This is a genomic window from Vibrio sp. Isolate33 (genome assembly GCF_022397895.1).
Lineage (GTDB): Bacteria > Pseudomonadota > Gammaproteobacteria > Enterobacterales > Vibrionaceae > Vibrio > Vibrio pomeroyi.
In genome coordinates this window covers 57,672-115,342 of record NZ_JAKEUP010000014.1, presented here as the reverse complement: position 1 = coordinate 115,342, position 57,671 = coordinate 57,672, and the positions used below count along the sequence as shown (strand labels likewise).

General features: G+C 44.3%; 49 protein-coding genes (2 of these 49 cut by a window edge). 21 read left to right on the top strand and 28 right to left on the bottom strand.

Features of this window, described 5'->3' with window-relative positions:
- Positions 1–1,136, top strand: the 3' portion of a protein-coding gene (locus L1D37_RS18055; RefSeq protein ID WP_239848677.1) for an alkaline phosphatase family protein. The gene continues 886 nt to the left of window position 1, outside the view; the window shows 1,136 of its 2,022 coding nt (coding positions 887–2,022); its start codon lies off the left edge, out of view; the stop codon is at positions 1,134–1,136.
- A gap of 405 nt (positions 1,137–1,541) precedes the next feature.
- On the top strand, positions 1,542–1,991 hold the full coding sequence (locus L1D37_RS18050) for a TerB family tellurite resistance protein (protein ID WP_239848675.1): 450 nt from the start codon (positions 1,542–1,544) through the stop codon (positions 1,989–1,991).
- Positions 1,992–2,112: 121 nt separating this feature from the next.
- Here the strand turns inward: L1D37_RS18050 and L1D37_RS18045 are convergent, their stop codons facing one another.
- The 4 genes from L1D37_RS18045 to L1D37_RS18030 form a co-directional block, all read right to left on the bottom strand.
- Positions 2,113–2,550 (bottom strand): hypothetical protein, encoded by a 438-nt coding sequence (locus L1D37_RS18045; RefSeq protein ID WP_176681488.1) that lies wholly within the window; start codon positions 2,548–2,550, stop codon positions 2,113–2,115.
- Positions 2,540–3,406 carry a winged helix-turn-helix domain-containing protein gene (locus tag L1D37_RS18040; RefSeq protein WP_239848674.1) on the bottom strand — a complete coding sequence of 289 codons (867 nt, stop codon included), beginning with the start codon at positions 3,404–3,406 and terminating at the stop codon, positions 2,540–2,542. Before L1D37_RS18040 ends, L1D37_RS18045 begins: the two co-directional genes overlap by 11 nt.
- A gap of 65 nt (positions 3,407–3,471) precedes the next feature.
- The gene (locus L1D37_RS18035) at positions 3,472–4,152 is read right to left on the bottom strand and encodes a hypothetical protein (protein WP_239848673.1); all 681 of its coding nucleotides are present in this window, start codon (positions 4,150–4,152) and stop codon (positions 3,472–3,474) included.
- A gap of 16 nt (positions 4,153–4,168) precedes the next feature.
- Positions 4,169–4,525, bottom strand: a complete 357-nt coding sequence (locus L1D37_RS18030) for an antibiotic biosynthesis monooxygenase family protein (protein ID WP_239848671.1) — start codon at positions 4,523–4,525, stop codon at positions 4,169–4,171.
- Positions 4,526–4,710: 185 nt separating this feature from the next.
- Here L1D37_RS18030 and L1D37_RS18025 point away from each other — a divergent pair, with 185 nt between their 5' ends.
- The gene (locus tag L1D37_RS18025; protein ID WP_239848670.1) at positions 4,711–5,253 is read left to right on the top strand and encodes a cytochrome b/b6 domain-containing protein; all 543 of its coding nucleotides are present in this window, start codon (positions 4,711–4,713) and stop codon (positions 5,251–5,253) included.
- A 200-nt stretch (positions 5,254–5,453) separates the two neighbouring features.
- Here the strand turns inward: L1D37_RS18025 and L1D37_RS18020 are convergent, their stop codons facing one another.
- Together L1D37_RS18020 and L1D37_RS18015 are read right to left on the bottom strand one after the other, a co-directional pair.
- On the bottom strand, positions 5,454–5,984 hold the full coding sequence (locus tag L1D37_RS18020) for a 3'-5' exonuclease (protein WP_123283105.1): 531 nt from the start codon (positions 5,982–5,984) through the stop codon (positions 5,454–5,456).
- A gap of 87 nt (positions 5,985–6,071) precedes the next feature.
- Positions 6,072–7,610, bottom strand: a complete 1,539-nt coding sequence (locus L1D37_RS18015; protein ID WP_239848668.1) for a sensor domain-containing diguanylate cyclase — start codon at positions 7,608–7,610, stop codon at positions 6,072–6,074.
- A 348-nt stretch (positions 7,611–7,958) separates the two neighbouring features.
- Between L1D37_RS18015 and L1D37_RS18010 the strand changes: the two genes are divergently transcribed.
- The 3 genes from L1D37_RS18010 to L1D37_RS18000 all read left to right on the top strand — a co-directional run bounded on the left by L1D37_RS18010 (position 7,959) and on the right by L1D37_RS18000 (position 13,542).
- On the top strand, positions 7,959–8,591 hold the full coding sequence (locus tag L1D37_RS18010; RefSeq protein ID WP_176681494.1) for a DUF2760 domain-containing protein: 633 nt from the start codon (positions 7,959–7,961) through the stop codon (positions 8,589–8,591).
- Positions 8,591–10,537: an Hsp70 family protein gene (locus L1D37_RS18005; RefSeq protein WP_239848666.1), complete on the top strand. Its 1,947-nt coding sequence runs from the start codon at positions 8,591–8,593 to the stop codon at positions 10,535–10,537. Before L1D37_RS18010 ends, L1D37_RS18005 begins: the two co-directional genes overlap by 1 nt.
- A gap of 152 nt (positions 10,538–10,689) precedes the next feature.
- Positions 10,690–13,542 carry an Hsp70 family protein gene (locus L1D37_RS18000; RefSeq protein ID WP_239848665.1) on the top strand — a complete coding sequence of 951 codons (2,853 nt, stop codon included), beginning with the start codon at positions 10,690–10,692 and terminating at the stop codon, positions 13,540–13,542.
- Positions 13,543–13,713: 171 nt separating this feature from the next.
- Here the strand turns inward: L1D37_RS18000 and L1D37_RS17995 are convergent, their stop codons facing one another.
- The 8 genes from L1D37_RS17995 to L1D37_RS17960 all read right to left on the bottom strand — a co-directional run bounded on the left by L1D37_RS17995 (position 13,714) and on the right by L1D37_RS17960 (position 21,625).
- Complete coding sequence (locus tag L1D37_RS17995; protein ID WP_161672636.1) at positions 13,714–13,929, bottom strand: hypothetical protein; 216 nt, start codon at positions 13,927–13,929, stop codon at positions 13,714–13,716.
- A 256-nt stretch (positions 13,930–14,185) separates the two neighbouring features.
- Positions 14,186–14,659, bottom strand: a complete 474-nt coding sequence (locus tag L1D37_RS17990; RefSeq protein ID WP_048664809.1) for a DUF2947 domain-containing protein — start codon at positions 14,657–14,659, stop codon at positions 14,186–14,188.
- Between the two features lie 155 nt (positions 14,660–14,814).
- The gene (gene rimJ, locus L1D37_RS17985; RefSeq protein ID WP_239848664.1) at positions 14,815–15,402 is read right to left on the bottom strand and encodes a ribosomal protein S5-alanine N-acetyltransferase; all 588 of its coding nucleotides are present in this window, start codon (positions 15,400–15,402) and stop codon (positions 14,815–14,817) included.
- Positions 15,403–15,420: 18 nt separating this feature from the next.
- Positions 15,421–16,965: a transcriptional regulator TyrR gene (gene tyrR, locus L1D37_RS17980; protein WP_161672638.1), complete on the bottom strand. Its 1,545-nt coding sequence runs from the start codon at positions 16,963–16,965 to the stop codon at positions 15,421–15,423.
- Between the two features lie 144 nt (positions 16,966–17,109).
- Positions 17,110–18,162 carry a TIGR01620 family protein gene (locus L1D37_RS17975; protein ID WP_239848663.1) on the bottom strand — a complete coding sequence of 351 codons (1,053 nt, stop codon included), beginning with the start codon at positions 18,160–18,162 and terminating at the stop codon, positions 17,110–17,112.
- 14 nt (positions 18,163–18,176) lie between these two features.
- Positions 18,177–19,550 carry a YcjX family protein gene (locus L1D37_RS17970; protein WP_239848661.1) on the bottom strand — a complete coding sequence of 458 codons (1,374 nt, stop codon included), beginning with the start codon at positions 19,548–19,550 and terminating at the stop codon, positions 18,177–18,179.
- 207 nt (positions 19,551–19,757) lie between these two features.
- Entirely contained in the window at positions 19,758–19,943 is a 186-nt protein-coding gene (locus L1D37_RS17965; RefSeq protein WP_010441392.1) for a hypothetical protein, read from the bottom strand.
- 164 nt (positions 19,944–20,107) lie between these two features.
- Positions 20,108–21,625 carry a fumarate hydratase gene (locus tag L1D37_RS17960; RefSeq protein WP_176681501.1) on the bottom strand — a complete coding sequence of 506 codons (1,518 nt, stop codon included), beginning with the start codon at positions 21,623–21,625 and terminating at the stop codon, positions 20,108–20,110.
- 253 nt (positions 21,626–21,878) lie between these two features.
- On the opposite strand from L1D37_RS17960, the gene pabB reads away from it, so the two are divergent.
- Positions 21,879–23,252, top strand: coding sequence for an aminodeoxychorismate synthase component I (gene pabB, locus L1D37_RS17955; protein ID WP_239848660.1), 1,374 nt, complete (start codon positions 21,879–21,881; stop codon positions 23,250–23,252).
- 89 nt (positions 23,253–23,341) lie between these two features.
- Here pabB and L1D37_RS17950 read toward each other — a convergent pair whose 3' ends face one another.
- Together L1D37_RS17950 and L1D37_RS17945 are read right to left on the bottom strand one after the other, a co-directional pair.
- On the bottom strand, positions 23,342–25,060 hold the full coding sequence (locus L1D37_RS17950) for an ATP-binding protein (protein ID WP_239848659.1): 1,719 nt from the start codon (positions 25,058–25,060) through the stop codon (positions 23,342–23,344).
- A gap of 1 nt (position 25,061) precedes the next feature.
- Positions 25,062–25,604: a heme NO-binding domain-containing protein gene (locus L1D37_RS17945; RefSeq protein ID WP_239848658.1), complete on the bottom strand. Its 543-nt coding sequence runs from the start codon at positions 25,602–25,604 to the stop codon at positions 25,062–25,064.
- A gap of 304 nt (positions 25,605–25,908) precedes the next feature.
- Here L1D37_RS17945 and L1D37_RS17940 point away from each other — a divergent pair, with 304 nt between their 5' ends.
- The 3 genes from L1D37_RS17940 (at position 25,909) to L1D37_RS17930 (ending at position 29,553) form a co-directional block, all read left to right on the top strand.
- Complete coding sequence (locus L1D37_RS17940; RefSeq protein WP_239848657.1) at positions 25,909–26,508, top strand: CoA pyrophosphatase; 600 nt, start codon at positions 25,909–25,911, stop codon at positions 26,506–26,508.
- A 309-nt stretch (positions 26,509–26,817) separates the two neighbouring features.
- Complete coding sequence (locus tag L1D37_RS17935; RefSeq protein ID WP_239848656.1) at positions 26,818–28,071, top strand: aromatic amino acid transport family protein; 1,254 nt, start codon at positions 26,818–26,820, stop codon at positions 28,069–28,071.
- A 120-nt stretch (positions 28,072–28,191) separates the two neighbouring features.
- Entirely contained in the window at positions 28,192–29,553 is a 1,362-nt protein-coding gene (locus L1D37_RS17930) for an L-serine ammonia-lyase (RefSeq protein ID WP_176681506.1), read from the top strand.
- A 119-nt stretch (positions 29,554–29,672) separates the two neighbouring features.
- Here the strand turns inward: L1D37_RS17930 and L1D37_RS17925 are convergent, their stop codons facing one another.
- Positions 29,673–30,815, bottom strand: a complete 1,143-nt coding sequence (locus L1D37_RS17925; RefSeq protein ID WP_239848704.1) for an aromatic amino acid transport family protein — start codon at positions 30,813–30,815, stop codon at positions 29,673–29,675.
- An 81-nt stretch (positions 30,816–30,896) separates the two neighbouring features.
- The gene (locus tag L1D37_RS17920) at positions 30,897–31,094 is read right to left on the bottom strand and encodes a hypothetical protein (RefSeq protein WP_123923953.1); all 198 of its coding nucleotides are present in this window, start codon (positions 31,092–31,094) and stop codon (positions 30,897–30,899) included.
- Between the two features lie 525 nt (positions 31,095–31,619).
- On the opposite strand from L1D37_RS17920, the gene L1D37_RS17915 reads away from it, so the two are divergent.
- Positions 31,620–33,272 (top strand): methyl-accepting chemotaxis protein, encoded by a 1,653-nt coding sequence (locus tag L1D37_RS17915; protein WP_239848655.1) that lies wholly within the window; start codon positions 31,620–31,622, stop codon positions 33,270–33,272.
- 113 nt (positions 33,273–33,385) lie between these two features.
- Here the strand turns inward: L1D37_RS17915 and L1D37_RS17910 are convergent, their stop codons facing one another.
- Positions 33,386–34,876 (bottom strand): SulP family inorganic anion transporter, encoded by a 1,491-nt coding sequence (locus L1D37_RS17910; RefSeq protein ID WP_239848654.1) that lies wholly within the window; start codon positions 34,874–34,876, stop codon positions 33,386–33,388.
- Positions 34,877–35,594: 718 nt separating this feature from the next.
- Here L1D37_RS17910 and asnS point away from each other — a divergent pair.
- Positions 35,595–36,995, top strand: coding sequence for an asparagine--tRNA ligase (gene asnS / locus L1D37_RS17905; protein ID WP_239848653.1), 1,401 nt, complete (start codon positions 35,595–35,597; stop codon positions 36,993–36,995).
- A gap of 172 nt (positions 36,996–37,167) precedes the next feature.
- Here asnS and L1D37_RS17900 read toward each other — a convergent pair whose 3' ends face one another.
- Together L1D37_RS17900 and L1D37_RS17895 are read right to left on the bottom strand one after the other, a co-directional pair.
- Positions 37,168–37,374, bottom strand: coding sequence for a hypothetical protein (locus L1D37_RS17900; RefSeq protein ID WP_239848651.1), 207 nt, complete (start codon positions 37,372–37,374; stop codon positions 37,168–37,170).
- 127 nt (positions 37,375–37,501) lie between these two features.
- Positions 37,502–38,905, bottom strand: a complete 1,404-nt coding sequence (locus L1D37_RS17895) for a PLP-dependent aminotransferase family protein (RefSeq protein WP_239848650.1) — start codon at positions 38,903–38,905, stop codon at positions 37,502–37,504.
- 218 nt (positions 38,906–39,123) lie between these two features.
- Between L1D37_RS17895 and L1D37_RS17890 the strand changes: the two genes are divergently transcribed.
- From L1D37_RS17890 to L1D37_RS17880, 3 genes are all read left to right on the top strand, one after another.
- Positions 39,124–39,423 (top strand): hypothetical protein, encoded by a 300-nt coding sequence (locus L1D37_RS17890; protein WP_004741582.1) that lies wholly within the window; start codon positions 39,124–39,126, stop codon positions 39,421–39,423.
- Between the two features lie 342 nt (positions 39,424–39,765).
- Positions 39,766–41,268, top strand: a complete 1,503-nt coding sequence (locus L1D37_RS17885) for an HD domain-containing phosphohydrolase (protein ID WP_239848648.1) — start codon at positions 39,766–39,768, stop codon at positions 41,266–41,268.
- A 202-nt stretch (positions 41,269–41,470) separates the two neighbouring features.
- Positions 41,471–42,661 carry an amino acid aminotransferase gene (locus tag L1D37_RS17880; RefSeq protein WP_048658412.1) on the top strand — a complete coding sequence of 397 codons (1,191 nt, stop codon included), beginning with the start codon at positions 41,471–41,473 and terminating at the stop codon, positions 42,659–42,661.
- Positions 42,662–42,782: 121 nt separating this feature from the next.
- On the opposite strand, the gene L1D37_RS17875 is transcribed toward L1D37_RS17880, so the two are convergent.
- A complete protein-coding gene (locus tag L1D37_RS17875; RefSeq protein ID WP_176681515.1) occupies positions 42,783–43,427 on the bottom strand; it encodes an outer membrane beta-barrel protein in 645 nt (214 codons plus the stop codon).
- A gap of 150 nt (positions 43,428–43,577) precedes the next feature.
- Between L1D37_RS17875 and L1D37_RS17870 the strand changes: the two genes are divergently transcribed.
- Positions 43,578–45,467, top strand: coding sequence for a DUF294 nucleotidyltransferase-like domain-containing protein (locus tag L1D37_RS17870; protein ID WP_176681516.1), 1,890 nt, complete (start codon positions 43,578–43,580; stop codon positions 45,465–45,467).
- Between the two features lie 5 nt (positions 45,468–45,472).
- Positions 45,473–46,189, top strand: coding sequence for a 3'-5' exonuclease (locus L1D37_RS17865; protein ID WP_176681517.1), 717 nt, complete (start codon positions 45,473–45,475; stop codon positions 46,187–46,189).
- Between the two features lie 89 nt (positions 46,190–46,278).
- On the opposite strand, the gene L1D37_RS17860 is transcribed toward L1D37_RS17865, so the two are convergent.
- Complete coding sequence (locus L1D37_RS17860; protein ID WP_239848647.1) at positions 46,279–46,971, bottom strand: MOSC domain-containing protein; 693 nt, start codon at positions 46,969–46,971, stop codon at positions 46,279–46,281.
- A gap of 152 nt (positions 46,972–47,123) precedes the next feature.
- Here L1D37_RS17860 and L1D37_RS17855 point away from each other — a divergent pair, with 152 nt between their 5' ends.
- Entirely contained in the window at positions 47,124–47,936 is an 813-nt protein-coding gene (locus L1D37_RS17855; RefSeq protein ID WP_239848645.1) for a helix-turn-helix transcriptional regulator, read from the top strand.
- 10 nt (positions 47,937–47,946) lie between these two features.
- Here L1D37_RS17855 and L1D37_RS17850 read toward each other — a convergent pair whose 3' ends face one another.
- The 4 genes from L1D37_RS17850 to L1D37_RS17835 all read right to left on the bottom strand — a co-directional run bounded on the left by L1D37_RS17850 (position 47,947) and on the right by L1D37_RS17835 (position 53,995).
- Positions 47,947–49,923 carry a diguanylate cyclase gene (locus tag L1D37_RS17850; RefSeq protein WP_239848703.1) on the bottom strand — a complete coding sequence of 659 codons (1,977 nt, stop codon included), beginning with the start codon at positions 49,921–49,923 and terminating at the stop codon, positions 47,947–47,949.
- Between the two features lie 20 nt (positions 49,924–49,943).
- Positions 49,944–51,092 (bottom strand): extracellular solute-binding protein, encoded by a 1,149-nt coding sequence (locus L1D37_RS17845; RefSeq protein ID WP_239848644.1) that lies wholly within the window; start codon positions 51,090–51,092, stop codon positions 49,944–49,946.
- A gap of 382 nt (positions 51,093–51,474) precedes the next feature.
- On the bottom strand, positions 51,475–52,569 hold the full coding sequence (gene serC / locus L1D37_RS17840) for a 3-phosphoserine/phosphohydroxythreonine transaminase (protein WP_239848643.1): 1,095 nt from the start codon (positions 52,567–52,569) through the stop codon (positions 51,475–51,477).
- A 163-nt stretch (positions 52,570–52,732) separates the two neighbouring features.
- A complete protein-coding gene (locus L1D37_RS17835) occupies positions 52,733–53,995 on the bottom strand; it encodes a DUF945 family protein (RefSeq protein ID WP_239848642.1) in 1,263 nt (420 codons plus the stop codon).
- A 183-nt stretch (positions 53,996–54,178) separates the two neighbouring features.
- On the opposite strand from L1D37_RS17835, the gene L1D37_RS17830 reads away from it, so the two are divergent.
- The 3 genes from L1D37_RS17830 (at position 54,179) to L1D37_RS17820 (ending at position 57,452) form a co-directional block, all read left to right on the top strand.
- A complete protein-coding gene (locus L1D37_RS17830; protein ID WP_239848641.1) occupies positions 54,179–56,122 on the top strand; it encodes an ATP-binding protein in 1,944 nt (647 codons plus the stop codon).
- Positions 56,115–56,612 carry a response regulator gene (locus tag L1D37_RS17825; protein WP_239848640.1) on the top strand — a complete coding sequence of 166 codons (498 nt, stop codon included), beginning with the start codon at positions 56,115–56,117 and terminating at the stop codon, positions 56,610–56,612. The genes L1D37_RS17830 and L1D37_RS17825 overlap by 8 nt, the downstream gene beginning before the upstream one ends.
- Before the next feature lie 297 nt (positions 56,613–56,909).
- Positions 56,910–57,452, top strand: a complete 543-nt coding sequence (locus L1D37_RS17820; protein ID WP_060467931.1) for a hypothetical protein — start codon at positions 56,910–56,912, stop codon at positions 57,450–57,452.
- A gap of 146 nt (positions 57,453–57,598) precedes the next feature.
- Here the strand turns inward: L1D37_RS17820 and L1D37_RS17815 are convergent, their stop codons facing one another.
- Positions 57,599–57,671 carry the end of a TfoX/Sxy family DNA transformation protein gene (locus L1D37_RS17815; protein ID WP_019822603.1) on the bottom strand. It continues 509 nt past the right edge of the window, so 73 of the gene's 582 nt are visible here — the last part of the coding sequence; its start codon lies beyond the right edge, outside the window — the gene reads right to left on this strand; it ends in the stop codon at positions 57,599–57,601.

Sequence of the window (57,671 nt, the reverse complement as noted above, 5' to 3'; positions counted from 1 at the left end):
TAACGCCTGCCGAGCAGCAACAGTGGCGTGATGAAAGCACCATCCTTGATGACTTCATCGCTGGTCTGCCACAAGTGCAGCGTCTGTTCGCTCATATCCCAACTTACATGATCTTCGATGACCATGATGTCACGGATGATTGGAACCTTACGGTTGGTTGGGAACACGCGGTCGATCAAAACCAGTTCGCGACACAAGTGATTGGTAACGGCCTTGCGGCTTATTGGATGTGCCAAGGTTGGGGTAACGCACCAGAGAACTTCAACCGCGATTTTATGGAGCAAACCAAGCAACTTTTCTCGGAATTAGTGAGCCAAGATGTTGATCCGGGAGATTCAAGTGAACAAACGGTTGAACTGGCAGAAACTACTGAAACAGTCACTGGGCAACTCGAGCCAACAAGACACAAGCAATACATTGAGATGTTGGATCGCTTCGAAGAGTGGCACTACACCATCAACACATCACCAAAAGTGATTGTGTTGGATACGCGTACTCGTCGTTGGCGTTCTGAGTCGCGTATGAACAAGCCATCGGGTTTGATGGACTGGGAAGCGCTGACCGAGTTTCAACATCAGTTGATTAACCAAGAGAAAGTGGTGATTGTGTCTGCCGCGCCAATGTTCGGGGTTAAGTTCATTGAAACGCTGCAGAAGATGATGACCACCCTAGGCAAACCGCTCGTGATTGATGCCGAGAACTGGATGGCACACCCAGGCAGTGCTAACACACTGATCAGTATCTTTACTCACACCAAAACGCCAACCAATTTTGTGGTGCTTTCGGGTGATGTGCATTACTCATTTGCCTACGATATTAAGCTTAGGTACCGCCGAAACAGTCCGAACATCTACCAAATTACTTGTAGTGGCATCAAGAATCAGTTCCCTGCTCCATTGCTGAAATTCTGCGATATCTGTGATCGATTATTGTATAGCCCGCGCTCGGTACTCAACTACTTCACTAAACGTAAGCGCTTGAGAATCGAGAAACGTAGCCCAGACAACCAAACCTTCTATCGCCTTTCAAACCGCAGTGCGATTGGTGAGCTCAGGTTAGATAGTGACGGGAAACCACAAGCGATTACGACGTTAAGTGGTGATGGAAAAGTCACGCGTTTTCCAGAGCCGGATTAGGGCGTGTTGATCTTTCGAGCTGATTTTTGCAGCGAATTGCTGGGGATTTATACAAGGCAGAGGCATCGATGTGTAGCTAGCCTACATGAGAAGCCGATAACGCAGTAGAAATGACCAGCAAACGCTGCCCGAAGGGTTCGAGCTGGGCGCCCCCGCAAAAAGCGTTTTACTCTTTGTTGAGGGAGATTTGCTTAGAATGACTAGGCTACTTCCCCCTCGCCGCGATTAAAACGCTTTTGACTAGGCGTCCCCATCCGAACAAAATTTAACCGCGAAAGGTTAACACGCCCTGACAACTGTTCCTTATTACTCGCGTCTTCGTAATGTCAGTTTTAAGTAAAGACGCTTGCGATCACACTCTGTAGGCCCAATAGTAATAATATTCACCATAACTGGAATGCTCTTATGTTTAACTCACTTACCTCGTTATTTAAACAATTAGTTGAAGGCTCTGATTTAGGTAAAACACCCATTGCCTCACCTAACTTAGCTATCGCCAGCTTGTTATGTGAAGTCGCCGGTGCAGACCACGCGATCAACGAATCAGAGCAAGAAGCCAAGCTCCACTTGCTACAACGTTTGTTGAACATAACCGAAGAAGAATCAAAAGACTTATTGGCGCAAGCTGAGCCTCAAGTTGAACAATCTGTTTCTCTGTACGATTTCACTTCTCAACTGCGAGAGCTTTCGCAACCGGTTCGCATAGACTTGATTAAAGCTATGTGGGAAGTCGCGCATGCCGATGGAGAGATTGATCCACTTGAAGATTCCGTTATCCGCAAAACTGCTGAACTGCTTTACGTTGACCACAAAGATTTCATCAAAAGTAAATTAAGTGTTCTAGGCGAAGATTAGACTCTGGACAAACGAACAAACGACAAAACAAAAAAGCGACGGCTCAATAGACCGTCGCTTTTATATCAAATAAGACTAAATGAGTTCGCTTTAACTCAGTGAGCTTAAAAACGAGTGCAAGTTAGCGAAGTGCTCGCCCATATAGAATCCCTTTCAGTTCCAGAATTTTCCCATCTTTGGTCACGTAAGCACCACGCTGATCCGACACCATTACGCTACGCCTGTTGTTGTGATGCTGAATAAAAAAATTCTTCACATTAAACGTCTGTTGCCCGTGAGCTTGGTCTTGTTCAATCTGATAGAAATAGTAGTGATTGCCCCAACGTAAGAACACGCCAAAAAACTGCTTGGTCTGCACGACTTGACCGTTGATATCATAACCAACATAACGCATCTTTGAACGGCCATTCTTCAGATCCAGCGTCAGCACTTCATAACCGACGTTTTCATAGATACCCTCAAACTGATAAGCCCCTCGGGTCATCACACCGGAAATGACGCCAAACAGTAAAATAGCAGACAACGTAACCACAATAGGTAGCCAAAACTTACGCTTCATCGACCGTTCCTTCTATTGCTTGGTTTATTCCCAGTCTATTAATGGGTTCGATCTCGAAGAGCCCGGCTTGCGCGTCGTTACAGTGCGTTAATTCAAAGCTTGAGCTGATGTCTTTCCAGCCATTTTGGTTCAATATCACCACCTGTATGGCGCCACAATCAACACCCATACGATGCAGGTATATTGCTTCGACTCCAGGTTCAGCAATCGATGTTAAGTCTTCAACCAGCATAGAATCTAAGTTGACGCTATCGTGGTACACCGCAATTCCATTGATGGACGTCCTTTCCATGAATAAACCGAGGTAAGAGAGCACGACGACTAACAAAGCACTCACCACAATACCTGCCGTTAGTGGCACTAGATGAGTTTTACCTTTGCCATTGAAAAAACCAAGCAATGAGTGATGCTTAGAATCAGACACCTCAATCACATCGTGATCAATCTTCAACTCGTTAGTGATTGGGGGCTCAGAAACATCGATTCCGGTTTCTGTCGTATCGTCACTTGACCTATTTATAAGCTCATCCACATTAGCCACGTCGTTTTCAGGCGCGACAAAGCAGTATCCCTCTTTCTGGACAGTAATCACCTTACAATCAGAACCAACAGTTCGAAGCGCAGTACGAACATTCTTAACCGCTACATTGAGTGAGCTATTGGTTACCACCCTTCCCGGCCAGCAATGTGTCAGAAGAAACTCTCGTCCTATGGTTTGTGCGCAGTTGTCCATCAAGTGCTTTAAAAGCAGACATTCTGATGGTGATAAAGTGATGTGCTTATTAACAGAAAGATTAAGCAATTGGCGGTTATCAAGGTCAATAACCAAGTTATATTCTTGTATTTTATTATTCATAAGGCGAGTTAAAAGTGTTAAATAACTCACCTTAGAATAGCATGAGAATTTACTTTATTTCAAAATCACAGCGCGAGTTTAAAACCTAATTCGCTGATATTTACAGTAGCGAACCCTAGCTTAACGGCATTAAGATCGTTAGCAATTTCGAGTGCGTGCTTTTCATTTCGTGCTAACACAGCAATAGAATATATTGGTCTGATCATAGCGGTTTGATTTGGTTGAGATTCAGCAATCGCTTGGTTCTTTAAATAAGCCGAAGTAATAACGCCTTGAGCACTCCAATCAACCACTTTTTGTAAATCCACACTGATTATTTTGTCTGCAATTAATTGGTCTTCTGGCTCTTTCCAAGACAACTCAATCGCATAATTGGTAAACACGACTTCCGTATCCAACCACTTACTACCAATGTCTCTCACTTCTGTTATTTCAGCTAACTCCTTAAATTGCAAAGGAAGGTTACCAATAACACGTCTTACTTCTTCTTCACTGTCTGCTTCCATAACAAATTTAATGATTGGAAATGCTTGCTCGCCAATAAAGCTTTCAGAAACAAACATATCGTGAATTAGCCCTGCATCAATCAAATTGGCGAACGCCTTTTTTTGATTAGGCATAGCATCAAATACCGCTTGGGCATCCTCTGTTTTCCACGCAACGGAAACGCCATAAGCCGCAGAATAACTGCTGACGGAGAATAAAAAGCTAAAAAGAACTAAAAACACTCGTGGTACATATTTCATTTGAACAGACTCTCTATTAATGGCGGATAACTTCGTAAAGATTAGGATCGGCACTCACACCCTCAATATCGAGTGCTGGCAGCTCATTCCTCATCACAGCGATCGCATCTAAGAAGTGCTTTTGGCTCTCCCAATTAGCAACATTCACGTATCGATAGGTAGCATCTGCACTCAGCGAACGATGCAATGTGGTTGAGATGTATCCCGGTTGCTCTACAAGGACATCCCTAGCGCTTTCCCAATACGCTAACGTCTCGGCGTCTTTACTCGCTTCAACTGAAAATGTGTTAATAAGCACAACGGGCTGTGCAAACGCTAATGAACTAATACTTAATAAGCTCAATGCGATGTAACTTTTAATAAACCGCTTCATAGGACCTCCGTTGGTTAGATGTTGCACACGCTAACAGAGATAAAAGAGTCATCAAGAGCCAAGCTAACGATTTAATATTAATTAAATTGCTATCCGATTATTAATATTAAACATCAAGCAAACATATTCATAACACATTGCAGATAAATATAATGGTTAATTAAACACCAATAATGGATTATCGAATGAACCAAGAAATAATAAGCAGCAGTATAAATAATAGAGGGGATGTAAAAGAGAATAGAACAGTCGACTCACTTCATTGGGCAATGTTTTGTGCCGTCATGGTTACCTTAACACTCGGGTTTATATCGAGCCGACTGCTCCCTTTTCCTGAAAAATATCCAACGATATTGATACATCAAATTTTTGGTTCTGTTGTTTTAGTGCTCATAAACCTCCTGATTGCAAGAATGATCGCGAAGCCCAAAAGAGGCGAAAATAGATTTACTCTTCCTAAGTTGGTTCAAATTATTCAATCAGTGACACTGACCTTTATCGCTGTATCGGGATTAAGCATTGCACTTATCGATACACCCGTATTCAGTGTCTATTCATGGGTATTTAGTGAAGGAGCAACGAAGAAAGAAATGGTTGGTATGTTGTTTTTTATTCACGCGACTGCGATTAAAGTTTTCATGGCATTAGTGACGTTACATCTTTTAGGGGCAATGAAGCATCACTTTTTCGACAAAGGTAATAAGCTTAGTAACATGCTGGGTAAGTAACTATCTTGGGTAAATAAGTGAGGTAAATGGCTGAGGTGAATTATTAAACTGAATAACTAACCTCAATAACTAGAATCAAAAGTGTGATTTACTTTTCGCCTTTCTCAAAATAACAAAAAGCCACCCAGTCTTTTATATAGTGACTTAAAGGTGGCTTCTTATTTTCTGTTGTTTATTCACAGACCAAATGTTGTCAAAAACTACAGCATGGTCAATGTGAGTTTCGCAAGGTTATAGGCATCAACATAACCCGAGTGCTGACGACCTTCCCACTCAATGTTTTTGGCTTCTTGAGCAGCGCGGTGACCAATGCGTTTGTCTTTCAAGCGATTCTGAACACGGTAAAGCGTTGCGATGTTTAAGAACTCGCTAAACGGAGGTTCAATGCCTTTCTCTATACACTCTTTGTGTAAGATCAGGTCATCACGTCCCCAGGCTGCATAAATCTTGTTTGGACCACCAAAGTTCTTAATCATCGACTTGATGACAGACTCTAGAGGGCGACCCTGCTTTTCGATTTTGCGAGGTGTAATGCCCGTAAGTTCGGCGCAGAACAGAGAGACTTCGTCTTTCTCTGGCTTAACGTAATACTGTGCGCGCTTCACGATAGTACCGGATGCGAGATCAATCTCAGCAAGACCAACTTCAATGATCTCTCCTGTTGTCCCTACACCGTCTTCGCTCCAACAGCACATTTCCAAATCGAAACACACCACTCGATTGTGATTCATACGTCGCCTAATTCTCTCGTCAAAAATTTCGTGAAATTGTACATGAGCCCAATAAAGAACTCGACCCCAGTTGCATCAAGTGCTCATTTAGCCTGCAATTGTGACTCTATTTCGGCCATTTGACTTACTTTGGTAGAGCATGCTGTCCGCTTTTTGCATGATCTCTTCAGAGTCCTCACCACTACGAATGGCAGCACCAATACTCAGGGTGCAACTAAGTTGTCGACCTTTGTGTTCACAATGAGAGTGACTCACGGTATTCAGGATGCACTCTAAATAACGATTCAAAGCTTCATGATTCGAGATGCTAGAGATAATACAGAACTCATCACCACCTAAACGGAACAGGTCGTCCCCTTGCTTAAGGTTCACAGAAATCAACCTGATGACATGAATCAGCAAAGCATCGCCTGCCGGGTGCCCAAACTCATCGTTAATGCCTTTGAACTTGTCGATATCAAACCCAATCAAACTAAAAGGCTGGTTTCGCTCAATTGCCTTATCCAGCTTCTTATTAAAAGCACGTCGGTTATAAATTTCAGTCAGGCTATCGTGATCAGCTAAGAAGCGAAGCTCCTCTGTCCTTTTATCCAACATTGCATACAGGCGTTCTTTTTCTCTGATTTGCATGTTCACAATGTACGCCAACAGCAATGAGATGGTTGTGCCAACCAAAGCGATTCCGGTTAACACAAGGTAACCATAGAAAGAGATGCATGAATCTATCTTGTAATCGATCTTCCAGTCACGATTAGTCAGTGCGATCGTTTTGGTAATGTGGTGCCCAGATACCGCTTCATAACCTTCGGTTTCAAATAAGATTGGCGAATCCTCTGCCTCGAACCCAGTGTCTGTAACACGGATATACACATCCATGTCACCCACCGCTGACGCCAAAAGGTTTTCAAAATAATAAGTGGTGCGCACCACACCAATCACAACACCGAGTAAGTTGTCGCTTTCGCCTTCAAATACTGGGTGGTAAACCAACATGCCGCTCTTTGGGGTATCTTGATCTAGGCCGTCTTGTATCAGACGTACCTTGTCTGAAATATTCGCTTCGCGGGTCTGTTTAATGTTTTCTAAAACACGTTTGAATCGCTCACGAGAAGAGTAAAAGCCAAGTACCTTGTCGTTAGCAGCAGTATTTGGATACAAGTCAGTCGCAATAAAAGCTGGCTCACCGTCTAAGATGTAGCCATAAGTTTTTGCTTCATGCTTCGGGATGGTGAACAGCTTATAGAATGGATACTTTTCTTTCATCTGAGCCGTGTGTTCAGCAATCTCATCAGGCTCCACTTTTTGCATCCACTGCAAGCCAATCAGGCTTCTTGAATCATTAATGGTTTGCTGAGCAAAACGGTCAAATTTATCCCAGTTCTCAGGATCATTCGAATAGAAGAAATTGGCGCCGGAACCTATGTAAGCCACATCATTGTCGATAAACGCTTCCAAGCTCAGTGTCTGATGAGTAGCAAAGCTATTCAAATTCATATTCAGGGCGCGGTTTTGGTTCAGCGCGACTAATATAAAACACAACACAGTAATCAAAAAGCTGACCGAAAATACGACCAATGGGAGAGTTCGTCTCTTCAACCCTGTTAGTGGGTCGGTAGTGTGAGGCATAGATGTTCCAATTAGGCGTTAATGAGCTAAAAGTATATAACGGAAGGGATTCATGCTCCATTTCTGTTTCGTCTTAAAACTGACATAAAACGGGCATTGTTTACCTCTCGCTTACATCAGCGACCAATATTCAGGCAAATCTCGACTAAATTTCAAGCTAACACACCAAAAACACACTTGATTGAAAACATTAAATACCACTCTTAAGCCTTGAATATGCTAGTATCCATCCATATTTATAGCTTGAAAGTAACCATTTCGGCCTTGTGCCATTGCGTTCCTTTCCAACCTGTATATTCCTTTGAACCGACGAATATACCGTTAAATCAATTTTAAAGAGAAATCACTATGATCGTTGATTTGAACCTAATCCCACAAACGTTTGATATGCTTCACGCAGGCTTAACTGCATCAAGCGTTTTACTACTGCTTATTGCCGTTTCTCGTAAATCCAAAGTGGTTGAGAAAGTCGTAGAAAAACCAGTAGAGAAGATCGTTGAAGTTGAAAAGCCAGTTGAAAAAATTGTCGAAGTAGAGAAAGTTGTTGAAGTTGAAAAAGTGATCGAAAAAGTAGTCGAAGTTGAATCTAAGCTTGCTACAGCACCAACAGATTCTGCAATGCAACTTCTGTCTATCATGCAGCAAGAAGCGCGCTTGATCGACTTCCTAAAAGAAGACCTAACGTCATTCTCTGACGAAGAAGTTGGCGCAGCAGCACGTGTTATTCACACTGGCGGCCAAAAAGTATTAGCAGACTACGTAACGCTTTCTCACATCCGCAGTGAAGATGAAGAGACTCGTATCACGGTAGCTGAAGGTTTCAACCCGCAAGAAATCCGCCTAACAGGTAATGTAACGGGTAATGCACCATTCAACGGCACACTTGTTCACAAAGGTTGGAAAGCAACTGATATGAACCTTCCTAAGCTTGCTGAGAACTACGATGCATCTGTGATTGCGCCGGCAGAGGTGGAGCTATAATGGAACACCAAAGTCATTCAGCTCAAGAGCATTCACAAGAGCAACATCAGGCACCTAAGTTCAGCGTTGGTATCGATTTAGGTACTACACACTGCGTTTTGTCTTTCATCGATACAACCAATGAAGACGCTCGCGTTGAGGTGATGCCAATCCCTCAACTAACGGCTCCAGGTACAGTAGAAACTCGCAGCCAACTTGGCTCGTTCCTATACCAGCCGCACGAACATGAAATGAATGCGGGTTCTCGCGTTCTTCCTTGGTCTTCTGAGCCTAAAGCCTTGGTTGGTGCGATTGCGCGTAACCTTGGTTCGAAAACCCCTATTCGTTTGGTAGCAAGTGCAAAATCTTGGCTATGCCACGGTGGTGTTAACCGTCGTGATGCATTCCTTCCTGCAGGTAGTCCTGAGGAAGTGGAAAAGGTATCTCCGCTTAAGACTACTGAACTGTACCTTGAGCATCTTAAAGATGCTTGGAACCACGCGAACCCAGAACACAAACTGGCAGACCAAGATGTAACTATCACGGTTCCAGCTTCGTTTGATCCTGCTGCACGCGACCTAACAGCTGAAGCTGCACGTAATGTGGGTTTCACTCACTTAACGCTTCTTGAAGAGCCTCAAGCAGCACTTTACAGCTGGATCGATAACAGCGATGACAAATGGCGTGACGAAGTTGACGTTGGTGACATCGTGCTTGTTGTTGATATCGGTGGTGGTACTACCGACCTTTCGTTAGTTGAAGTAACGCAAGACGACGGCAACCTAAGCCTGAACCGTATCGCAGTAGGTGAACACATCCTACTGGGCGGCGACAATATGGACTTAGCTCTTGCTTACCGCTTGAAGATGAAACTGGCGCAAGACGGCAAAGAACTGGCACCTTGGCAAGTTCAAGCGATGACTCACGCGTGTCGTGACGCAAAAGAAGCGCTACTGAACGATGCAGAGCTTCAAGCGGTGCCAATCGTGGTTCCTAGCCGTGGCTCTAAACTGCTTGGCGCGACACTGAAAACAGAACTGACTCAGCAAGAAGTACAACAAACATTAGTAGACGGCTTCTTCCCTAAAGTTGCTGTGACTGAGCACCCTGTACAAAAGGCGCGTGGCGCACTGACTCAAATGGGTCTGCCTTACGCTCAAGATGCGGGCATCACTCGTCACATTGCTGCATTCCTTTCTAAGCAAGCGAACGCGCTTTCTGGAAACAGCGAAGCCGCTCAACAAGATTTCAACCCGTTTGCAAACATGCCGGGTATGCCAGGTTCAGAAGCGCCTGCTGCTGATTTCATCAAACCAACAGCAATCTTGTTTAACGGTGGTGTTCTTAAATCTAACCTACTTGCAGATCGTCTTTCAAACACCATCAACGAGTGGTTGATCAATGCTGATGCAGAATTTGCTAAACAGCTTTCAGGTTTAGACCTAGACCTAGCGGTTGCAAGCGGTGCTTCTTACTACGGCGCTGTACGTCGTGGTCAAGGCGTTCGTATCCGCGGTGGTATCGCATCTTCTTACTACGTAGGAATCGAGAGCGCGATGCCAGCAATCCCAGGTATGGCTCCTCCAATGGAAGCACTGTGTGTTGCTCCATTTGGTATGGAAGAAGGTTCAAGCGTTCAAGTGCCTAGCCAAGAGTTCGGTCTAGTGATTGGTCAGCCTGTTCACTTCCAATTCTTCGGTTCAACGACACGCCGTGAAGATGAAGCGGGTACTCACCTTGATCACTGGGCACCAGAAGAGCTTGATGAGCTTCCTGAAATCCAAGTGACACTGCCTGTTTCTGAAGGCCGTCGCGAAGGTGAAGTCGTTCCGGTTACTTTGGCTTCTCGCGTTACTGAGCTAGGTACTCTATACCTAGAAGCGATTGCCACTGACAATGGTCAGAAATGGCACGTTGAGTTCGACGTTCGTGAAGATTCGAACAACGACTCAAACGAAGAAGCATAATGAATCAACGGCACCTTAGCGGGTGCCGTTACTTTATCAGTACCGTTCCCAACCTAGTCCTGCCTGTATCTCAGGGATGACGTTTACGAATAACAACAATAAGACCAAAGCATCAGCAAACTGGTCATCACTCTGGAAGAATAAGGTTTTGTATGGCAACTCCTCGTTTTTTAGTCGGCATTGACTTAGGCACAACCAACACTGTGGTTGCCTACTGTGAAATCAACGACGACCTACAACACGCTCCCGTTTCTCTTTTCGATATCGATCAGCTCATCGGCCCCGGTGAAGTGGTTCGTAAGCCCCTACTTCCATCATTTCGTTACCACCCAGCACAAGGTCAAATATCCCCTTCAGACCTAACGATGCCGTGGGAACCAAGCCCAGTAAAAGGCGATATCAAGAACGTTATCGTCGGTGAATGGGCACGTGAACTGGGTGCTAAGGTCGAAGGCCGCCAAGTATCGAGTGCGAAGAGTTGGTTATCGCACCAAGCGGTGGATCGTAGCTCAGATATTCTCCCTTGGGCTGGCGCAGCGGATGTCGATAAAGTATCGCCGGTTGTCGCAAGTGCGAGCTACCTGAACCACATTCGCCAAGCATGGAACTATCGTAATCCAAGCAACAAACTTGAAGACCAAGATGTTGTAGTGACGGTTCCTGCATCATTCGATGAGACAGCGCGCAAGCTGACACTTGAGGCTGCAGAACTTGCTGGCTTAGGTAAAATTCTATTACTCGAAGAGCCTCAAGCGGTTTGTTATGACTGGTATGCGCGTCACCAACAAACGGCTGCGGAAGAGCTTCAACAGATCCCGTTGATCTTAGTGTGTGATGTCGGCGGTGGTACCACCGACTTGAGCTTAATTGAAGCTCAGTTCAATGCGAATAACGATGCAGATAATGCTGGTCATAACGAGCTAGCTCTCGATCGTATCGGTGTTGGCGAACACTTAATGCTCGGTGGTGATAACCTAGATTTAGCCCTCGCTCACCTAGCCGAACAGCGCTTCAATCAAAACAAGAAGCTGAATGCCTCTAGCCTTACCAAACTGATTCAACAAACTCGCGCTGCAAAAGAGAGCCTGCTTTCTGCCAATGCGCCTGACGATGTAAAGATCACCATGCTGGGTAGCGGCTCGAAGCTGTTAGGTGGAACAAAGAGTATTGGCTTAACCAAGCAAGAAGTTCATCAAATCGCTTTAGAAGGCTTCTTCCCTCTTTCTGAATTTACGGAAACACCAGACAAACGTCGCAGCGCCGTGGTTGAATTCGGCCTGCCTTACGTTGCTGATCCTGCGGTAAGTAAGCACGTTGCAGAGTTCCTAACGACACATCAGCAAGTGTCTAAAGCTGCGCTGGAAAACTCTGATTCTATCGAGTTCGATGACACCAAGCCGGCTATCCCTGTCGGTGTGCTGCTTAACGGTGGTGTGTTCAACAGTGAACTTGTGACCGAGCGTATTACTCAACTACTGGGCAATTGGAATGGTTCTCCAATCACAGTGCTTGATAACCCTCATCCAGATTGGTCTGTAGCATTAGGCGCGGTTGCGTTTGGTAAAGCTCGTCGTGGTGCACAACTGAAAATCGGTGGTGGTGCGGCTCGTTCTTACTTCTTACATCTACAAGAAAAGAACAAGATGGGTAAGGCACTGTGTCTGCTTGCCAAAGGTACTGAAGAAGGTCAAGAAATCCGTTTGAACAGTCGTCGTTTCTCATTGACGCTGGGCGAACCGGTTCGTTTTAACCTACTGACTTCAACACACGATCAAATCGCTCACGACACTGCAATCCAAAACGGTGTGATGGTGGGTGTGGATGCTGATCTGTTCTCCCCTCTTCCACCTTACATTTCCACCTTGGAAGGTTCGGGCACTGCAGAACTTCAAGCCAACCAAAAAGAGCGCGTTGAAGTGCTACTTGCTTGTCAGTTGACCGAAGTCGGCACACTGAAAATGGAGTGTGTAAGCACAGAAGATGACTCGAAACGTTGGTTGCTTGAGTTTGAGGTCAGAAACAAGCAAGGCGAAGAATCCGATAACTCTAAACTTCATCCAAGATTGGATGAGTGTAAGGAGCTGATTTCTCGCCTGTACAGCGGCAATAAGAAGAGTGCGGAATCGAAAGAGATCAAGACTCTGTCTAAAGATCTTGAGAAACGACTCGGTAAACGCGATGAATGGGACTTCACGACCCTTCGTCACCTGTTCGATAGCTTCTCATTAGGTCGCAAACGTCGTCGCCGATCAGAAGCACACGAGAAGAACTGGCTACGTTTAGCGGGTTACTCACTGCGCCCTGGCTTTGGTGATCCAACGGACTCATGGCGTATCGAGCAAATTTGGGGCCTTTACCAACAAAACATCCAGTTTAAGAATCACCAAGGTTGGACGGATTGGTGGGTGTTCTGGCGTCGTGTTGCGGGTGGTTTAAACCAAGAACAACAAGAGACTATCTTGGCAGACATTGCTAAGTATCTTCACCCGGGCGCAATGAAGAACCCTAAAACGGCCAAAGATGCACAAGACAATGGCTATGAAGCCATGGTGCGATTGGCTGCATCGCTTGAGCAACTGGAAGTGGAAGACAAGGTACTGCTAGCAACATGGTTCTTAAGCAAAGCGATTAACCATAATCAGTTTGAGCAAGCGCACTGGTGGGCTCTGGGTCGATTGGCTTCAAGAACGCCTTTGTATGGCAGCCAACACAGCGTGATTCCTCGCGAGCAAGCAGAACAATGGTTACCCAAACTGCTTGAGCAGAACTGGCAGAAAGAGCAGATGATTGCCTTCGCTGCTGTGATGATTTGTCGTAAGACCGGCGACCGACAGTTTGATATCTCTGACGATTACCGTAATCAAGTTGTTGAGAAGCTGAAGCAAAGCAAGGTGCCAGAGTCTTGGTTAACACTCGTCAGTGAAGTAACTGAGCTTTCTGAAAGTGAGTCTAAGCGTGTGTTTGGTGATGCATTACCAAGCGGCTTAAGCCTAATCAATAACTAGGTTTAGAAACGATTAGCTTTCGTTGTTAATGGTAAAGAAGCTAACAAGAAAAGAAAAAGCCACTTTCGATTCGTTGAAAGTGGCTTTTTTATTGGTGGCTTAAGGCTGGTATGTGTCGTTGATCATCAGCTTTCGGGTTAAGAGCCTCAGCCGTGTTGCAGTTAATCATTGTTAATGTTTCGTTCCAGTTGGGTTGATAGGAAAATCCGTGTTTTCATAAATGTCGGACAGTTTTTTCGGTTTCTTCTCTTTGACTCCTTTCTGAGATTGGTTATGAGTTTCGCTTAAAAGCCATTCCTCATGCATTTTCGCTGAATCCAAAAACTCTGGATCCTCCATTGCTTCCTTGCGAAGTTTATTTACACGTTCGAGAGTATCCCAAATCATAATACTTCACCTCCACTAAGGCAGTACTATAAAGATAGCCCAAAGCCATAAAACTTCAACTAAGCCAATGAGATAGCGATCTCAATTTCGTAAATTTCCATTTTTAAACGCATAAGAATTCGATTCAATTTTCGGGTTCAAACAGTGGATGTTTCGCAACGATCTTCAAAGATCCACAGGCACAAAAAAAGCGAGCTCGATGCTCGCTTTTTATCTGTTGTTTATACAACGTAGACTTAATCAAATCATGCTGTCATTAGGCACGGTTACCGATTTTCACAGTACCGTTTGTTGCAAACCACAGTGCTTCTGAACGTCGGCGACCTAGTAAAATCGGGCCATCATCGTAGAACAAAAAGTTCTTCCAATGCTTCTTGAAAATCGCCCACTTGGTCTCAAGTACATTGTATTTTTCATAGCAAAAATAAACAGTTACGTCATCTTGCCAATCAATGAAGTTCAGGATCTCTTCTGGCATTTCTGGCTCATCTGCTTCCCAATGTGCCATCCAGCTGATCTCTTCATTCCAGTTCGATGCTTTGCTCGGCCAGTCTTGCGAGCTTAGTCGTTCAGCGTCTGGGCTTTGAGGGCTTACGTTCTCTTTCCAGAACTGAGATGCTCTTGCCTGTGTCATTGGCTTAATCTTTTCCAAGTCCTCAGCGGGTAGTGGCATCGACTGGTGAGTGAAAATCCATTTTCTTTGGTATTCGTCCAAAGTTGTGTATGACATCAAAATTCCTCAAATTTCTTCTCAGGCTTATGGATTACCATGCCTATATATTCTTTTTGATGCAGCGGCGATTAGAGATCGCTTGATATTCGCTGCCTTTAAATTCGTTATTAGCTTTTTTACTTAAGTACGCTTATTAGTAAATACAACGGTATCTAAGTATTGCGTCTGTCTTCCCAATTCGGGTTAACTAACGCGGTCAGTATATGGTCTTCCCATTTACCGTTAATCTGTAGGTAGTCTTTAGCAAAACCTTCACGAACAAATCCAAGATGTTCCAACACACCAGCACTTCGCTCATTGTGAGGCATATAGCCCGCCATTAAGCGATGCATGTTCTGCACGTCAAACATGTAGTCCTTCGCCATGCTCAAGCCTCTGCGCATGTAACCTTGGCCCTGAGCGCGCTCTGCAAGTGAATAACCAACGTTACACGCGTAGAACGGGAAACGGGACAAATTACTGAACGAGATAGTTCCTAACATTTCGTTAGAGTCTGCATTAATCAATAAACAGTAGTAGCCAAGCCCCATTTTATGAAGCTCGTTTAACTTAATTAGGCGCTGCGCCCAACCCGTTCTATCAAAAAACGCATCTTCGCGAATCGGTTCCCAAGGCTTAAGGTACTCTCGGTTAGTTTGAAAGTACTCGCTGATCATGTTCGCATCGTCTATCTCAGCGGTGCGCAGAATCAGGTTGCCATCGCGCTTATAAATGCGTTCCGGTGTGCTCAAATCTTCCATAATCTTGTTCTTATTCGATCAGTTCTTTCTGATACCGTAATCGCGCAGTTTGTTGGCAATTGAGGTGTGAGAAACATTCAAGCGTTTTGCTAGTTTACGGCTTGATGGGAACGACTGGTAAAGCTTCTCTAGAATCTGAGATTCATAGTCTTTCATGATCTCGTCTAGAGAACCATCTAAGCTTAGGTTCGCCATTCCTGCCGTCATAGTTTCTAACTGAGGCAAGTGGAATTGCTCAACCGTTAAGGTATCTGAATCCAACTCTGTTAGCGCGCGAAGAACCATGTTGTCTAATTGACGAATGTTACCCGGCCATTGGTAGTTACCAAGCTGGTCGATCAACTCTTGAGTAAGCTTTGGTTTTAGCATGCCTAGCTGTTGTGCGTACTTAGCAACAAACAGCTCCAACAAAGGTGCGACGTCGTTAGAACGTTCGCGTAGAGCTGGAATAGACAGAGTCAGTACATTCAAGCGATAGAACAAGTCTTCACGGAATGAACCAGAATCAGCAAGTTCAGAAAGGCGGTGACGCGTTGATGCGATAATACGAACATCAGCGTGCATCTCTTCTTCTTCACCAACACGACGGAATGAACCATCTTGTAGGAAGCGCAGCAGTTTGATTTGTAGATGTGGGCTCATTTCGCCAATCTCATCTAAAAATACCGTGCCGCCGTTTGCTTGTTCGAAAATACCTTTATGACCTTGCTCATGGTTGAATGAACCCGGAGCATGACCAAACAATTCGGTTTCTGCTACGTCATCTGGCATGGATGCACAGCTTAGAATCAAGAATGGGAAAGACGAGCGGTTTGAGCGGTTGTGACACGCTTTAGCCAACATCTCTTTACCCGTACCAGTATCGCCTTCAATTAACAGAGGCTGATCCAGCATAGCCAATTTCTTAGCTTGGCTGATCAAGGCTTTATGGCGATTAGAGACACCAACAAAGTGTTCAAAACCTAGGTTGTTCTGTTCTGGGATAGCATCTGGCGTGTTCATCTCTTGGTTACAAGAGCGAATCGTCATTACTGCACTCGCAAGTACAGCTTCGTTAACGTCGCCACCAAGATAAATAGGCAGAATCTCAATCGAGAAATCTAAACCATCCAACACCACAACTTCACGATGACGAGTCACATCGCCTTCGATCCAACGAGCAAAGTTAAAGCTAGGCACGAATGTCGATAGCGGTTCACCGATCACTTCGTCTTCTTGCTTGTTGAATAGATTTAATGCAGCGTGGTTAGCCATGTCGACTGAGCCTTTAAGGTCAATCGCAATCACGGGATCAGGTAGGTTAGCCAGCAGAGCAATCAGCTCTGTGTTATGCCTCTCGCTTGGCATAAATTGGATTTTACGTACATCCTTCACACCTGAAATTCGGCGAATTTCAGCCATAAGTTCACTAAAAGCATCAAAATCGATATCAGGGCAGTTTAGGTAAATAATGCCTTTAACATCAATTTCGATTCCTCTTAAATCAATGCTTTTTGAGGCCAAGATATCGAGCAACTCACGCGTTAAGCCGAGTCTGTCTTCACACAATACTTCAAGACGCACAAATAGTCCTATTATAGGTGTCAGGATAAGTTGACAGTAGTGTGAATTAAGGTCTGAGTTCAGTCAAGAAGAAGAGTAAACATATGTTTACTCTTCGCTCGCAAACCACTCAATGTCATACATTTTGTTTCAAAGTCGTATGGACTATTTCAGCGTGATTCGTTTTATTTCAGAAAGGACGGCTTTTCGCATATCTGCCAGTTTTACTTTGCGCTCGTTATGCCAAGGCATTGGGCGAAGCAGTGTCATGGCTTTTAAGCCCAATCGCGCAGTCAAGATACCAACACCTAGGCCCTGCCCTGCTCGTGCCGACACCTTACCTGCAAGATCCATCGAAACTAGATCCATGCTCGCATCAATTGCCAGTTCACTCGCGCCCGCTGCCGCCATATTGATTAACACCAACTTGAACAACTTAATACGCGACCAGTAACCAAGTTCAATGCCATACACATCAGCGAGCTTGTCTATCATGGTGAAATTACGCCATGCCACCAGCAACATGTCTGCCGCTGCTAATGGACTCACCGCAACCAAGGCTGCCGATTCAGTCGAGAACTTAGTGACGATTTGAGTCGCCACTTTGTCTTGCTGAGCAACAACTAATGCGTCGTACATATCCAACACTTCGGCATCACTGTGTGCTGGGTTGATGCTGTTTCTCCATTTATCGTAAGCTGGGGACTCGGCAATAATACCGCCCTGCTTGGCAATGTTTTCGCAGAATGCTTTGCCCTTACCGACACTTTGGCTTTGCATTAGCTCTTCACTCTGCTCTTGTATGCTGAAGTGATCTTTCAGCGAGCGCAGTTTCCACAGCTCTTTACCTATTGCGCCTAAACCTAACGAAGCAATAGCTGCGATGAAACCCGCCCAACCTAGCGCAAGCCAGTTGGCTGACTGAATAGCTGTGATGACAGAATCAATCGCTTGCCAACCGACTAAGCCAGAAAAAGCGACTAACAAGCCTGAACCCAACCACTTTCTCTTTTTGCTCGGTCGAATCACTTGTTCTAGTTGTTGCTCAGCTTCACCATCAAGATCGTCTTGCACTTGCGATGCTACGGGAACAAATTTTTCTTGCTCTGTGAACAGTTGTTGAGCACCTAAATCAGGGCCAACTTCGTTCTTATCTTGCTCATCAAAAGAGGTCTTCAACGGTTCATTAAAGACCTGCTTTGTTTTTAATTCACTCATTTAAATTGCCTCAATTACTTCAACTTGTCGCCAATGAGATACTCTAAAACCTTGTCGACTCTTAGATGCTGACAAGGCTCATCAGAGTGTTGCTCCATTGGCCTAAAGCTCGTGAAGTCAAACTGGTTAGTTTCCCAATATTGTTTGTTCGGCAGCTTACGTGGCACCTCACCCGGATACATGGTTTGAGGCACGTTCTCCAAGGTGACACCTTGCAGCGCAGGCACATTATCTGAACCTGAAGAGATATAACCTGCACTGGTCGCTTGAATAGACGCAATGCTCATACAGCTCATATCGATGTGTTCAAACGCTGCCTGTTGCCACGCGGGATGCACCATCTGCTGTAACAGTGACACCAAGTTTGGATGCTGATCTGGTGTCACGTGGTCGGCTTTGGTCGCTGCAAACAAGATCTTGTCGATCTTCGGTGCAAACAAGCGTCTTAGGATGTTACTTCGACCATACTTGAAGCTCTTCAATAACTGTTCAAGTGCGCCGCGCATATCCATGAAAGAGTCGTAACCTGCGTTAAGTGGCTGCAAACAGTCCACCAGCACGATTTGTCTATCGAACGTCGCAAAGTGATTCTTATAGAACGCCTTAACGACCTTCTGTTGGTACTCTTCATAGCGCGCTTTTAACACGGCATAATTACTTGTTTTCGAGAACTTACCTTCCGGTGCAGCACACGGGAAAAACTGCAACACAGGCGCGCCTTCAAGCTCACCCGGTAATACGAATCGACCCGGTTGTACCCAGTGCAGCCCGTTACTTTTACAAGTATGAAGGTACTGAGTGTAACTATCGGCAATCGCGACCAGTTTCTTTTCGTCCACTTCTGCTAACAAGTCGATATCACCACGCAGCGCATTCCACTCTTGCGAATAAGTTTCTCTGTCACCTTTCAGTGCCGCGAATTGGGACTGACTCCAAGTATCGAAATCCATATCCAGTAGTGGCAAATCGAGTAACCATTCGCCCGGATAGTCGACGATGTCGAGATAAAGCGTGCTGTTTTTGCTCAGCAGCTTCTTTGCACCTTTAGCCGGCTTATATTTGATCGCTAATCGAATTTCACTGACATCACGCGTCGGCACTGGCCATTCTGGTGGCTGAGAAGTGAGTGATTCCATCGCTTCATCGTACGAGAAACGGGGAATCATCATGTTGTGCTGAGGGATACGCTTTGCGCCAATAATCCTTCCATCTCTCGCTGATGAAAGAAGCGGTAAATTTTTGTGAGTAGAGGTATGAAGAAGCTGGTTAACCAACGAAGTAATGAAGGCTGTTTTTCCGGCACGAGACAGACCCGTGACCGCTACTCTAATGTGAGAATCCGTTCCTCTGCTTATAAAGTCACTCATTTCTTGAGTTAGGTGTTTCATTTGAACGACTCCGTGATAAATAGGCTAGCTGATTATGATAATAGAGAGGCAAGCCTATGTTCTTTCCCTGTTGGGATAGTTTGTATGCTTTTGCTTTTCTTTTGCTTATGTTGGTGAGTATGCAATACCCATTCTTAATGCTAGATGAATAAAAGCCCCTGACTACATTCATAATCAGGGGCTTTGAATTTTTTCGTTGATGTCGGACTAATCGTCTTCTATCAGCTTGTAGATAACAAACAGTGTTATCTCAGAAATCAACCACAATACACATGTGATAGTTACGTATTTTTCGTTAAAGATGCTGATTCCGTGCAAGATCAAATCGTAACCAATGAAACTACCAATCACCACTGCCAAGATAATCTGTAGGATCTGAATAAAACGAGGCATTCCTCTCTCCTATGTTCTTATATCAAACGATGTGTTTATCACTATATCATTGATAATAAGACAAAAGTGCAGATAATGCTGCACTTTTGTCTTTAACTTTCTGTCAAAATTTGCAATTCAAACAGTAAAGCCAACATCAATTACGACTTTTTGGCTTCGTTTAATTAAGCTTTTTCAGCTTCAGCAATTTTCACTTTCCACGTGTCAGGGCCGATCTGGTGTGCGTTAGCACCCGTTGAATCAACCGCAACCGTTACTGGCATGTCTTCAACTTCAAACTCGTAAATCGCTTCCATACCAAGATCTTCAAACGCTACTACGCGTGCTTTCTTGATTGCTTTCGCTACTAAGTATGCAGCACCGCCGACTGCCATCAAGTAAACCGCTTTGTGTTCTTTGATTGACTCAACCGTTGCAGGACCACGCTCAGCTTTACCGATCATGCCCATGATGCCTGTTTCGTTTAGCATCATGTCTGTGAACTTATCCATACGTGTTGACGTTGTTGGACCCGCAGGACCTACCGCTTCATCACCAACTGCATCAACAGGGCCAACGTAATAGATGAACTTGCCTTTGAAATCAACGCCAGCTGGTAAGCCTTCGCCGCTTTCTAGCATGCCTTGGATACGTTTATGTGCTGCGTCACGACCGGTTAAGATCTTACCTGATAGAAGAACAGTTTCGCCTGTCTTCCACTCTTGTACGTCTTCTTTAGTTACTTCATCAAGGTTAACACGGCGTGTGTTTGCGCCCGCTTCCCAAGTAATGTCTGGCCACTCTTCTAGCTTAGGTGGCGTTAGCTCTGCTGGGCCACTGCCATCTAGTGTGAAGTGAACGTGACGAGTCGCGGCACAGTTCGGGATTAAACAAACTGGCTTAGATGCTGCGTGTGTTGGTGCGGTTTTGATTTTCACATCAACCACAGTCGTTAGACCGCCAAGACCTTGTGCACCAATACCCAGTTTGTTTACGCGGTTGAAGATATCTAGACGAAGCTCTTCTTCTGCGTTTTCAGGACCTTTCTCGATAAGCTCTTGGATATCGATGTGTTCCATCAAAGATTCTTTCGCCAGTACCGCTGCTTTTTCAGCTGTACCGCCGATGCCTATGCCTAGCATACCCGGTGGACACCAGCCCGCCCCCATGGTTGGTAGCGTCTTCTCTACCCACTCTGCAATATCATCAGAAGGGTTCAGCATAACCATCTTAGTTTTGTTCTCAGAACCGCCGCCTTTTGCTGCGATTTGGATTTCAACTTTGTTGCCCGGAACCATATTAATATGAACAACCGCTGGCGTGTTGTCTTTAGTATTAATACGCTTACCTGCAGGGTCCATTAGGACAGATGCACGCAATGGGTTATCTGGGTTGTTGTAAGCTTGACGAACGCCTTCATCAACCATCTGTTGTACTGTTTGATCCGTTTCCCACCTAACATCCATACCGATGTTCACGAAACAAGTAACAATACCCGTATCCTGACAAATTGGACGATGGCCTTCCGCAGACATACGCGAGTTGATAAGAATCTGAGCGATAGCATCTTTAGCTGCTTGGCTCTCTTCTTTCTCGTACGCTTTTTCTAGGGCTTGGACAAAGTCTAAAGGGTGATAATAAGAAATGTACTGAAGTGCGTCAGCGACACTGCTGATCACATCTTGCTTACGAATAACCGTCATTGCATGCCTCTTTATTGTTCTGGTTCCATGTGGGTTCACGGTTTGGCTTTTATGCCGAATCGAATTAGTGGGTTTAGCTTTTTATTGTGTTGAGCTGTATTTAGTTGCTTTAGCAATCGCTTGCATAGCTGTAAACTAAACCACTTGGATTACTCCGTTCTAATCAAGAACCCATTTTATTTTCAATTTATGATACTCTTGCTTCCTCTCACACGCCATGCAGTGATCGAACTCTTTGTCACAAATTAAACAAATGAATAACAACGAATTTCGCTCTATCCAAATCAAGCCGCTTGAATATCAATCAACTTTAGCTAAACAGCTGTTTTCTCATATTGAAAGCCTGCCGTGGGCAATGCTATTACGCTCTGCCTCAGAAAGCCACGTTGATAGTCGATACGACATTTTAGTTGCTCAACCCATCGCCACCTTTGAAACGATCGGTGCAAAAACCACCGTTAATGTTAATGAGACATGCGAGGTTTCAGAGTCTGGTCCTTTCGAACTACTCGACCAATATCAGCAGCGATTATTACCTGCAACCAAAGACCACCCTGAATTGCCATTCGTTGGCGGCGCATTGGGCTACTTTAGCTATGATTTAGGGCGCAGAGTGGAAACGCTTCCGTCTCTGGCAAAGCGTGATATTGAAGCGCCCGACATGGCGGTTGGGTTGTATGAATGGGCAATCGTGGTTGATCACAAGCTTAAAAAAGCGTGTGTGGTTGGACAGAATATCGAGGCTCACTGGAATTGGTTATCTGAGCAGCAAGACAAGCCTCACGCAGCAGAATTTAGCCTAACGACACCGTGGCAATCGAACATGAGCGAACAGAGCTATGCGGACAAGTTCGATTGCGTTCAAGAGTATCTGCTATCTGGTGACTGTTATCAGATCAACTTGGCTCAGCGCTTCAATGCCAAATACCAAGGCAGCGAATGGTTGGCCTACGAAAAACTAGAGCAGTACAACTCCGCTCCGTTTTCTGGTTTCATCCGTTTGGCGAACAGTGCCATTATCAGTGTCTCACCCGAGCGTTTTTTAGAGCTTAAAGACAACGTGATTGAGACTAAGCCGATTAAAGGCACACGTCCTCGTTCTGAAGACCCTATGATTGATGATGCGAACGCACAAGACTTAGCGAGTGCTGATAAAGATCAGGCTGAAAACCTGATGATTGTTGACCTACTTCGCAATGATATCGGCCGAGTAGCAAAGCCGGGCACAGTTCATGTACCGAAACTGTTCGATATTGAAAGCTTCCCAGCTGTGCACCACCTAGTGAGCACAATACGAGCTGACCTGGACTATCAATATTCAGCGACGGATTTATTAAGAGCTTGTTTCCCTGGCGGTTCGATTACTGGCGCACCAAAAGTGCGCGCCATGCAGATCATTGAAGAGTTAGAGCCTCATCGTAGATCTGCTTATTGCGGCAGTATTGGTTACATCAGCCGAAACGGCAGAATGGACACCAGCATCACCATTCGTACCTTAGTAGCAGAGAACAACACGCTTTATGCTTGGGCTGGCGGTGGTGTGGTGTTTGATAGTGATTGCGCTTCTGAATACCAAGAGACGCTAGACAAGCTAAGCCGTATCCTACCTGTGCTTGAAGAGTGCTAAGTTAAGGAAACGCTAAAAGCATAAGAAAGCCGAAGTCATCTAAGTGATCACTTCGGCTTTTTAGTATCTCAAATTATATATGGATACGATCAGGCGGCATTGGACGGTGTCATGCCCCACTTTTTAAGCATCTCTTTTAGATCATTGGCGGTGTATGGCTTACTTAGAATGTCATCCATCCCACACTTGATACAACGCTCTCGCTCTTCCAACGTGGTTCCGGCAGTCAGTGCCACAATCGATTTGGCGTAACCTTTCTCTCTGAGCTTTTCTGTCGCTTCAAAGCCGTCCATGACGGGCATTCTGCAATCCATAAATACGATGTCGTATTCGTTGTCTGAAGCAAGCTCTAGCCCTTCGATTCCATTAGTGGCAATAGCAGGCTCTATCTCGTATTTGCGTAGCATTTGCTGGATGATGATCTGGTTCATCTTAATATCATCAACCACCAGCACTTTAAGCAGTGACAATTCCGCCTCTGACTCAAAGCCTTTAGTGACACTGTCATTCTCTGCTGGCACATCGACAACTTGAAGAGGAATCGAGATGGTAAAAGTCGTGCCTGAGCCAACAACACTGGTCACGCTAATATCACCGTGCATCAAACCTACTAGCTTACGACAGATGGCGAGACCAAGCCCAGTCCCTTCGTAGTTTCGACTACTTGAATTATCCGCCTGAGTAAAAGGTTCAAACAGTGTCTTATGAGAGGATTGAGCGATCCCAACTCCAGTGTCCTCTACGGAAAAAATAAATTGGTCTCTCAACCATTTAATCTCAACGCTCACATGTCCTTTATCCGTGAACTTGATGGCGTTTCCAATCAAGTTTACGAACAGTTGAGTAATACGCTCTAAGTCACCATAGAAATGGCTCGGTACACCTTTGTCTACATCAACATCAAACTTAAGCTGCTTTTCAAGTGCTCGATTGGTAAAGATACTATCGATAGTATTTCTCAAATCATGAAGCGCGAACTTCTTCGGTATTAACTCCAACATTCCCGCGTTGATTTTACTGTAATCCAATAGGTCATTAATGATGGTTCTTAGAAATTCGCCAGACTGGCTTAGGTTATTCACTATCTCACGCTGAGAGCTGTTCAGTTCGGTATCGCTGATCAATTCGGCACTACCTAGTAGGCCATTAAGCGGGGTTCTTAATTCGTGGTTGATCATTGCGACAAAGTCACGCGTTGCTCTTTCAGATTCTTCTGCTCGTTTACGTGATTCAATGTTTCGATTGATAGCAAGCTGGTGGGTTAAGGCACTACAAATAAGGTCGGTAACTAACAACAGTTGGCTTTGGATGAATTCGAAATCTTGGTCTAACACCCTGACCTTCACAATTAACGCGCCGACTATGACTTTTTCAACCTCTAATGGCACGGTAAGGTGGTTGCCTTGCCAATGAGGCTCTTGAATATCTTGCTCTATCACCTCGACGGTTTCATCACCATAGTCATAAGTGTGTAATTGAGGGAGCAGCTTGGGAGGCAAAATCAAACGACTGGATTCAATCAGATAACTGTTGGTCACACTTGTCGTCAATTGTGACAACATGACGTCATCAAGATCATTACTCAGAAAAGCGCGTCCGAAATCAATCAACAGGTTGTCGATTTGTTCTTGGAATTCAATGCGACGTATGTTTGCATTGGAACGCTTCTCTAACTGACGCAGTGCAAGCTCGAGTTGTTGGTTGGCCTCAAAAAGTTCAAGGCTCTTTTGTTCCAACAAAGCTTCTGCTGCTTTTCGCGCAGCAATTTGGCGTTTAAGTTTTTTCTCTAGGGCTGAGGCCGGATCCATATCACTTTTCTACTTTGAGATTAAACCTAACCACGCTCTGGTCATCATTTTGTGGCGTCATCTCCACCGCAATAGATTCACCGTGGTATTCAGCGCACCCTTCGATAAGCCCTAAACAAACATGAGACATACATCTTGCGCTTTTGTAGTCAAAAACAAGTTGTGCTTCGGTCGTGGTGATAAAACTGAATTCAGGTGGCTCAGCATCTGGATAAAGCTTCTTCACTTCAACGTGAATGTAGCGCTCTACGTGCTGAATAAATTGAAAGGTGGTATTGCTGTGAGCAAGGCTCGCTTTATTCGGCAATGAGGCTAATAAGTTCCTAAATACGGACTGCCCGAAAACGCGTTGCAAGCTTGCTGCATCTATATCGGTTTTTTTGCTCAGATTAATGATGAGTTTAACCAGATCTTTGTGGTCGTAACTTCCGACAGATGTGTAGATCCCTTCATCTTCTGACATCTCTAGAACTTCTTCCAAAAGCTCTAACCCAAACTTGTCTTCAACAAGCTCTAAAAATTCGGTGAATATGATTCCTTTCATCTCATACCTTTTCTTCTATTTCTTTTTAGAATGGTTCACTAAGTCATTGTTATCAAATTCTTAAACGCAAAATCTACGCTTCGTAACCCAATTTTATGACATGCGTAACGCTTACTCGCAGATGTGTACATATTGAATATAGCAAAAACCGGCATTTTAAGGATGTCAGTCACTACGTGGCCCTTAATTACGCCTAGTTAATCGCTAAACTAAAGGTAAGTAAATGAAGACACACTCAAAATTGGTAATCAGCCCACGGTTATGTCTATACTTAAAATCATAATAATCAATATATTGGCTTGATATGAATAAAGAAAATTTCCTTCAACAATTCCAACTAAACCCTACCGTTGGCTACCACCCTGAGTCTGTAGAGCGAGTTTCTCACATCAGTGGAGAAGAGCTTCGTAAGGCAGCAGTCGTTGTCGGTTTAGTTGAAAGAGAGGATGGTTTACATGTCATTTTTACTAAAAGAGCAGCACATCTTAAGCATCACCCAGGCCAAGTCAGCTTTCCGGGTGGCAAACATGAGCTTTCCGACCCATCTATGCAATTTACTGCACTAAGAGAACTGCACGAAGAGGTGGGTATTCGATCGGATCAGGTTAAAATTGTTGGGCAATTACCCGCCTTGAGTACCATTAGTAAATTTTCTGTTACGCCGATTGTCGCATTAGTTGATCCTGACTATAAACCCATCATAGATGAGAACGAAGTAGCCTCTATTTTTGAGGTTCCTGCCACTTATGTGTTAGACCAAGCGAAATTACACAGCCACATGGTCAACTTTAAACAAATCAAGCATCGCGTTTTTGCGATGCCCTTCCAAGAGCACCTAATTTGGGGCGTTACGGCTCAAATCATCCAATCACTACAACAGCATGTAGTGCAACGAATTACATAGCAACTACGTTTTGTTTAATCTCTGTTAACAAATCGCAAGCTTTGTATGGGACAGAATTATTAATGCAATTTTACGCAAACGTTTACCTGCTATAGATCTATACAACCCGCCCTTTCGCATAAAAAAAACTAATACCAAGCATAAACATAAATCACCTGTGGCACGCTATTTTCGTGATCAAAAATCCGTTTTTCGCATATCATGTGACACGCCGTTTCATTACATGATTTAGATCTATTTTTTGCAGACGAAAATTCTGCAGAATTAGCCCCGACTTATTTCCTGTTCCCAAAAAATGAGTAATTTAACATGAACACAACAACTTCTTCGGCAAATGCCGTTAAAGATTCAAGCAAGTTTAACTATAAAGATTTTACCTGGTGTTTATCACTATTCGGTACAGCAGTTGGTGCTGGCGTACTATTTCTTCCAATCAAAGCAGGTGCGGGTGGTTTTTGGCCATTAGTTATCCTAGCTCTAATCGCGGCACCAATGACTTGGTTCGCACACAAATCTCTAGCTCGTTTCGTACTGTCAGCTAAAAACCCTGAAGCAGATATTACAGACACAGTTGAAGAACACTTCGGTAAGACTGGCGCAAACATTATTACTTTCGCTTACTTCTTCGCTATCTACCCAATCGTTCTTATCTACGGTGTTGGTATCACAAACACAGTTGATTCTTTCCTAGTAAACCAAATGGGTATGGAATCTATTCCACGTCCTCTACTTTCTGGTGCACTTATCCTTGCTATGACAGCGGGTGTTGTATTCGGTAAAGAGCTGATGCTTAAAGCAACGTCAGCGATGGTTTACCCACTAGTATTCATCCTACTAGCACTGTCTTTCTACCTAGTTCCTGACTGGAACACTTCAATGATGGAAGTTAGCCCAGAATGGTCAACAATGCCTTCTATTATCTGGCTTGCAATTCCAATCATCGTGTTCTCTTTCAACCACAGCCCAATCATTTCACAGTTCTCTAAAGAGCAACGTCGTGTATACGGTGAAAACGCAGTTAAGAAAACTGACGCAATCACTGGCGGCGCAGCAATGATGCTGATGGGTTTTGTAATGTTCTTCGTATTCTCTGTAGTTCTTTCTCTATCTCCAGAGCAACTAGCAACAGCACAAGCACAGAACATCTCTGTTCTTTCTTACCTAGCAAACGTACATGAGTCTCCGCTTATCTCTTACATGGGTCCTCTAGTAGCGTTTGCAGCGATTACTTCAAGCTACTTCGGTCACTTCCTAGGTGCTCACGAAGGTCTTGTTGGTCTAATCAAGTCTCGCTCTGGTTCTTCAGTAAGCACTATCGAAAAAGCATCTCTAGCGTTCATCGTTGTTACAACTTGGATTGTTGCGGTAGTTAACCCAAGCATCCTAGGTATGATTGAAACAATGGGTGCTCCAATGATTGCAGCTATCCTGTTCCTAATGCCTGTATTCGCGATGCAAAAAGTACCAGCAATGGCTAAGTACAAAACTTCAGCACCTGTACAAATCTTTACAGCTTTATGTGGTCTAGCGGCTATTAGTTCTGTAATCTACGGCGCTCTTTAATCTTAAGCACTTTTTATAAGATGGCTTTCATCTTATATCGCGAGATTAGACACAAAATATAATGATAATAAATGAGCCTCCCTACTCCCCTTGGGAGGCTCTCTTTTTGAGGTAATCGCTATGATTAGTGTATTTGATATCTATAAAATCGGTGTTGGTCCATCGAGCTCACACACAGTTGGACCAATGAAAGCGGGTAAAGAATTTATTGATGACCTACGTTCAATGGGAAAATTGCGCGACATCACTAAAATCACCGTGGACGTATATGGATCACTATCACTGACAGGGAAAGGTCACCACACAGATATCGCAATCATCATGGGTCTTGCTGGCAATACTCCTGAGCGTGTTGATATCGATTCTATTGCTGGCTTCATTGCTCGCGTAGAAGAAACTGAACGCCTTCCTGTTGGCATGCACTGTCATACAGTATCGTTCCCACGCGATGGCGGTATGAACTTCCATACTAGCAACCTTTCTCTACACGAGAATGGCATGAGCATTCACGCTTGGGTTGACGACGAAGTAGCATACTCAAAAACTTACTACTCAATTGGTGGCGGTTTCATCGTTGACGAAGAGAACTTCGGCAAAGAAGAAGAAAACCCAATCAAAGCACCTTACGAATTTACAACGGCTGAAGAGCTGGTTAATCAGTGCAAAGAAAGCGGTCTTTCTATCAGTACACTGGTTATGAAAAACCAAGCGGCTTTCCACTCAGACGAAGAGTCTCGTACTTACTTCGCAAACATCTGGAAAACGATGCGTGAGTGTATGGATCGCGGTATGAATACTGAAGGTATCCTGCCTGGTCCACTGCGTGTACCTCGTCGTGCTGCAGCACTTCGCCAACAGCTGATCACTTCAGAGAAAACAACAAACGATCCAATGACGGTTGTTGACTGGGTGAACATGTTTGCTTTCGCAGTAAACGAAGAAAACGCTGCGGGCGGTCGTGTAGTAACGGCTCCAACAAACGGCGCATGTGGCATCATCCCTGCTGTATTGGCTTACTACGATAAGTTCATCCAAACAGTGACAGAGAAAGACTACACTCGTTATTTCGCAGCTTCTGGCGCGATCGGTGGCCTATACAAGCGTAACGCTTCTATCTCTGGTGCTGAAGTTGGCTGTCAGGGTGAAGTTGGTGTGGCATGTTCTATGGCTGCTGCTGGTCTTGCTGAGCTTATGGGTGGTAGCCCTGAGCAAGTATGTATGGCTGCAGAAATTGGCATGGAACACAACTTAGGTCTTACATGTGACCCAGTTGCAGGCCAAGTACAAGTACCATGTATCGAGCGTAACGGTATTGCTGCAGTGAAAGCAATCAACTCTGCTCGTATGGCACTTCGTCGTTCTTCTGCTCCTACTGTTTCTCTAGATAAAGTTATCGAAACGATGCTAGAAACAGGTAAAGACATGAACGCTAAATATCGTGAGACTTCTCAAGGTGGTTTGGCAGTTAAGGTTGTTTGTTAATCATTCTGAATTAATAAACCGACAATAAAAAAGGAACGCCGGTGCGTTCCTTTTTTGTATCTGAAGCTTTTGGAGCTAAAGCTTTGTGACTGATTACTTCAACCGACCAAATAGTTGTTTTAAATCACTTGCGAGATAAGCAAGAAGCAACCAAACAGCAATGAGAAAAGCATCATTGGTTTGCCACCTTCCGCGCTGTATCTGTCTTCCGCTACTTTCATAAAGCGTTGCTTATGAACCATTACCAGAGGAACAAACACCGCCAAGAACACCAAGATGATACCTGCGTAGTTCAACACCTGTAGGAACTTGTCTGCTGCAAGCAATGAACCCGCTAGCGGCAAGATGAAGCTAATGCAGTAAGTCACCGCTGTGTTTTGGTTGAACATGTCTTTGTTCTGGTTGAACAGTGCCATCGCCACACCAAAGAAAGAAGTCAACAAGGCTAGACCAGTGAACGTAGAAAGCACATTACCCACCCAAGGAGATTGAGCCTCAAACGCCGCCATCAAATCAGAGACATTTTTAAAGCTGCGGAATTGCTCTTCACTCAGGTTACCGACCACAGCAAATAACCAGCATAAGTAACATACTAGTGGGATCAGAGAACCAACAATCACCATATTGCGCAGCTGTTTGTCTGTCGCTTCGTGGTTGTAAGACACCAAAGTAGGAATCACGACCATAAAGCCAAAGCTGGTGAACAGAATTGCGCTGGTTTTGATCAGGTCAACGTGATTGTGGCTGGTTACCTGCATCAAGTTTTCTTGCGTCATGCTTGGCGCCAAAAACGCCATGGTTGCAAACAAGCTTGCTAGCATCACAAAGAACAATGCACGGTTCAGTTTATCAATCACACCTGTACCACTTGCAACAACAGCACCAGCAAGCAAGGTAAACGTGATTTGGCTAGAGGTTGCGGTAATGTCTACACCGAAGTTAGACAGCAACTTACTCAGCAAGTCGCCCGCACCCAAAATGTAAGCCATTAATAGGCAGATTAATAACGCGTAAAGCAGGCCGTTGGTAAGCAACTGGCCTTGTTTGCCCAAGGTTTTTCGAGCAATAGAGTTCAATCCTAGACCGCCACCGGCTTTGATGGTCGCCTCTAGAAGTAATAGAGCTGCATAAGTGGTACCGAAACAGATCAGAACCATAAGCAATGTGCCGTAAAGTAATCCGAATTGAGCTAATACCATTGGGATCGCGAGCATACCAGCACCGAGAGCGGTACCAGCGATAATTAGGGAGCTACCCATCATTTTAATATTCATTATTTTTAACTTATTTGTTTAGTTTTTATAGGTGTGAGTCTTCGTACATCAAGTGGATGACAAAGGAATTCAGATAGAAATAAAGTTATAAAACGAATAACAATAGGAGCGATAAGCGGTAAAGAAGCGTGCAGAGACGTTGTCGAACAGGGCGTTCAAAGGGGAGCTTGTCTTAAGAGAGGTAAAACGAGAAGCGTGAGTAAGCGTTAACTGATGTGGTGAACCTTCCGTAGGTTCAATAATCGGCGATGTAATCTTGAATTTCATGTATGTGTCCAATAATTGATTCACATTCCATAGTATTTGAAGCAGCGTATCCGTTGCTGCCCTACCTCTAGCATTAGAGGTCGTTTCATCTTATCGAATGAGACTCGAAACACAACGCTATAGCCACAATTTTTGCTATTAAATTGAACAAAATAGCAGTTTGGACACTAATTAACCACCAAACCACATAAAACAATAATCATTACTGATAAAAATCAGAACGATAAATTCACCGACACCATTATCCACAATGCCTGTACAAAGAACGTTCAAAAACATATGACAGCCGCATAAATAGCACTCTTACCGAAACTATTCGCTGTCAATGCCCTAGCAATAGACCAAAAGTAGACGCGAGCTTATTTAAACCTCAAATACAGAATCAATTACAACACAAACTCGCTACATCACAGAAACATAACCACAACCGGAGTGTGGTCACACAATTCACTATACCCCATAGGTAGTAGGGTCTCTTACACGTAAAGTATGCGCGTCATTATAATTAATAAAAACAAACACCTTATGCGCTCAACAATCACTTTTAAAATCCTAGTGGCCCTCGCCATCGTGTTCACTTTTTTGCTCGCGATATCAACCTATTTTCAATATTCACAGCAAAAACAACTTGTTAATTCCGTGCTGAGTGAACAGCTACACGATAAAGCGAGTAACTATTTCGATAGCCTCAATATGATGATGCTGACTGGCACCATGGCACAGAAAGAAACCCTGCGTCAGAAAGCATTGGCACAAGAAGGTATTGAAGACGTTCGTGTATTACGCGCCGATGCTGTGAGCAAACTCTACGGCCCCGGCAATGACAACCAAACACCCGTTGATGATATTGATAAGCGCGCGCTAGCTGGTGAAACCGTCATCGAACCATTCTCTGCCGATTGGGGTAAAGGCTTAGTGATTGCCCTGCCAATGAAGTCGAGCGAAAACTATCGTGGCACCAACTGCGTAGCATGCCACATGGCCGCAGAAGGTGAAGTGTTGGGTGCTATTCGCTTGGAGTACAACCTTAGCCACGTAAATTCGTTGATTAATACTCAAACCATGGCAGCGATAGGGATTATGGCAGTGATCTCCTTTGCGGGTTTTGTACTGACGATGGGGCTGATTCGTAAGATCATTGTTCGCCCTCTTCAACAGACTTCTCGTTTTATGACGCAAGTTAGCAGCGACAAGAACCTATCGACCCGCTTACCAGCACAAAGCAAAGATGAGATTGGTACACTCGCCAATTCGATTAACTCCTTCATGGGCACAGTTTCTGACAGTTTAGAGAAGGTACAAGATACTTCGCACAAACTGAATGCGTCAGCCAACCAACTGACCAGCGTTGCACAAATTACCGAGCAAGCGGCGAGCGATCAGCAACATGAAACAGCGGAAGTACAAAACAATGTTGAAGGGATACAAGCTCAACAGGTTAATGTAGAACAAGCGACATTAACCGCATCCGACCTCATCAATCACACCGCCGATGTCGCATTCAAAAGTGCTACCCAAGCACATGATGCAAGCAGTGAAATCAAGAACCTAGTAACCAGCATCGAAGAAGTGAAGCACAAAATCCAGACACTCAATGAGCAAACCGGAGAAGTTTCTTCAATATTGAGTGTGATTCGTGGCATTGCCGATCAAACCAACCTTCTGGCACTCAATGCAGCCATTGAAGCCGCGCGCGCGGGTGAACAAGGTCGTGGTTTTGCCGTCGTTGCTGATGAAGTCCGTCATCTAGCATCAAGAACGGCAGAAGCAACAGGCAGTATTGAATCGATTATCCATCAGTTCCAGCAAGGCAGCGAAGAGTCATTAAACTCGGCAGACCACGTTTGCGAACAAGCACATCAAAGCTCAAGCGATATCGATGCTCTGTCTATTGAAATGAATGGTGTTGTAGAAGAAATGAAGCAAGTGTTGGCACATGCACAGAACATTCAACAGCAGACCCAATCCACCACACAGGCTACTAAAGATGTTCAGCAGAAAGTCGAAACCATCACTTCTCACGCTAATAACACATCGCAATCTGCGGCTGAAACCCGTGACATCAGTAATGACTTGGAAGAGCTGTCTGATCATCTTGAGTCGCTGATCAATCAATTCACCTTGTCTCAACCAAAGGTGAACTCAAAACCGAACTCGAAGACCATTATCAAATCTTAAGTTGATAGAGTTACGTGACTGCCAACCAACAAAAAAGCGCTCCTTCATGAGCGCTTTGTCTTCTTTAACTGTCTTTGCTGAGAGTTCGAGATCGGACTCAAACCAAACAGTGACTAGTGCGTAATTGAAACCGCCGTTAAGTCTTTATGCTTATGGTACATCGCATGTTTGAAGATGAGGTTCGCACTCACAGTATCCATTCCAGAGACTTCTACATAAGCCCCCTTCTTACGGAATTTGAACACCACCTTATCAAGCGCTTCAACCGAAGTGTTATCGAGGAAAGATGCATCGCTAATATCGATCGTCACCAAAGACGTTGCATTGTCGTAATCGAACAAGTCAACAAACGCATCAGAAGAAGCAAAGAACACATGACCTTTCACTCGGTGAATAGTGTGCAGCTTATTAGTGACCACTTCATCAGAAATAAAGACCATCGATTTGCTTGCATGGGCATAAAACAACGCAGACAGAACCACGCCCACCGCAACACCTATCGCTAGGTTATGGGTAAACACCACCACGATCACCGTCGCTAACATCGTCACGTTGGTAGGAAGCGTGTGATCTTTAAGTTCAACAATAGAACGCCAAGAGAAAGTGCCGATTGAAACCATGATCATCACGGACACCAACGCCGCCATTGGTATCAATCTCAACCAGTCAGACGCAAACACCACCATCAACAATAAAACCACACCGGCGATCATGCTTGATAGTCGGGTTAACCCACCAGATTTGATGTTGATGATCGATTGGCCGATCATGGCACAGCCAGCCATACCACCAAACAGTGAAGCTACAATATTGGCTACGCCCTGCCCTTTACATTCGTTGTTCTTGTTGCTTTCCGTATCAGTCAGGTCATCGACAATCGTTGCTGTCATCAAAGACTCCAGAATACCAACAACAGACAGAGCAATGGAGTACGGCAGTATGATTTCGAATGTCTCTAGCGTGAATGGGATGTTCGGGATTAAAAACGCAGGCATTGAATCTGGGAGCTTACCCATATCACCAATCGTTCTAACATCTAAACCAAGCATTAAGCTGATGATGGTAAGCAAAACAATCGCGACCAACGGTGAAGGTATCGCACGGCCATATTTAGGAAGATAAGGAAGCAGGTAAATAATGGCTAAGCCGAGAACAACTAATAGGTAAACACTCGAAGGCACGTTAATTAGCTCAGGGAGCTGAGCCAAAAAGATAAGAATAGCGAGTGCGTTAACAAATCCAGTGATCACCGATTTCGAAACAAAGTTCATCAAGTTGCCTAGCTTTAAATAACCCGCAGCAATTTGAATAAGACCAGCTAAAAATGAAGCCGCGAGTAGATATTCGAGTCCGTAGTCTTTCACTAGCGTGACCATAAGCAGCGCCATTGCGCCTGTTGCTCCGGATATCATTCCCGGACGACTGCCAACTAAGGCGGTGACCACACAAATACAGAATGAAGCATACAAGCCGACCTTAGGGTCGACGCCTGCAATAATAGAAAATGCGATGGCTTCAGGGATCAATGCGAGTGCAACCACAATCCCAGATAATGAATCTCCTTTAACGTTAGATAACCAGTGTTTTTTTAAATAATTAAGCATGTAATTCTCTTTTACTTGTACAGCCAGTCCTGCCTTGTTCAGACATAATTTGATCGACTGTTTTTCATGGAATGAGCGAGCGCTCGAAAAGTGCGGGTGTAGAGAGAATACAGGGGTTAAGGCGGCGTAATTAACACGTGAATATTAAACTCCTCTAGTGGGTTGTTCATTGAGTTTCTAAATAAACTGATAGCCAGCTCAGTGATGGGAAATCGGCTTCGCCGTTGAATTGATTCAGTTCAAAGAGGTTGAATTAAACAAAGTGGGCTAAAGCCGCGCCAATATAGAGCGAGTCTGAGCTCAATCACACAGCCATTATCGAAAACAAAGATTGCGATTGTGCATCAATTCACCAGTGTGGCTCAATGTAGATTCATGCGCATTGATTCGCCGTTGATAAGCCTTGATTCGTTGTTTGTTGTCTTGCTTTAACACGCTAGATATTGATTTCTACTCCCTGCTTTCAGTAATAGAACCTTGTGATATTGAACAAAAAACCAACCCTCAATGATTTTTCTTGCTTTGATTCGAAATATTTCTTTCCACAAGCAAGAATAAAGGTTGAAGCTCTCTGTATGACAGGTAATATGTTCCATTGATTTAAAAAGTTTATACAACCCAATGTTTCGACTGTTTTTTGTTCAGAATTTAGCGAACTATAAACAATCGGTTGCAAACATTGTGTTGAATTTGTCCCTCAATGGAGAATGAAACCAACATGACTTACGCGCCTGTAACAGACGTACTTGGCGGCAAGCTAGCGGTAGACAGTGAAGTAACTGTTCGCGGCTGGATCCGTTCACGTCGTGATTCCAAAGCTGGAATCTCTTTCCTTGCCATTTATGACGGCTCTTGTTTCGACCCGATTCAGGCCGTGGTCCCTAATAATCTTAATAATTACGAAAACGAAGTACTAAAGCTAACTACTGGCTGCTCTGTTGAAGTAACTGGCAAGATTGTTGAGTCTCCTGCAAAAGGTCAAGATTTCGAACTAACAGCAACTGACGTTAAAGTTGTTGGCTGGGTTGAAGACGCTGACACTTACCCAATGGCTAAGACACGTCACTCTATCGAATACCTTCGTGAAGTTGCTCACCTACGTCCACGTACTAACGTGATCGGCGCAGTAGCACGTGTACGTAACTGTCTATCGCAAGCGATTCACCGTTTCTACCACGAGCAAGGTTTCTTCTGGACTTCGGCTCCACTTATCACTGCTTCTGATGCTGAAGGCGCAGGTGAAATGTTCCGCGTATCTACGCTAGACATGGAAAACCTACCTCGCACTGACGAAGGCAAAGTTGATTTCAACGAAGATTTCTTCGGTAAAGAAACTTTCCTAACAGTATCTGGCCAACTTAATGCTGAAGCTTACGCTTGTGCACTAAGCAAAGTTTACACGTTCGGTCCTACGTTCCGTGCTGAAAACTCAAACACAAGCCGCCACCTAGCTGAGTTCTGGATGGTTGAGCCTGAAGTTGCGTTTGCAGACCTTAACGATGTAGCAAAACTGGCTGAAGACATGCTTAAGTACGTTTTCGCAGCTGTTCTTGAAGAGCGCCGTGACGATCTTGAGTTCTTCGCTTCTCGCATCGACAAGCAAGCAATCACTCGTCTAGAGCAATTCGTAGACGCTGATTTCGCACAAGTTGACTACACTGACGCAATCCAAATCCTACTAGACTCTGGTAAGAAATTTGAGTTTGACGTTGAGTGGGGCATCGACATGTCTTCTGAGCATGAGCGTTACCTAGCTGAAGAGCACTTTAAAGCTCCTGTTATCGTTAAGAACTACCCGAAAGACATTAAAGCTTTCTACATGCGCTTAAACGACGACGGCAAAACAGTTGCAGCTATGGACGTACTTGCACCAGGTATCGGTGAAATCATCGGTGGTGCACAACGTGAAGAGCGTCTAGATATTCTAGACGAGCGCATGGTTGCTATGGGTATCGACCCTGAGCACATGAGCTGGTACCGCGACCTACGTAAATACGGCACAGTGCCACACGCTGGTTTCGGTCTTGGTTTCGAGCGTCTAGTATCTTACGTGACTGGTATGGGCAACGTTCGTGACGTTATCCCGTTCCCACGTACACCACGCTCTGCAAACTTCTAATTCGATACTTAGTCGAAATTAAAAGTTAAGAACAAATAAAAACCTCCGCAATTGCGGAGGTTTTTTTATGTTCGGGATAAATTAAACGATTAAGACTAACGGTATAACGCTGACAAAAAATAGCTGTTCAGAGCTTAATTGGCATTTCAGTGCTTAGTCGATATAGCGAAGATTAATCGACATCTTGAGCGCTAGCGTACTTTATCGCGAGACCGCAAATTGCCATCATAACGAATGGGATGGCTGCAGTGGTATATTCTGCCCAAGCCATATCAGCGAAAGCTTTTGCGAGTAGTACGTGGCCGAGGATAAGCAGAAGAGCACACACAATAGCAACGATGATTAGCTTAACTTCGTTTCCTATGGTCATTTTCAACATAACGGTATCTCCAATATTTAGTCTACCGTCATTGAATCACAACTCTCTGCTCTATAAGGCGTACAGTTACGCCACAAACAACCCGTACAGTTGCAATCATTTGCTGTTTTATGAGCGACTTAAGGTTTTACGAGTGCGTAAGTTGATGCGCAAGCTTGCCTAGTAAGATCAGGGCTTGCTCTTTCTCTTCGGTAAGCTCGTAAGAGAAGTTCAACCGAATCGCGTTGTCTACCCTGCCCTGCTCACTAAACAAATCTCCCGATGCAACACTAATACCGTGGGCAATCGCTAATTGATGGAATTGCTGACTATCGAATTTTTCAGAGAAACGAACCCAAACGAAGTAACCACCAGCAGGCTCTTCAATCTCGATGGAATGCGGGAAGTACTGTTTAATCACACCAATAAAGCGCTCTTTTCTGAGCAAAAGGTTTTTACGCAGTTTACGAAGGTGATTATCGTAGCTTTCATGAGTAAGAAAGTGTGCAACCCCGAGCTGGACAGGCGCACTGCTTGATAGCGTAGAAAGGAGCTGAAGCTTTTGAATAGCATCATTGAAACGTGTGTTCACCACCCAACCGACACGATAACCTGGGCAAAGGCTTTTTGAATAAGATCCACAAAGTAATACAGAGTCAGTTTTATCAAAAGCCTTTAATGGCTTAGGTTTATACCCTTCGTAATAAAGGTCACCATACACGTCATCTTCAATAATGCAGGTATTGTATTGCTCGGCAATTTCAACAACGCAGCGCTTTGCTTCTTCCGTAAGGCTGGTTCCAGTCGGGTTTTGAAAAGTCGTCATTAACCAACACGCTTTCACGTCTTGTGTTTTTAAGGCTCTCTCAAACTGTTCGATGTTCAGTCCATTAACAGGACAAACATCCACTTCAATAGGATTAAGCCCTAACCTCTCGACTGCTTGAAGAGCACCATAGAATGCAGGTGACTCAATCACCACATTATCACCTGACTTAGTGACAGTCTGTAGGCTTAAGTTCAGCGCTTCCATCGCGCCTGACGTAATCACGATGTCTTGATGATTAACCGTAATTCCTTGCTGTAGATAACGCTGTGCTATCTGCCTTCTTAAAGACTCACTTCCAGGTGGCAGATTGTTAATCACACTGGCACCCGTCATCTTCCTGCCAGCACTGGCTAGGTTGCGGGTCAAAGTTGGTAAAGGGAACAAATCTGGGTCAGGGAATGCCGAGCCAAAAGGAATAACCCCCTCTGCAGAGCTAGATTTCAAGAAATCGAATAAGCGATCGTTGATGGCTTTCTTTTCGGGAGCTGATGGCAGATCGTAATCAACACCATCCACTCTTGGGGCCACGAAATAACCCGACTGAGGTTTAGCGATGATCCAACCTTCGCTTTCAAGCAGTTGGTAGGCTTGTAAGACAGTACTATTGCTGACGTTGTAATTGCGACAACTCATGCGCACAGAAGGGATCTTCTCTCCTGAACGCCATGTGTTATTAGCGATCTGAGTTCGAATATCCTTTGCAAGCTCTTCATAACGCGCCATCTAATTGTACTACCTAGAGAAATTTTGTTGGCCGGAGATTTTATCACTAACGCCATCAACTATTGCTGCTATCCATATGATTGCACCTAATTTCTATAATTGTGTGAATTGGTTCACAGATAACTTTGTAAGCTTTGCTAAGTTTGTACCCAAGGCAGGAGCTAAGTTGGCTTTCTGCCTCAATAATTTGATGTAATCCAAAAACATGCGAGATAACAATGAAAAAAATAGAAGCAGACCAATTAAGTTATAAAGGAGAGTCAAACGGTGTTCATAGTTGGACAACACCGAGCGGCCAACCATACTACTGGCATCCAGACTGGCTACACATTGCGGAAGACGCAACGGGCTCACATCCAAAACAGAAACTCGATGTAGACCAAGACCAAGCACCAACAGAAAAGCACGCGGTGTCTGCAATTCTAAAACACATTAACCAATGGGCAGCTGACAAACTGGCATCGCACCCTGAGATTGAAACTGGCTCAATTGAAGCTGAAATTAATCTGAAAAAGTGATTCGGTGTACTGGCTTTCGCAAGGTTAACTACTCGCGATTTCAGTAAGCACATCGACGGAATAGCCTCGTATCTCAACCGAGGCTATTCAAACCTCTTCATAATAACGCTGTAATAATCCCCACCTAGCTAACAAAAACCCAACACCAACCACTTTCTTGTATCAATCCACGAAAGCTATCGATAGAATTTCCGGTCTTATTCGCGTCAGTTATACAAATTGCATGTAATTCAACAAATCGTGAATCAGTAAAATTGTATAGATCTATAAAATTGCATGCATCTTTACAAGTTATGTAGATCTAAAAAACAAATTTTTGAACCTGAGAATAAAGGCTTATTGATGGATAATTCGAACTACAATCAATCACTAACGACTAAGTTATATCTCATTGCAGGCGTGCTATTTGGGACTTATGGCAGTCGGGTATGCCCTATGCTCGAAAGCTTAACGACGTTAGAGATTTTCACTCAAGTTAGTATTGTCTTCGTCTTACTTTGGCTGGTCCGTCATTACCTATTAGCACAGCACACTTTGGTCAAACAAGGTCGGTTTGCTCAGCTTGATACCCTACTGTTTTTTACTGCAAGTGTCCCTTTCGCGCTCTATTACAACCTAAGCTACGAATTCACCATTGATAGCAATTTGAAAGTACTGTTCGGCATGAGCTTATTTGGTTTCTTTACTGGAACGATTCTTCAATTAAGCGCCAAGCTCAATCAAATGGATAAGATGGAAGCGTCGGGTCAGTTTGATTTCCAATTGATTGGCGAAAGAAGCTCTCTAGTAAAACAGATGATTGGCCTAGTGATGGTGCTTTTAATCACACTCACAACCATGCTCACAATGATTGCTGTTAAAGATATTTTCTGGCTCGAGCACAACCCCGATCGCTTGCTTGATGGCACAGGCAAGATCAGTGTGATTAAAGAGTTTATTTATCTGGCTCTGGTACTGGGTGGTTACGCGATCACCATCATGACACTGTGGAGCAAGCTGATTAAACGCATTCTACTTAGCCAAGAGTGCGCATTAAACAAGGTGACCAATGGCGAGCAAGGTGTTCGCTTACCTATTTTCGGTTACAACGAACTTGGTTCAATGGCCTCAATGACCAACACCATGCTTGATAGCCTAGAGACCGCGCAAAACGAAGTGAAAACCACACGCGACGTTGCGATTGTCAGCTTATCTGCGCTTGCCGAATCGAGAGATAATGAAACAGGCGCGCACATCCTTAGAACTCAAGAATACGTTAAGGTACTCGCTCAGGAGCTTAGCAAGTCTGAAAGGCATTCCGCCTTGTTAACTCCAAACTATATCGAACTGCTTTATAAGTCGGCGCCACTGCATGATGTCGGTAAGGTTGGTGTTCCTGATAGCGTGCTGTTGAAACCGGGGAAATTGACTGACGAAGAGTTTGAAATAATGAAAGGTCACCCAGCGATTGGCGCAGAAGCCTTATCTATTGCAGAGAAGCAACTCGGGAGCAGCTCTTTCTTAAGAGTCGCAAAAGAGATTTCCCTGACTCACCACGAGAAATGGAATGGCAGCGGCTACCCAAATCAGCTGTCTGGTGAAGATATTCCACTATCGGGTCGTTTAATGGCATTAGCCGATGTTTATGATGCACTCATCTCGAAGCGAGTCTACAAACCAGCCTTCACTCATGAGCAAGCTAAACAGATCATTTTAGAGGGCAATGGGACGCATTTTGATCCGCAAGTTGTCGACGCATTTCTAGCGGTTGAACAAGCGTTTGTTTCGATAGCGGCAACCTATAAAGATGGCAAAAATATCGCTAGCGAACTCGAACGAGAAAGCCTTGTTGCTCAGCCCGCATAATCCTTTCAAAAACCACTAACTTCTTGCACCCTATAGGTTAATCCGTAGGGTGTTTTGTTATCAAATACCCTCTTTAGTCAATAAATCTGATTGAAATGGATTTTTTTTGGTCTTTCTGTTCACTTCGTATTGTCTTAAAAATTCCATACAGGTATAACTACCCATAGATACTATCCCCTCTCAATTGACATGGATGAAGATTATGTTTGAAAAAGTGTTAGCTGCTCCCGCCGATCCTATCCTCGGCCTTACTGAAGAGTTTAAAAAAGACTCTCGTGCAGAGAAAATCAACCTTGGTGTTGGCATCTACAAAAATGAAGATGGTCAAACGCCAGTACTTAAAACAGTAAAGAAAGCAGAAGCTGCACTTCTTGAAAACGAAAAAACCAAATCTTACCTAACGATTGAAGGTACAGCTGAATACGGTCTAGCGGTTCAGAAACTGCTTTTCGGTTCAGATGCAGAGATCGTAACGTCTCAACGCGCTAAAACAGCACAAGCTCCAGGTGGTACAGGTGCACTTCGCGTAGCGGGTGAATTCATCAAACGCCAACTGGGTGACGTGAAAATCTGGATCAGTAACCCAACTTGGGCTAACCACAACGGCGTTTTCGCTGCTGCAGGTATCGAAACAGCTCAATACAGCTACTACAACGCTGAAACAAAAGACAAAGACTTCGCAGGCATGGTTGCTGACCTAGAGAAAGCTTCTGCAGGCGACATCGTTCTTCTTCACGGTTGCTGTCATAACCCAACAGGTATCGACCCAACAGCTGAAGAGTGGGAAGTACTGGCTAAACTTGTTGCTGAGAAGAAATTGCTTCCTCTATTCGACTTTGCTTACCAAGGTTTTGCAAAAGGCGTTGAAGAAGATGCTGCGGGCCTACGTGTTTTTGCTAAGTACAACAAAGAAATCCTAGTAGCGAGCTCATTCTCTAAGAACTTCGGCTTGTACAATGAGCGTGTTGGTGCATTCACACTGGTTGCTGAATCTGCAGACGTAGCAACAACAGCATTCTCTCAAGTTAAGAGCATTATCCGCTCTATCTACTCTAACCCACCAGCGCACGGTAGTGCTGTAGTAACTCACATCCTTGGCGATGCTGATCTACGTGCTGAATGGGAAGCGGAAGTAGCAGAGATGCGCGACCGTATCCAAGAGATGCGTGAGCTATTCGTAACAACGCTGAAATCTGAAGGTGTTGATGCAGACTTCACATTCATCGAACGTCAAAACGGCATGTTCTCTTTCTCTGGCCTAAGCAAAGAGCAAGTAACTCGTCTGAAAGATGAATTCGCTATCTACATTGTTGGCTCTGGTCGCATCAGCGTTGCGGGCATGACTAAGTCAAACATGGGTCCTCTATGTAAAGGTATCGCTGCGGTTCTTTAATCGTAAAGCTATACCTGTATTTGCAGACAAGAACCTGCACTTGCAGATCGATAGATATGCAAAAGCCAGCGATTAAGCTGGCTTTTTTGTACCTGTCTATAACATGTTAGGTTTAACTAGGTTAGTACTCTAGGAAAAACTCAACACCCAATTCGTTGGTTCTCTCACTTCCACCTTTGCTGCCCTCGCCATCTCGGTGCTGATAAGAGCCGCCAATTGCAAATTTGTTGGTCACGAGATAACGCAAACCTAGGTGATAAATCTCTTCGTCGAACAAATCACTGCGGTTTACCTGAACGCTACCATTGGCAATCCAGCGCTTTGCAAAGCCATAGTTAAGCTCTGCTTTAACGCCTTGGACAAATTCAGTGTCCGATTCTAAGGTTTCATTACTGCCGTTAAGCTCAACCTCACCTTTGGTAACACCCAACAAGTAAGAAGCCACAATATCCAAGTCTTTCTTAATGCTATAACGATACCCAGCGCCTGCCATTAAGGTATCAATTCGGGTCGTGCTTTCATCTGGGTGAATAAAGCGAGCACTATAATCACCGAGCAACAACCAATCATCCGTCATGGTGTAACTCACCCCTAAACCAAACGACGAGGCGTTATTATTACCACCCGCATCTTCATTCAAACTGCCCGAATGAGCGGTTGCGTATATATGGTCATAATCAAGAATATCCACACCGTCAGTGGCTGCCCACAAACTTGGAGAAAACATAAAAACTGCAGATACAAAACTAAGCTTCCACTTCGACATTCCTATCATCCTTAAACTGTCACTCCATTAATTGAAAGGTTAGTCTATCCCTAAGACTTTAAAAAGGTTTTAGCTCACAGATTGATTTGTGACGGCAAATTATTATCAAATGTTGTACCATGAAATCATACAAACTAATGGATGATCATTATGGATGCTGAGTTATTAGAGATTCAAAACTTTCTGGCACAATACCCCCCTTTCACAGAACTCCCTGAGGAGATGTTAGCGAAAGTGACCAGTAGCGTGGAAATTTCTTATTACCGCCAAGACACACCTATCATTCACTTTGGTGACCAAATTCATGATCTCTACATTGTTCGAAGCGGCGAAGTAGAAGTCTATCGCCGTAAAGGCGAACTCTATAACCGCCTGGATGAAGGCCACTTATTCGGCCAAATGGGTCTACTGACCAACAACAAGGTTCGTTTCCCAGTAAAAGCGACCGAAGATACCCTGCTCTACTGCATTCCTGAGCCAATTTTCCAAGAGCTCTACGACAACTACGACTCCTTTGCAGATTTCGTAGAAGTAGAAGATAACGCGCGTCTGCGTCAAGCAAACTCAAGTAATAACGATGCCAACGATCTCACGACATCCAAGGTAAAAACGCTGCTGACCAGCGAAGCGCCGATGATCGAGAAGACTCGTACGATTCAACAAGCTGCGACCATGATGGCCGAAGACAACGTCTCTTCCCTGCTGATCATTGACCCAGAAATCGTTGAAGATGATGAAGATGACTCAACACCCGTGATCGGCATCATCACCGACCGAGATTTATGTACTCGTGTACTTGCTGAAGGCCTCGACCCGTCGGATGAAGTCTCTAGCGTAATGACACCAGAGGTTATCTCACTCGACCACAATGCTTATGTTTACGAAGCCATGATGACCATGCTTCGCTACAACGTGCACCACTTACCAGTGCTCAAAGATAAGAAGCCAATCGGTATTATCGAAGCAACTGACATCGTCCGTTATGAGTCTCAAAACTCGCTGTTACTGGTAAGTAGTATCTTCCAACAACAAAGTATTGAAGATCTGAAAGTGCTTTCCGAGCAAGTGAAAGACAGCTTTGTACGTTTGGTTAACGAAGATGCCAATGCCCACATGGTGGGTACCGCAATGTCGGTAATTGGTCGCAGCTTTAAACAGCGTATTATCGAGTTGGGTGAAGAGAAGTTAGGTAAATCGCCAATTCCATACTGTTTCCTTGCGTTAGGCTCGATGGGACGTGATGAGCAATTGCTGGTTACCGACCAAGATAACGCCATCATTCTTGATGACACATACGACGAAGCAAAACACGGCAAGTACTTTGAAGAGCTTTCAAAGTTCATTTGTGACGGCTTAGACCAGTGTGGTTATGTTTACTGTACTGGCGACATCATGGCAACCAACCCGACTTGGCGTATGACACGTCGACAGTGGGAAGAGTGCTTTGCTGATTGGATTGATGATCCAAACCCGAAAGCCTTGCTGAACGCTTCTATCTTCTTTGACTTAGATGGTGTCTATGGCCGCTTAAAATGGGCTGAGCAATTGAACAGCTTCATTGTAAGACGTGCACGTAAGAACAACCGCTTCTTAGCGTGTCTGGCACGTAACGCGCTCAACCGTACTCCGCCACTGGGCTTCTTCAAAGATTTCGTAATGGAGAAAGATGGCCGCCACAACAACTCGATCAACCTTAAGCGTCGTGGTACTGCACCGCTGGCGGATCTGATTCGTGTTCACTCTTTGGCAGTAGCTTCTCGTTCAAAGAACTCTTTTGAACGTTTAGATGACATTATCGACGCGGGTATTCTTCCAAAAGGTAGAGCGCAAGATCTGAAAGATGCTATGGAGTTCATCTCCTTGGTTCGTATTCGTCACCAAGCGCACGATGTTGATAACAATGTCGAGCCTGATAACAACATCGAGCCGGAAAACCTATCTGACTTCGAGCGACGTAACTTGAAGGATGCATTCCAGATTTTAAGTAATGCGCAGAACTTCCTTAAGTTCCGTTACCAAGCTAGCAACAAGTTTAAGTAGGGCCTATGAACAAACTATTTAGATCACCTGCGGTTGACTGGCCATTTAAGTTTGCTCAGAAGCTTGAGCGTGCGCGAGATGAGCGCTTAAAGCATTTTTATAGCCAGCCTCTTCCTGCGCCAGATACACCAATTTCAGAAGTGACCTTCTTGGCTGTCGACTTTGAAACAACGGGGTTAAACCCAAACAAAGACGGCATCATTACCATTGGTCTAGTGCCGTTTACGCTCAATCGCATATACTTGCGACAAGCGAAACACTGGACTCTGAGGCCAAAGCAGAAGTTGGAAGAAGAGTCCGTGGTGATTCATGGCATTACTCACAATGACATCATTGACGCGCCCGATCTTAGCGAAGTGTTAGACGAGATTCTTGAATCTATGGCGGGACACATCCCTGTCGTTCACTATCGTCGTATCGAACGTGACTTCTTAGATAACGCATTGAAGGTACGACTTGGTGAAGGGATTGAGTTTCCAGTGCTCGACACACTCGAGATTGAATCCCAAATCCAGAACAAACTAGCGGGTGGCTTGTGGAACAAACTGAAAGGTAAGAAGCCAGCGTCTGTAAGGCTTGGGCAGAGTCGTCGTCGGTACCACCTACCCGACTACACACCGCATCACGCACTAACCGATGCTATTGCGACTGCAGAGCTGCTCCAAGCGCAGATCGCTCATCACTTTGACTCTGAGATGCCGTTGAAGAGTTTCTGGCTCTAATTGAGTTAGGTAAGCCTAGACATAAGTGACCTAAACACAAAACCCACTAACTTCCATTAGTGGGCTTTGTTAATTTTCATCATCTGAACTTATGCCGCTGTTGGCCCAACTAATCGCATTTCCCAATCTTCAACTTCACCTGTTTCAAGACGGCGAGCAACGAGTGCCCCCCAAGACTCAACCAGTGGTAATTCCGTCATCTGACTCAGCAGTTCTTTATCTAAGCTTCCCGTGAAAACTGCGCCCATAATGCGAGTGAGCGACCAGTCTGGATAAGGTCTTTCACACAGAGTAATCTCGTCGCCTTCACCAATGTCACCTTCCTCTAATACACGGAAGTACCAACCTGTGCGAAGCGTATCTTGTAGCCTTCTCGCCATGTCATTTTGGTCGAATCGTACGTTGAGCTTCCAACAAGGCATGCGTCCCTGTGAGACTTCCAACAATGTTGAACCGATGCGAATCTTATCTTTTAAGCAAATCGATTCTTCGGTTATGCCAGATGAGCTGATGTTCTCACCGAATGCACCAGCAGATTGGAAGATCGCTTTGTTGCCAAGCTCTTCCTTCCAAATTGGGTAGTGCTCGCTTGGATAGATATGAAGCGCTTTTTGAATCCCACCATGAAAGCGAGGGTCGCCTTGTTCATCATTAGTGAAACCAAGTTCTGTCGCGTGCTGACGCTCCGACAAAACCTGCTTATCAATAGCACTGTTTGACCCATGTGCAAAAGCTACGGTCTTGCCTGCCAATACACTGTTTACTACGCCTAACTTCTTCATATCCTTTCCTTCTTACTGGAAACTCTCTTACTGAGAATATACTTGCTGAACTGCATAAGATAATACGACACTGCTGCTCGACTTCATTCATATTGCCGAGCATGATAGCCTAGTCTCGCCACGTCAGAATAGGGACATAAGGACAGTTAACCATGCTAACCCGCCAAATAGATTCTCACTCAGGAGTAATGACTTCAAATGAGATGATGGTCGCCCATCCTGAATCACCTGCATTAGTGAAGACCATCGACATGCCCAAGGGCTATATCGATACAATGCACCAACATACGTGGCATCAAGTGATATTTCCAATCACAGGTCTATTACAAACGAAAACCGAGCATTATCAGCATCTAGTGCCTCATACTTCTGCTTTGTTTGTACCCGCAGGTATTCAACACGAATCTATCGCTTTAAGCCATACGACGTTTGTCGGCGTCTATCTCAATCCTGCCTTCGGTACAGAGTACGAACCTCAAGTTCGAACCATTACGTTGACGCCATTTTTAAATGAACTGTTGCAGGAGATCCGCAGGCAGTGCGAAGGGTTAGTGAGTGATGACGAGGTGTCGCGGTTACTCTCGGTATTGCACGACCAGATCATGAAAGACAATGTTCAGACCTTCCAATTGTTGCTACCCGAAGACAGACGCTTGAAGCTTATATTTGAAGCGCTGACAGAAACACCAACGTTGGATTTGTCGCTAAAGGAATGGGGAGAGAAAGTCGGAGCATCAGAACGAACCTTGTCGCGTTTATTCTCAAAGGAATTCAACACGTCATTTCAACTGTGGCGACAACAAATCCGACTGATTTACTCATTGTCTTTACTCGATGAAGAGTTCTCAATCCAGAGTATTGCTGACCAAGTCGGCTATCAAAATGACTCGTCTTACATCAAAGCGTTTAAGGCGACGTTTGATGTCACACCACAGCAGTTTCGCTTCAATGGCCGCCAAAGGTAGTGCGAGTCGACTATTTGCCTTCTGTCGATAGAGCTTGATAATAACGACGCTTTTGGCGATACATATCTTCGTCCGCTTGAGAGAACAACTCATCGATATCTGTCGACTCTGTTGACGCGACACCAATCGAAAATCGAACTGGGATACTCACCCCGACTTTCGTTTCGACGGTCTGGTCAAATTGATCTGCATAGAGCCGTTCAGCCAATTGCTGGGGCTCTTGTACTGGTTGTTCAGCAGGTATCAAAGTAAGAATGGCAAACTCATCACCGCCTAATCGATACAGGTTGCTTGCGCCGCATAACCGGTTGCGAATGACATCCGTACAGCCTTTTATCAGCTCATCACCCACCGCATGACCATACTGATCGTTGGCGGCCTTTAATCCATTAATATCAATGATAAGCAGAGATAAACTGTCTTTGTTCTCAGTAGCGCGCTGTTTAGAGAAATCCAAATCTTCATCGAAGGCTTTTCGGTTGTAACAGCCTGTCGACATGTTAATACGATTCATGTTTTCGAGTTCTATCCAGCCAGCTAACTGCTTTTGATATAAGTCGAAAATCAGCAGGTCTTCCTCACTCAACAAAGTAAAACTCTGAGAATAGAAGTAGCCAATCGTTGTCTCTTTCGAGTCTTTTAAAACCCTGTAGCTGTTAGTCATGTCGCTATCAGTAATGCTTACATCATCAATATCGCCACAAGAAACCGAGCTAAAGTTAAACTCTATTAGGCAGTCCGGAAGTAACGATTTCAGTTGTCGATTCACCTGTTCTGGAATCAATCGGTAATCAACACTTTGCCTCATGGAAGCAAACTTAACGATCTTGAGAATGCGATTTTTCTGTGACTCTTCACGGGCCAGTGAATGCGTTAATCTACTCGTCTTCTCTTCAACCGTTTGCTCTAGCTGCGTGTTAAAGCTTTCAAGCTTGAGGTTGTTCTCTTTGATCTGCTGGTAAGCGGATCTCAACTGGTCATTACGTACCGTCAGTTCACTCAGCTGACGCTGTATGCGAGACCACATTTTTTCCAACAAGCGGCTGAACGTGGTGAACTCGGTAAAACGATGCTCATTTGCATTGTGCGTAGGTGGCTGGTTATTTGAGTAAGACTCTACCGAGCCAGTCAGTAGGTTAAGTTGTCTTGAAAAGGCGCGATTCAACAACAACGCAAAGACGATCGCGACGGCTAGTGTCACAAATAGGATTCGAACAAACACCACTTGAGATTGCTGCATCTCTTGTAAACGAGCACTGTCCGACACATGATGTTTCAGCGACAATGTTAACGCGTCCGAAAACAGCTTATTGTCGTTAGTGATTAACTTAGTGTCTGTATCTGCGGTTTGCTCGTTAACGGAAGCCAAATAATCAAACTCGACAAACTCTTTGTCATATAGGAAAGGGGCTATTTTTGACTCTAATCGGTCGTACCCCATTAACACTACTAAATAACCTTGCGGCGTATAGCTAGAACCTTCTATCAAACGATACGGCAGAATTGGGGCAACAAAAACAAGACCTGAATCCGCATTATCGGCGATCTCTGGTTCTGTAAACTCAGTATGGAACAGCTTACCTTGCTTATACGCAGCCTGAGGGCGCTTGAGGTCCTCAAGTAACTGACTTTGCTCAAAGTGATATAGGCTGCCTTTACTGTCATAAATAGGCTTCCAGTTGCTATCCAGAATATAAGTCGCCGACACACTATCTGCTAGCGCGTTAAAACTATCCATCTTGTCCCAGACCACACTTGAGAAGAAGATATTGCCACCCGCTTTAATCAATGAGCGATCTTGCGAATACCACTGCGTGAGGCTAGCCGTAAGGTTGATTTGCTCCTGCACTGTTTGCTGAATACCTGCCGTTGAATTGGCAAGCTTGATCTCTTTTTGTTCAAGAGAGCTTTCGTTCTGCTTATTCAGTATCAGTTGACCCGCTAGGTAAACTGGGAATAACGAGCAGGCCAGCAACACCAAGCCCATGGTGTATTTCAATGAGAGTTTCAATCGCCTGACCTCATGTTCGCTGAGTAATACTCCACAAAGTCATCGTAAAATTTGTGAAGCTCCTGCTTCGGCATGCCTGACTTATATCGCTCATAGGCTCTTGCGGAAGCTTCCCAGACAATCGCCATATTGTAGTCACTCGACATCATTTGTGATGATTGAAATTCATCGTACATGTTAGAGAAGGTGGTATTTCCTTCTTCGACACGACGTTGGTTCGCTTCTCTAAATGGTGAGATCATTGCGTTTGAATGTGCTAAATAGGTAAAGCTGTTCGACTGTAAGTACTGAACCACCTCTTTGAGTGCTTCTCTTTTCTCTAGGTTGTTCATCCCTTTCTTGGTAATTGCAAAAATCTTCGCACCACTGAACGAAGACATCGCTTTGCCACGGTAGGTAGGCAAAGAGTTGACGTGTAAATGCTCGCCGTACGCTTGGTCTAGTTCGCTGAAAGCCCAATCCCCATCAATCAAAAACTCGACTTCACCGTCAATGAAACGCTGTCTTGCACATATCTCATTGCACGATTGTTCAATTGTTTTTGTATCCTCAAGTTTATCGATGAATTCAAAGATTGAGACTAAACCCTCTCCATTGATATTCCTTGATGAAAGCATGTCTTGTGAAAACAGTTGGAAGAACGCCAGATAGAAGTACATGTTCGGATTTGGGAAAAGAATACTGGCACGCTTCGACTCAGAAGACTGTTGAATCAACTCTTCCCAGCTGATGGCATGATCTTGTGGCTTGTTCGAATACAGGACCAACTGGTTACCGATTCCTACCGGTAGCGCCTTAAGCTCACCATTAATCATTACGGCATCAAGAGCCTTATTCTCATAACGTGAGGTATCGACCCATGCAGAAGGTAAGGTTGCCAGTTCAATATATTCAGTCAGCCCTAAGAAATCCGAAGGCACCCAAATAACATCAGGGAAGGTATTGTCTCGCGGGTCAGCCACAAGAAGTTCGGAGCGGATGCTATTGATGTCAAATGGACGTATTTCAACACGATGATCAGTCATCGACTCGATGTGTTCTTTGACGTAATCCGCTGTTTCGTAATTGATGCCAGCCCATATTTCGAGGGTAGAAGCGTAAGTAAGCACAGGGAACAAAGCCGCTAATATACTCAAAAATCTCACACCTAATTCCTCTTGGCGAAAAATATCATCTATTAAAGTGACGCCAGAAACCATCAAGAGTGGAGACGGTATTGGCTATTGGAGTTCATCGTTATTTTGGGGAAAGACGTTATATAGTAAAAGGTCAATAATAAACAGAAAAACCACGCTTTCTATTGGCTATTTTTCTTGGTTATTTTTAGTGATGCAAAGTTGCTCTCCCCCGATAACAACTAAGCACTTTGTCATGCGCTTTACTCTGAATGACATGGTGCAACACATCATACCCTTTATGCACTCTCAGGCAAAAAAAAATGCCGCAAAAGCGGCATTCATCTCGTTTAGGACATTCGACACGATACAAAGCAAATAAGCGATGTATCAATCAAAGTCTTGTCATTGATTAAGCGTATTTCTCTTCGAAATCTTTCATGAAGCTTACAAGAGCTTGAACGCCTTCTAGAGACATCGCGTTGTAAAGTGAAGCTCTCATGCCGCCCACCGCTCTGTGACCTTTCAATGATTTAAGACCCGCTGCATCAGCCAACTCTAAGAATTTACCGTCTAGCTCTGGTTTCGTTAGTTGGAATGGCACGTTCATTCTTGAACGGTTTGCTGTGTGAACGTCGTTCTTGTAGAAAGCAGAATCATCAATTGCGTTGTAAAGTAGAGCTGCTTTTTCTTGGTTAACACGCTCCATTGCTTCTACACCACCTTGAGCTTTCAACCATTTGAAAACCAAGCCAGATAGGTACCAAGCATACGTTGGTGGCGTGTTGAACATTGAGTCTTTTTCAGCAAGCACTTTGTAATTCAGGATGCTTGGCAATACTTCGTTCGCAAGCTCCAGAAGATCATCACGTACGATGGCAATGCATATACCCGCTGGGCCAATGTTCTTTTGAGCGCCTGCGTAGATAACGCCGTACTGAGACACATCAATCTTGCGAGACAAAATGTTAGATGACATATCCGCAACGATAGGTTTGTCAGTTTGCGGAAGCTCACTAATCTCAATACCATCGATGGTCTCGTTTGGACAAAAGTGCACATATGCCGCTTCTGGATCGATTTTCCAATCTTTAGCTGGAACAACAGCCGCTTTGCCATCAATTGACGTCTTAGCGTTGAATACGTCGATTTCACAGTACTTGCTTGCTTCAGTTACTGCACTTTCAGCCCAGTAACCTGCATCAATGTAAGTCGCTTTTGTCGCGTCACCAAGAAGGTTTAGAGGAACAGCAGCGAATTGAGCACGAGCGCCCCCCTGACAGAAAAGTACTTTGTAGTTGTCTGGGATGTTCAGAAGATCACGTAGGTCTTGCTCAGACTCATCGGCAACTTGAATAAATTCTTTGCTGCGATGGCTGATTTCCATAACGGAAGTACCTAAACCATTCCAATCAATGAAGTCAGCTTGTGCTTGTTTCATTACCGGTTTAGGCAGTGCTGCTGGGCCAGCACTAAAGTTGAATACGTTATCTAATGTAAGTTCCATGGGGATCATTGCTCCTGCTAAATAATAACTATGCAAGTAATACCATGTTTTACCCAACATAAAAACAACAAAAGAGGTCTTAAGACCTCTTTTGTTTTGTACCGTATAAAATGTTTAAACTTAATACGCTAAATCACCCTATCAGTATTAACCTTTGCTCTGTTTATTGAACAAAAGCAGGCATAAGTAGCGCGATTAATGGAATTTCTTGTCCATTTTCAAACACTAGGTTTCCATTTTCTAGGTCAGCACTGATTTCATAACCACTTTCGGTTTCTTTGATCATTTCCATCACGATCAATTCATCGATGCCTTCGCGAATGAATGGGTATTCTTCAACCAACTCATTTGAGAAACTAGAATGAACATTACCAGTCAGTGCAGGAACAATCATTGAAGGGTTGCTGCTGATGTTTTCTGTACCTTCAGGCACGCTCACCAACCATTTAGATTCAAACTGCCCCTTGCCCAATTCTAACGACATGTTGTTCATTGAAAGGTCGAAACCTTTAGCAAACAATACGTCGATGAATGGAATGATCTCAGCAACGTCTTCTTGAGTCATAACTGGATTCGATTGGTAGATCTCAAAGATCTTCTCAAACGATTGGCTGTCCAGTTTCGACATTTCAAAATCGACGTTTAGGTTATTCAGTTGGCCTTCGTTGGTTTCGATGTTTGCGATATCCAGTTTAAGGTTACTGCGCAGGCGCTTAGTCGCTTCGTCTAGGTGTGATTCAAAATCATACTTAGAGTTTTCGATCGTCATGAATGGTTGCATTGTTGAATCTGTAACCAAGAAGCTGTCGATCGTAAAGTTCTGTGTACCTAACCAGTAACCTTTCGCTTGCTGGCCTGAGCCAACGCCTTTCAGGTTAGACAGTGTTACCTCTTCACCCGTTTCAAAGTCAATTTGAACCGAAGGGATAGAAAGTTCGTAATCCACTTGACCTAACACAGTCGCGTGGCCAGACAGGTTCGATTTCGTGATAGACACCGAAGTACCATTCTCATCAGAACCTTGATGATTGAACTGGCTTAACTCGAAGTTGAAATCCGTGTTGCCGTTTAGTTCCGTGCTGGTAGTCAGAGTAAGAGGCAGAATGTCAGCGTTCTCAAATGTTGATAGCGCGTTTAAGCTTACTAAACCGTGGCTAACCGCACTATTAATGACAAACTCACTGGGTAAGCCATCAATCGCGAGTTGCTCTCTCAGGCTTTCATCGGTCACTGTTACACGAGTGGTGACATTAGAAGACAAGTAACCTCTATCGTACTCGACGATTTCAGCTTGAATGCTTGAATTGTTAAGCTTTGCAACGCCATCAGTAATCGCGTTTTGTCCAATTTGCCCAACCGCTAGTGGCCAACAAAGTGCCAATGAGATTGCTCCGCCGATTGCGCCAATTTTTCTTAACTGTTCCATGAGTTCTCTTTCTACACGTGTCTGTTTTTTTTAGTCTAACCCATCAGTCGCAAACAAGAAACATTGAGTTAAATCAGTCTATTGCTCGATACTTCAATTCCCTCAACAAATTAACGGCTAGCTCTCATCCTTATTGAAGACTTCTTGATAGGCTAGAAGCGTCGCTACTACTAAGGTAAAGCCGTGAATCAATACGCTGTTATTTGTTTGGACAATAATCCGGTTAGCATTGAAAGAATACGCTCGGAGCTCGCTCCGTTATCTTGCGTATTCGACATTTATACTGCCGAGAACATAGAAGACGCGCACCACGCATTAGAAGATATCCATGATCATCACCAGACCGTTGCCTTGGTAATCACTCATCATCATTCTGAGTTTAATGGCGTGCAGTTTCTGATTGAACTTGAACAGCTTCCTCATAGTAATACCGCAAGAACCATCTTGGTCAGCGCCTCGTCAGACATTCAATCGATCCTGACGGCAGTAAACGAAGGTAGACTCAACCACTGCTTAACCAAACCGGTTCAAGATCAGGTGCTCTTCAAGTCAGCACAAAAAGAGCTGACGTCTTTTGTTATTCAATACGACTCTGAAAACCTGTTGTCTTACAGCGACGCACTCGACCAGCAGCGTTTACTCAGAGCACACATCGAACAAAAGATTCAATCGTTCCAATCTGGATTCATTCATGACTACCATCAGCTTTCTGATAATGCCCTTGCCGAGCGTGTCGTCAGTGCCTTGCAGGAAGTCTTCTCTAAAGATGATAAGTCCAAAGCGATTCGTGATTACTCACCAGAACATTTGTTAACGGTTGAAGGTGAAGACAATCGCTTCTTATGGTTAATCATTGAAGGCGAAGTGGCACTCTATAAAAAGGATGAATTGGGACAACAAAGAGAGGTAGTGCGCCACTCAAAAGGGAACATTGTTGGTGGGATGTCATTTGTGACAGGCGAACCTTCGTTCTCTACTGGAATCACTCTTACCCAAACGCGAGTGATTAAGCTTGATAAAGACAGCTTTGCCCAGGTAATGCATTCCAACAATACCCTACTTCCTCTATTTACCAATCTATTGCTGCGTCACTTCAATCGACGATTACAGCGAAGTATCACCAATAAAATCAAGCTGCAACAAACACTCGAGTCACTGGAATCTGCCCACCAGCAATTGATCGAAAAAGAGAAGATGGCGATGTTGGGTCAACTGGTCGCAGGCGTTGCTCACGAACTGAATAATCCTATTGCCGCTATATTGCGTAGTATTGAAACTCTATCTGAGCATCTAGACCAGATACTTGAGAACTCGTCACTCCCTGAATCAAACAAAGGGACTGACGTATTAGCGCATTCAAAACTAGCGAAACCACTGTCCACAGCGCAGGAAAGACAGCTAGTAAAACACCTCACATCGACCATCGATGATCGTGCTCTGGCCAAAAAAGCAGTGAGGCTCAACTTAAGCCAAGACGCTGCTGTCTTAGATACCTTAAAAGATTCCCCTGTCGCAGGCAAAGAGCTGCTCAACGACTTAGAGCATTATCATTATGTCGGGAACTCTATCCGCTCAATCAAAGTGTGTAGTAAACGTATTGCCGATATGGTCAAAAGCCTAAAAAGCTATGCCCGAGAAGATGAAGAAGTACGTCACTACGCGGATATTCATGAAGGGCTTGAAGATACCTTAGTGATCTTTGAAAACAGACTGAAGCATCACCAACTCGAAAAGCACTACGACACTGATTTACCGCCTTTACTGTGCCAGTCGCTTGCACTTCAACAAGTGTGGACCAACCTTCTCTCGAATGCACTTGATGCTCTTTCGGGGCGAGGCAAAGTCTCTATCACCACCTCTCAAGAAACTAAAGGTGAAGACGTTTTTCTGGTGGTGCAAATATCAGACACCGGCCATGGTATCGCCAAAGAAGACATCAACACTATTTTCAACCCAAACTTCACCACCAAAAAAGAAGGCAACTTTGGTTTAGGAATTGGGTTGTCCATTTCTCAACAAATCGTTTCGGCTCATCAAGGGTTTATTTTGGTGGAGTCTGAGGTAGGCAGCCATACTCACATGCAAGTATGGCTTCCATTCAAACAAGAAGGAGCACCTCATGAATAAGTACCTAATTTTATGTGTCGATGATGAACCTGAAGTTCTCAACAGTGTGCTTCAAGATTTAGCAGTATTTGAAGAAAACTTTATCGTTGAAGGGGCTGAATCGGTTGATGAAGCGAATCAAGTGATTAAAGAAATGGGACAAGATGGTATCAAGCTCGCTTTGATCTTGTGTGACCACATCATGCCAGAAAAAACCGGCATCGATTTTCTTATCGAGCTTAATCAGCAAGACTCGACTAAACCTACACGCAAACTGCTGCTCACCGGACAAGCTGGCTTGGAAGATACGGTCACCGCCATTAATAACGCGGCTCTCGACTTTTATATATCTAAACCTTGGCAAGGCGATCAACTCAGAGACACCATTACTCAGCAGCTCACCGACTATGTTATTGCCAACGACAAACAACTACTTAACTGGACAGCCATTTTAGACACCGAACGCATCCTTACTTCGATGGCAGACAAACGAACAAGCTTTGGTGATTAGCGCTAACGATGAGTAGCGTTTAAAAGGCAATGAGAAAAGCGTTATCCGATATAAGAATCGATCAAATACATATAAATCTTGAATAATTCGTTCGTCTCTTTTTCTTATTCGCCCCAAAACATGAGATCTCAGTTACAGACTGAACCTTAATTTGCTTATTTTTTAACTAAATGAGTAAGGATTTACATTTTAATGGATTACTTTTCCGTGAGTTAGATTAAACTGTCTCAATGTTTATGGTTTGCCTGATTTTTCTCAAACCAAAGGAATTAACACTAATAAAGGTTTACGGTCGTTATGCGCAAAATACTACTTACTACCGCTATGCTATTGGCTTCTAGTCAAGCGCTAGCTGTCGATGAACAACCACAAGTAATGAGCAACTTCAGCTACGATTACTTCGAAGCACGTATCGGTGCTAGCCCAGTTACATTTGGTGGTGCGTTCAGTAAGTCAATCCACCCGAACGCTCACGCTGTAGCGCGTATCGATTCAGAATTTGAAGGCGATTACGACTCTGCTGTAGGTCTTGGTTTCCACGCTCCAATCAACAACTGGGCTGATCTAACAGGTGAAATGCTAGCGCGTATCGTTCAACCTGAAAACTCAAGCTCTACTGATATCGGTATGGAAATCAACGTTGGTGTTCGCCAATGGCTTGGTCCACAACTAGAAGTTGGTGGTAAAGGTGGTTACGTTTCTATCGATGATAACGATGATTGGACAGGTTCAGTTTACGCACGTTTCCACTCTACAGAGCTATTCTCTATCGGTGCTGAAGCTCGTATCAACGACTTCTACGGTGACCAGCTAATGTTCACTACTCGTTTCAAGTTCTAAAACTTAACGAGCCAGCTCCCATGAGCACTTAGTCTTTTCATACTTAATCTTTTAAGAAATGCGACTAAGACAGAAACAAAAAAACCGAGGATATTCCTCGGTTTTTATTTATTAACAGTAATCTTAAGCATATAAGGAAGACTTCTTTAGTGGCAGCTCTTTAATAATTGCTGCTTGCGTGGCTCTTGTAATAGTTTCCAGTGAATACCATCAATTGCG

Excerpts from the sequence above, each read along its gene's own strand:
- L1D37_RS18050 (WP_239848675.1), top strand. The coding sequence starts at position 1,542 with ATGTTTAACTCACTTACCTCGTTATTTAAACAATTAGTTGAAGGCTCT.
- L1D37_RS18045 (WP_176681488.1), bottom strand. The coding sequence starts at position 2,550 with ATGAAGCGTAAGTTTTGGCTACCTATTGTGGTTACGTTGTCTGCTATT.
- L1D37_RS18040 (WP_239848674.1), bottom strand. The coding sequence starts at position 3,406 with ATGAATAATAAAATACAAGAATATAACTTGGTTATTGACCTTGATAAC.
- L1D37_RS18035 (WP_239848673.1), bottom strand. The coding sequence starts at position 4,152 with ATGAAATATGTACCACGAGTGTTTTTAGTTCTTTTTAGCTTTTTATTC.
- L1D37_RS18030 (WP_239848671.1), bottom strand. The coding sequence starts at position 4,525 with ATGAAGCGGTTTATTAAAAGTTACATCGCATTGAGCTTATTAAGTATT.
- L1D37_RS18025 (WP_239848670.1), top strand. The coding sequence starts at position 4,711 with ATGAACCAAGAAATAATAAGCAGCAGTATAAATAATAGAGGGGATGTA.
- L1D37_RS18020 (WP_123283105.1), bottom strand. The coding sequence starts at position 5,984 with ATGAATCACAATCGAGTGGTGTGTTTCGATTTGGAAATGTGCTGTTGG.
- L1D37_RS18015 (WP_239848668.1), bottom strand. The coding sequence starts at position 7,610 with ATGCCTCACACTACCGACCCACTAACAGGGTTGAAGAGACGAACTCTC.
- L1D37_RS18010 (WP_176681494.1), top strand. The coding sequence starts at position 7,959 with ATGATCGTTGATTTGAACCTAATCCCACAAACGTTTGATATGCTTCAC.
- L1D37_RS18005 (WP_239848666.1), top strand. The coding sequence starts at position 8,591 with ATGGAACACCAAAGTCATTCAGCTCAAGAGCATTCACAAGAGCAACAT.
- L1D37_RS18000 (WP_239848665.1), top strand. The coding sequence starts at position 10,690 with ATGGCAACTCCTCGTTTTTTAGTCGGCATTGACTTAGGCACAACCAAC.
- L1D37_RS17995 (WP_161672636.1), bottom strand. The coding sequence starts at position 13,929 with ATGATTTGGGATACTCTCGAACGTGTAAATAAACTTCGCAAGGAAGCA.
- L1D37_RS17990 (WP_048664809.1), bottom strand. The coding sequence starts at position 14,659 with ATGTCATACACAACTTTGGACGAATACCAAAGAAAATGGATTTTCACT.
- rimJ (WP_239848664.1), bottom strand. The coding sequence starts at position 15,402 with ATGGAAGATTTGAGCACACCGGAACGCATTTATAAGCGCGATGGCAAC.
- L1D37_RS17975 (WP_239848663.1), bottom strand. The coding sequence starts at position 18,162 with ATGAGTGAATTAAAAACAAAGCAGGTCTTTAATGAACCGTTGAAGACC.
- L1D37_RS17970 (WP_239848661.1), bottom strand. The coding sequence starts at position 19,550 with ATGAAACACCTAACTCAAGAAATGAGTGACTTTATAAGCAGAGGAACG.
- L1D37_RS17965 (WP_010441392.1), bottom strand. The coding sequence starts at position 19,943 with ATGCCTCGTTTTATTCAGATCCTACAGATTATCTTGGCAGTGGTGATT.
- L1D37_RS17960 (WP_176681501.1), bottom strand. The coding sequence starts at position 21,625 with ATGACGGTTATTCGTAAGCAAGATGTGATCAGCAGTGTCGCTGACGCA.
- pabB (WP_239848660.1), top strand. The coding sequence starts at position 21,879 with ATGAATAACAACGAATTTCGCTCTATCCAAATCAAGCCGCTTGAATAT.
- L1D37_RS17950 (WP_239848659.1), bottom strand. The coding sequence starts at position 25,060 with ATGGATCCGGCCTCAGCCCTAGAGAAAAAACTTAAACGCCAAATTGCT.
- L1D37_RS17945 (WP_239848658.1), bottom strand. The coding sequence starts at position 25,604 with ATGAAAGGAATCATATTCACCGAATTTTTAGAGCTTGTTGAAGACAAG.
- L1D37_RS17940 (WP_239848657.1), top strand. The coding sequence starts at position 25,909 with ATGAATAAAGAAAATTTCCTTCAACAATTCCAACTAAACCCTACCGTT.
- L1D37_RS17935 (WP_239848656.1), top strand. The coding sequence starts at position 26,818 with ATGAACACAACAACTTCTTCGGCAAATGCCGTTAAAGATTCAAGCAAG.
- L1D37_RS17930 (WP_176681506.1), top strand. The coding sequence starts at position 28,192 with ATGATTAGTGTATTTGATATCTATAAAATCGGTGTTGGTCCATCGAGC.
- L1D37_RS17925 (WP_239848704.1), bottom strand. The coding sequence starts at position 30,815 with ATGATGGGTAGCTCCCTAATTATCGCTGGTACCGCTCTCGGTGCTGGT.
- L1D37_RS17920 (WP_123923953.1), bottom strand. The coding sequence starts at position 31,094 with ATGAAATTCAAGATTACATCGCCGATTATTGAACCTACGGAAGGTTCA.
- L1D37_RS17915 (WP_239848655.1), top strand. The coding sequence starts at position 31,620 with ATGCGCTCAACAATCACTTTTAAAATCCTAGTGGCCCTCGCCATCGTG.
- L1D37_RS17910 (WP_239848654.1), bottom strand. The coding sequence starts at position 34,876 with ATGCTTAATTATTTAAAAAAACACTGGTTATCTAACGTTAAAGGAGAT.
- asnS (WP_239848653.1), top strand. The coding sequence starts at position 35,595 with ATGACTTACGCGCCTGTAACAGACGTACTTGGCGGCAAGCTAGCGGTA.
- L1D37_RS17900 (WP_239848651.1), bottom strand. The coding sequence starts at position 37,374 with ATGTTGAAAATGACCATAGGAAACGAAGTTAAGCTAATCATCGTTGCT.
- L1D37_RS17895 (WP_239848650.1), bottom strand. The coding sequence starts at position 38,905 with ATGGCGCGTTATGAAGAGCTTGCAAAGGATATTCGAACTCAGATCGCT.
- L1D37_RS17890 (WP_004741582.1), top strand. The coding sequence starts at position 39,124 with ATGAAAAAAATAGAAGCAGACCAATTAAGTTATAAAGGAGAGTCAAAC.
- L1D37_RS17885 (WP_239848648.1), top strand. The coding sequence starts at position 39,766 with ATGGATAATTCGAACTACAATCAATCACTAACGACTAAGTTATATCTC.
- L1D37_RS17880 (WP_048658412.1), top strand. The coding sequence starts at position 41,471 with ATGTTTGAAAAAGTGTTAGCTGCTCCCGCCGATCCTATCCTCGGCCTT.
- L1D37_RS17875 (WP_176681515.1), bottom strand. The coding sequence starts at position 43,427 with ATGTCGAAGTGGAAGCTTAGTTTTGTATCTGCAGTTTTTATGTTTTCT.
- L1D37_RS17870 (WP_176681516.1), top strand. The coding sequence starts at position 43,578 with ATGGATGCTGAGTTATTAGAGATTCAAAACTTTCTGGCACAATACCCC.
- L1D37_RS17865 (WP_176681517.1), top strand. The coding sequence starts at position 45,473 with ATGAACAAACTATTTAGATCACCTGCGGTTGACTGGCCATTTAAGTTT.
- L1D37_RS17860 (WP_239848647.1), bottom strand. The coding sequence starts at position 46,971 with ATGAAGAAGTTAGGCGTAGTAAACAGTGTATTGGCAGGCAAGACCGTA.
- L1D37_RS17855 (WP_239848645.1), top strand. The coding sequence starts at position 47,124 with ATGCTAACCCGCCAAATAGATTCTCACTCAGGAGTAATGACTTCAAAT.
- L1D37_RS17850 (WP_239848703.1), bottom strand. The coding sequence starts at position 49,923 with ATGGGCTTGGTGTTGCTGGCCTGCTCGTTATTCCCAGTTTACCTAGCG.
- serC (WP_239848643.1), bottom strand. The coding sequence starts at position 52,569 with ATGGAACTTACATTAGATAACGTATTCAACTTTAGTGCTGGCCCAGCA.
- L1D37_RS17835 (WP_239848642.1), bottom strand. The coding sequence starts at position 53,995 with ATGGAACAGTTAAGAAAAATTGGCGCAATCGGCGGAGCAATCTCATTG.
- L1D37_RS17825 (WP_239848640.1), top strand. The coding sequence starts at position 56,115 with ATGAATAAGTACCTAATTTTATGTGTCGATGATGAACCTGAAGTTCTC.
- L1D37_RS17820 (WP_060467931.1), top strand. The coding sequence starts at position 56,910 with ATGCGCAAAATACTACTTACTACCGCTATGCTATTGGCTTCTAGTCAA.